The organism is Arthrobacter sp. USHLN218 (assembly GCF_037144715.1).
In the GTDB taxonomy this organism is placed as follows: Bacteria; Actinomycetota; Actinomycetes; order Actinomycetales; family Micrococcaceae; genus Crystallibacter.
Genome location: NZ_JBBCYT010000007.1, coordinates 171,486 through 229,156 on the forward strand (window position 1 = coordinate 171,486; position 57,671 = coordinate 229,156).

The 57,671-nt window shown below is 67.2% G+C and carries 45 protein-coding genes and 3 tRNA genes (2 of these 48 cut by a window edge); 35 read left to right on the forward strand and 13 right to left on the reverse strand.

The annotated features are described in order from the left end of the window. Positions 1 to 301, reverse strand: the 5' portion of a protein-coding gene (locus tag WFH44_RS16495; RefSeq protein WP_336715038.1) for an acyltransferase family protein. Its footprint begins 761 nt before the window's first position; only the first 301 of its 1,062 coding nucleotides appear in the window; it begins with the start codon at positions 299 to 301; its stop codon lies beyond the left edge, outside the window. Then, complete coding sequence (locus tag WFH44_RS16500) at positions 298 to 2,862, reverse strand: hypothetical protein (protein ID WP_336715040.1); 2,565 nt, start codon at positions 2,860 to 2,862, stop codon at positions 298 to 300. Before WFH44_RS16500 ends, WFH44_RS16495 begins: the two co-directional genes overlap by 4 nt. A gap of 120 nt (positions 2,863 to 2,982) precedes the next feature. Here WFH44_RS16500 and WFH44_RS16505 point away from each other — a divergent pair, with 120 nt between their 5' ends. Both WFH44_RS16505 and WFH44_RS16510 read left to right on the forward strand, forming a co-directional pair. Further along, on the forward strand, positions 2,983 to 3,402 hold the full coding sequence (locus WFH44_RS16505) for a hypothetical protein (RefSeq protein WP_336715042.1): 420 nt from the start codon (positions 2,983 to 2,985) through the stop codon (positions 3,400 to 3,402). Beyond that, positions 3,399 to 5,249, forward strand: coding sequence for a glycosyltransferase (locus WFH44_RS16510; RefSeq protein WP_336715044.1), 1,851 nt, complete (start codon positions 3,399 to 3,401; stop codon positions 5,247 to 5,249). Before WFH44_RS16505 ends, WFH44_RS16510 begins: the two co-directional genes overlap by 4 nt. Positions 5,250 to 5,298: 49 nt before the next feature. On the opposite strand, the gene WFH44_RS16515 is transcribed toward WFH44_RS16510, so the two are convergent. Both WFH44_RS16515 and WFH44_RS16520 read right to left on the reverse strand, forming a co-directional pair. Then, complete coding sequence (locus tag WFH44_RS16515) at positions 5,299 to 7,374, reverse strand: acyltransferase family protein (protein ID WP_336715217.1); 2,076 nt, start codon at positions 7,372 to 7,374, stop codon at positions 5,299 to 5,301. Positions 7,375 to 7,429: 55 nt separating this feature from the next. Next, the gene (locus tag WFH44_RS16520; protein WP_336715046.1) at positions 7,430 to 8,671 is read right to left on the reverse strand and encodes a CDP-glycerol glycerophosphotransferase family protein; all 1,242 of its coding nucleotides are present in this window, start codon (positions 8,669 to 8,671) and stop codon (positions 7,430 to 7,432) included. A gap of 157 nt (positions 8,672 to 8,828) precedes the next feature. Here WFH44_RS16520 and WFH44_RS16525 point away from each other — a divergent pair, with 157 nt between their 5' ends. Next, positions 8,829 to 10,358: a stealth family protein gene (locus tag WFH44_RS16525; protein WP_336715048.1), complete on the forward strand. Its 1,530-nt coding sequence runs from the start codon at positions 8,829 to 8,831 to the stop codon at positions 10,356 to 10,358. Next, on the forward strand, positions 10,355 to 13,963 hold the full coding sequence (locus WFH44_RS16530) for a CDP-glycerol glycerophosphotransferase family protein (RefSeq protein ID WP_336715050.1): 3,609 nt from the start codon (positions 10,355 to 10,357) through the stop codon (positions 13,961 to 13,963). The genes WFH44_RS16525 and WFH44_RS16530 overlap by 4 nt, the downstream gene beginning before the upstream one ends. 136 nt (positions 13,964 to 14,099) lie before the next feature. On the opposite strand, the gene WFH44_RS16535 is transcribed toward WFH44_RS16530, so the two are convergent. Both WFH44_RS16535 and WFH44_RS16540 read right to left on the reverse strand, forming a co-directional pair. Continuing rightward, the gene (locus WFH44_RS16535; RefSeq protein ID WP_336715052.1) at positions 14,100 to 16,040 is read right to left on the reverse strand and encodes a glycosyltransferase; all 1,941 of its coding nucleotides are present in this window, start codon (positions 16,038 to 16,040) and stop codon (positions 14,100 to 14,102) included. 104 nt (positions 16,041 to 16,144) lie between these two features. Next, a tRNA-Arg gene (locus tag WFH44_RS16540) sits at positions 16,145 to 16,217 on the reverse strand. A 194-nt stretch (positions 16,218 to 16,411) separates the two neighbouring features. Here WFH44_RS16540 and WFH44_RS16545 point away from each other — a divergent pair. The 3 genes from WFH44_RS16545 to ettA all read left to right on the forward strand — a co-directional run bounded on the left by WFH44_RS16545 (position 16,412) and on the right by ettA (position 19,241). Further along, positions 16,412 to 16,963, forward strand: coding sequence for a single-stranded DNA-binding protein (locus WFH44_RS16545; protein ID WP_336715054.1), 552 nt, complete (start codon positions 16,412 to 16,414; stop codon positions 16,961 to 16,963). A gap of 239 nt (positions 16,964 to 17,202) precedes the next feature. Next, positions 17,203 to 17,487 (forward strand): DUF6993 domain-containing protein, encoded by a 285-nt coding sequence (locus WFH44_RS16550; RefSeq protein ID WP_442892926.1) that lies wholly within the window; start codon positions 17,203 to 17,205, stop codon positions 17,485 to 17,487. A 71-nt stretch (positions 17,488 to 17,558) separates the two neighbouring features. Then, the gene (ettA, locus tag WFH44_RS16555) at positions 17,559 to 19,241 is read left to right on the forward strand and encodes an energy-dependent translational throttle protein EttA (protein ID WP_336715056.1); all 1,683 of its coding nucleotides are present in this window, start codon (positions 17,559 to 17,561) and stop codon (positions 19,239 to 19,241) included. Between the two features lie 217 nt (positions 19,242 to 19,458). On the opposite strand, the gene WFH44_RS16560 is transcribed toward ettA, so the two are convergent. Beyond that, entirely contained in the window at positions 19,459 to 20,370 is a 912-nt protein-coding gene (locus tag WFH44_RS16560; RefSeq protein ID WP_336715058.1) for an acyl-CoA thioesterase, read from the reverse strand. A gap of 126 nt (positions 20,371 to 20,496) precedes the next feature. Between WFH44_RS16560 and WFH44_RS16565 the strand changes: the two genes are divergently transcribed. Together WFH44_RS16565 and WFH44_RS16570 are read left to right on the forward strand one after the other, a co-directional pair. Beyond that, positions 20,497 to 21,060 carry an acyl-CoA thioesterase gene (locus tag WFH44_RS16565; RefSeq protein ID WP_336715059.1) on the forward strand — a complete coding sequence of 188 codons (564 nt, stop codon included), beginning with the start codon at positions 20,497 to 20,499 and terminating at the stop codon, positions 21,058 to 21,060. Positions 21,061 to 21,064: 4 nt separating this feature from the next. Beyond that, the gene (locus WFH44_RS16570) at positions 21,065 to 21,745 is read left to right on the forward strand and encodes a hypothetical protein (RefSeq protein WP_336715060.1); all 681 of its coding nucleotides are present in this window, start codon (positions 21,065 to 21,067) and stop codon (positions 21,743 to 21,745) included. On the opposite strand, the gene WFH44_RS16575 is transcribed toward WFH44_RS16570, so the two are convergent. The 4 genes from WFH44_RS16575 to pepN form a co-directional block, all read right to left on the reverse strand. Beyond that, positions 21,742 to 22,260 (reverse strand): globin, encoded by a 519-nt coding sequence (locus tag WFH44_RS16575; protein WP_336715061.1) that lies wholly within the window; start codon positions 22,258 to 22,260, stop codon positions 21,742 to 21,744. The genes WFH44_RS16570 and WFH44_RS16575 overlap by 4 nt on opposite strands. An 89-nt stretch (positions 22,261 to 22,349) precedes the next feature. Further along, positions 22,350 to 22,835, reverse strand: a complete 486-nt coding sequence (locus WFH44_RS16580; RefSeq protein ID WP_336715063.1) for an OsmC family protein — start codon at positions 22,833 to 22,835, stop codon at positions 22,350 to 22,352. A 26-nt stretch (positions 22,836 to 22,861) separates the two neighbouring features. Continuing rightward, complete coding sequence (locus tag WFH44_RS16585; protein ID WP_336715065.1) at positions 22,862 to 24,841, reverse strand: DUF6541 family protein; 1,980 nt, start codon at positions 24,839 to 24,841, stop codon at positions 22,862 to 22,864. A gap of 144 nt (positions 24,842 to 24,985) precedes the next feature. Next, positions 24,986 to 27,538, reverse strand: a complete 2,553-nt coding sequence (gene pepN, locus WFH44_RS16590) for an aminopeptidase N (RefSeq protein ID WP_336715219.1) — start codon at positions 27,536 to 27,538, stop codon at positions 24,986 to 24,988. A 229-nt stretch (positions 27,539 to 27,767) separates the two neighbouring features. Here pepN and WFH44_RS16595 point away from each other — a divergent pair, with 229 nt between their 5' ends. From WFH44_RS16595 to WFH44_RS16635, 9 genes are all read left to right on the forward strand, one after another. Continuing rightward, positions 27,768 to 28,241 carry a ribose-5-phosphate isomerase gene (locus tag WFH44_RS16595; protein WP_336715067.1) on the forward strand — a complete coding sequence of 158 codons (474 nt, stop codon included), beginning with the start codon at positions 27,768 to 27,770 and terminating at the stop codon, positions 28,239 to 28,241. Between the two features lie 14 nt (positions 28,242 to 28,255). Further along, positions 28,256 to 29,149: an Fpg/Nei family DNA glycosylase gene (locus tag WFH44_RS16600; protein WP_336715069.1), complete on the forward strand. Its 894-nt coding sequence runs from the start codon at positions 28,256 to 28,258 to the stop codon at positions 29,147 to 29,149. Between the two features lie 51 nt (positions 29,150 to 29,200). Continuing rightward, positions 29,201 to 29,271: transfer RNA gene (locus WFH44_RS16605), tRNA-Gly, on the forward strand. 112 nt (positions 29,272 to 29,383) lie between these two features. Further along, positions 29,384 to 29,456 (forward strand) — tRNA-Pro (locus WFH44_RS16610). 52 nt (positions 29,457 to 29,508) lie between these two features. Then, positions 29,509 to 30,927, forward strand: a complete 1,419-nt coding sequence (tig, locus tag WFH44_RS16615) for a trigger factor (RefSeq protein ID WP_336715071.1) — start codon at positions 29,509 to 29,511, stop codon at positions 30,925 to 30,927. A gap of 298 nt (positions 30,928 to 31,225) precedes the next feature. Next, positions 31,226 to 31,825 (forward strand): ATP-dependent Clp protease proteolytic subunit, encoded by a 600-nt coding sequence (locus WFH44_RS16620; RefSeq protein ID WP_264796956.1) that lies wholly within the window; start codon positions 31,226 to 31,228, stop codon positions 31,823 to 31,825. A gap of 52 nt (positions 31,826 to 31,877) precedes the next feature. Next, positions 31,878 to 32,552 carry an ATP-dependent Clp protease proteolytic subunit gene (locus WFH44_RS16625; RefSeq protein ID WP_262104925.1) on the forward strand — a complete coding sequence of 225 codons (675 nt, stop codon included), beginning with the start codon at positions 31,878 to 31,880 and terminating at the stop codon, positions 32,550 to 32,552. A gap of 192 nt (positions 32,553 to 32,744) precedes the next feature. Then, positions 32,745 to 34,037, forward strand: a complete 1,293-nt coding sequence (clpX, locus tag WFH44_RS16630; RefSeq protein ID WP_336715072.1) for an ATP-dependent Clp protease ATP-binding subunit ClpX — start codon at positions 32,745 to 32,747, stop codon at positions 34,035 to 34,037. A gap of 51 nt (positions 34,038 to 34,088) precedes the next feature. Further along, on the forward strand, positions 34,089 to 34,709 hold the full coding sequence (locus WFH44_RS16635) for a mycothiol-dependent nitroreductase Rv2466c family protein (RefSeq protein ID WP_336715074.1): 621 nt from the start codon (positions 34,089 to 34,091) through the stop codon (positions 34,707 to 34,709). 306 nt (positions 34,710 to 35,015) lie between these two features. Here the strand turns inward: WFH44_RS16635 and valS are convergent, their stop codons facing one another. Beyond that, positions 35,016 to 37,637 (reverse strand): valine--tRNA ligase, encoded by a 2,622-nt coding sequence (valS, locus tag WFH44_RS16640; RefSeq protein ID WP_336715077.1) that lies wholly within the window; start codon positions 37,635 to 37,637, stop codon positions 35,016 to 35,018. Positions 37,638 to 37,732: 95 nt separating this feature from the next. Here valS and WFH44_RS16645 point away from each other — a divergent pair, with 95 nt between their 5' ends. From WFH44_RS16645 to ndk, 16 genes are all read left to right on the forward strand, one after another. Continuing rightward, positions 37,733 to 38,101, forward strand: coding sequence for a DUF488 domain-containing protein (locus WFH44_RS16645; protein ID WP_336715080.1), 369 nt, complete (start codon positions 37,733 to 37,735; stop codon positions 38,099 to 38,101). Between the two features lie 145 nt (positions 38,102 to 38,246). Then, positions 38,247 to 38,996: an SDR family oxidoreductase gene (locus WFH44_RS16650; protein ID WP_336715221.1), complete on the forward strand. Its 750-nt coding sequence runs from the start codon at positions 38,247 to 38,249 to the stop codon at positions 38,994 to 38,996. A gap of 12 nt (positions 38,997 to 39,008) precedes the next feature. Next, a complete protein-coding gene (locus WFH44_RS16655) occupies positions 39,009 to 39,710 on the forward strand; it encodes a sirohydrochlorin chelatase (protein WP_336715082.1) in 702 nt (233 codons plus the stop codon). A 99-nt stretch (positions 39,711 to 39,809) separates the two neighbouring features. Continuing rightward, entirely contained in the window at positions 39,810 to 41,537 is a 1,728-nt protein-coding gene (locus WFH44_RS16660) for a nitrite/sulfite reductase (protein WP_336715084.1), read from the forward strand. 8 nt (positions 41,538 to 41,545) lie between these two features. After that, a complete protein-coding gene (locus WFH44_RS16665) occupies positions 41,546 to 42,262 on the forward strand; it encodes a phosphoadenylyl-sulfate reductase (RefSeq protein ID WP_442892927.1) in 717 nt (238 codons plus the stop codon). 51 nt (positions 42,263 to 42,313) lie between these two features. Beyond that, a complete protein-coding gene (gene cysD / locus WFH44_RS16670) occupies positions 42,314 to 43,249 on the forward strand; it encodes a sulfate adenylyltransferase subunit CysD (protein ID WP_336715090.1) in 936 nt (311 codons plus the stop codon). Continuing rightward, on the forward strand, positions 43,249 to 44,589 hold the full coding sequence (locus WFH44_RS16675; RefSeq protein WP_336715092.1) for a sulfate adenylyltransferase subunit 1: 1,341 nt from the start codon (positions 43,249 to 43,251) through the stop codon (positions 44,587 to 44,589). The genes cysD and WFH44_RS16675 overlap by 1 nt, the downstream gene beginning before the upstream one ends. Next, positions 44,586 to 45,764, forward strand: a complete 1,179-nt coding sequence (locus tag WFH44_RS16680; protein WP_336715094.1) for an ABC transporter substrate-binding protein — start codon at positions 44,586 to 44,588, stop codon at positions 45,762 to 45,764. Before WFH44_RS16675 ends, WFH44_RS16680 begins: the two co-directional genes overlap by 4 nt. 13 nt (positions 45,765 to 45,777) lie before the next feature. Next, positions 45,778 to 46,503 (forward strand): ABC transporter ATP-binding protein, encoded by a 726-nt coding sequence (locus WFH44_RS16685; RefSeq protein WP_336715095.1) that lies wholly within the window; start codon positions 45,778 to 45,780, stop codon positions 46,501 to 46,503. Then, a complete protein-coding gene (locus WFH44_RS16690) occupies positions 46,493 to 47,467 on the forward strand; it encodes an ABC transporter permease (RefSeq protein ID WP_336715096.1) in 975 nt (324 codons plus the stop codon). The genes WFH44_RS16685 and WFH44_RS16690 overlap by 11 nt, the downstream gene beginning before the upstream one ends. Further along, positions 47,464 to 48,729, forward strand: a complete 1,266-nt coding sequence (gene cobA / locus WFH44_RS16695; protein WP_336715098.1) for a uroporphyrinogen-III C-methyltransferase — start codon at positions 47,464 to 47,466, stop codon at positions 48,727 to 48,729. The genes WFH44_RS16690 and cobA overlap by 4 nt, the downstream gene beginning before the upstream one ends. A 64-nt stretch (positions 48,730 to 48,793) precedes the next feature. After that, entirely contained in the window at positions 48,794 to 50,299 is a 1,506-nt protein-coding gene (locus tag WFH44_RS16700; protein WP_336715100.1) for an FAD-dependent oxidoreductase, read from the forward strand. Between the two features lie 322 nt (positions 50,300 to 50,621). After that, on the forward strand, positions 50,622 to 53,906 hold the full coding sequence (ileS, locus tag WFH44_RS16705) for an isoleucine--tRNA ligase (RefSeq protein ID WP_336715102.1): 3,285 nt from the start codon (positions 50,622 to 50,624) through the stop codon (positions 53,904 to 53,906). Next, the gene (locus WFH44_RS16710) at positions 53,903 to 55,255 is read left to right on the forward strand and encodes a bifunctional folylpolyglutamate synthase/dihydrofolate synthase (RefSeq protein ID WP_336715104.1); all 1,353 of its coding nucleotides are present in this window, start codon (positions 53,903 to 53,905) and stop codon (positions 55,253 to 55,255) included. Before ileS ends, WFH44_RS16710 begins: the two co-directional genes overlap by 4 nt. 13 nt (positions 55,256 to 55,268) lie before the next feature. Further along, a complete protein-coding gene (locus WFH44_RS16715; RefSeq protein WP_336715107.1) occupies positions 55,269 to 55,718 on the forward strand; it encodes a DUF4233 domain-containing protein in 450 nt (149 codons plus the stop codon). Positions 55,719 to 55,795: 77 nt separating this feature from the next. Beyond that, positions 55,796 to 56,212, forward strand: a complete 417-nt coding sequence (ndk, locus tag WFH44_RS16720; protein ID WP_336715108.1) for a nucleoside-diphosphate kinase — start codon at positions 55,796 to 55,798, stop codon at positions 56,210 to 56,212. 80 nt (positions 56,213 to 56,292) lie between these two features. Here ndk and WFH44_RS16725 read toward each other — a convergent pair whose 3' ends face one another. After that, positions 56,293 to 56,907: a vitamin K epoxide reductase family protein gene (locus WFH44_RS16725; RefSeq protein WP_336715224.1), complete on the reverse strand. Its 615-nt coding sequence runs from the start codon at positions 56,905 to 56,907 to the stop codon at positions 56,293 to 56,295. Positions 56,908 to 57,377: 470 nt separating this feature from the next. Between WFH44_RS16725 and WFH44_RS16730 the strand changes: the two genes are divergently transcribed. Next, on the forward strand, positions 57,378 to 57,671 hold the 5' end (the start) of the coding sequence (locus WFH44_RS16730) for an Rne/Rng family ribonuclease (protein WP_336715110.1). The gene runs 3,207 nt beyond the window's last position; the window shows 294 of its 3,501 coding nt (coding positions 1–294); it begins with the start codon at positions 57,378 to 57,380; its stop codon lies off the right edge, out of view.

A 57,671-nucleotide genomic window follows, 5' to 3' on the forward strand; every position in this document is an offset into this window, starting at 1 on the left:
AGGCGATCAGCTGGAACAGGATGTACGGCACGAGGAGCTGCCAGAAGATCTTGGTCAGCCCTGTCCCATCGGCCTGGGCGCGGCGGGCACCCCAGCCGGCGAGCATCACGAAGACCGGAATGTGGAAGATGTAGACGTAGTTCGACACCACCAGGGCCAGGCCGCTGCTCCCGCGCAGCAAGCCCACCGCGTGCCCGGCCACAACCAGGACGATCGCGGCCCAGCGGGCCTGGTCGATCCACGTCTGGCGGACGCGGGCCGGGGCGGGCGTCGCGCTCTCGGGCTGAAACCTGGCCGTCATAGGCGGCGCCACTCTTCGGCGAACGGGGCGTAGGCCGAGCTCCACGGTTTCCGTCCGTCCCGCCAGTTGACGAGCCTGGCATCATCTCCGTCGCCAAGCAGCGGCGAGTAATTCCACCTCGGATCCAGCGGGGTCCGTGCGGCTCCCAGGACGGCGTTCAGCGCCTCTCCGAAGTCCATCTTGTAGTTCACCAGGAGGCTGACGACGCTCCGGGCGACGCCGGAAGAACGCGCGGCTTCCAGGTCCATGACCAGGACCGATGCGTCGAACACACGGAAATCGAACGGGTGCAGGGCATGGGTCACTGCCACCATTTCCATCGCCTTCGCGTGGTCTGCGCGGTGCCGGATGGAAATGGACCGGAGCAGCCGGAAGCCGCTCTGATAGCCCTTGCGGTGCTCATCGCGTGCCGCGACGACCTGACCGTCGAGCTCCGCCCGCAGCAGGTCCGCGATGTCGGACCGCAGCATCACGGCGTCGTTGATGTAGACGGCGCGCCTACTGCCGGCCAGGATCTCCGGGACCAGGGCCAGCAGCACGTTCCGTCGCTGCTGTGCGGACACCGAGCCGAACCCGCCGCTGAGTTCCGCCCCGGATAGCCAATGCACGCTGAGCGAGGGTGAGGGCAGTCGTAGGCCGCTTTTCACGTCCTCCGGGATGTCGTGATCCGGTACCCAGAGCCTGACTTCGGCCGTGGTTGCGGTTGCGATGGAGTTGACCAGTCGCTGCAGGTGCCCGGCCCCTCCGGGCCGCAGATCGATGACGACGTCGACAGCCCCGCCGCCCGAAGCGACCGGGGAGGCGGCGCTCCGGGCCATGAGGCTGATGTCTTCAACGGTCGGCTCGGCCGCAGGCTTCATGGCCAGGAAGCGATCGGCTTCAGCCATCGCGGGCGCACAAACCTCCGCCCACTCTGCGTACACGACGTCCTCGGAGGCACCGCCCGCGATCAGGGGAACGATTGCGGCGAGCTTGTCCAGGATGCCCTGCCGGATCCTGTCGAAATCCTGCGGGGTAGTACCGATGAGCCCGGCGAAGCGGACATCGGACGGGTTCTTAGGAAGGAATTCGACTTCGCAGCCGACAGACCGGGCTGGAAGGAAACAATGCAGCCGGGAGGTCGAAATGTACCGGTAGCGCTCGTGGTAATTGCCCACCCATTCGACGGCGGTGCCAAGCTTGTCGGTGAACGACATCTCGCGCATGCTTCGCTGCGTTTGCAGCAGGACGTCTCCTTCACCGGTCTTGGGAGCATCCACGAACGCCGTTGCCGTGCGGTCGTCGCCGCCGTCGCGGCGGAAGACGGTGTCCACCGTCGTCGTCATGCAGCCCGAGAAGAAGGCAGGAACACCCGCTGCGCGCAGCAGCGCCACGGTCTGCCAGTCCCGGCAACCGACCGGGCTGTACTTCTTCAGGTAGTCAATCGCTTCGGGTGTCAGCATGTCCGGCTTGTTGACGTGGAACGAGACAAAGATTGGCCGGATGTTGGGGTGGAACGGGAAGTTGAACGTCTGGCCGAAGGTGTGGTGCATGTACCACCCGAAGGCGAAGGCCCAGGTGTTCTCGGGTATGTCCTGCAGCGTGCTGGCGTCCCGGAACGTCTCGACTACGCCCACAGTCGCCTCCGCGGTATCCAGCCGGCGCTCGTCCTTGACGCGGGAACGGGCGCCCTCCAGGAACTGCACGAGGTCCGGATCGCCTACGAACTCGAGGTTGCTGTGCCGGACCAGGTGCCCGATGGAGGACAGGGTCTGGATGTAGTCACCGACGTTCCGCGACCACGCATCGGGCTGCTGGTAGCTGAGCAGGCCAAAGTTCACCGCAGTCTGCGGCTTCTCCAACGGTCTCCGGCGCGAGCCTTCCGGAAACCAGGTCTGCAGACGTTCCAGTTCGCGGTGCTGGAGACGCGTCAGGGCATGCACCGGCCTACCCAGTCCGTGGGCGGCAAGGAGCCTCGCCGCGTCCAGCTGGTTCCTCGCGAAAGCCATCCCGGCAACGGACAGCACGGCAGCCGCCGGCCAGTCTGCGTGCCCTTGGTTGGCCAGGAGCCGCTCAAGGGTTTCAGCGGCCTCGTCAGGCGCCTGGCCGAACGCCGCGGCGAAGTATTCCGCCGGGCACAGGTTGACGATGCGGTCATCGTCGATGCCGCGGAACTCGCGCCAGGCCAGGTCCGTGCCGGAGATCACCAGCAGGGCCATGCCCCGCACACTCCGCACGATATTGACCGGAGACCCGGATGCACGCAGGCTGTGGCCGGCGGAGAGCACGGTTTGTGCCTCCCCGGCGGCAATGGCGGAGCGTGCTTCGCCGATGATCGTCGGGGCCAGCGAGCCGCCGCCAGCGACAATATTGATGATTGACGGCGTTTCAGGCTTCCGTTCGGCGGACACTGCGGGGGCGCTGGCCGCGGGTACGCGGGCAGGTTTGCGCGGGGCAATGGTTTCGCCGGCAATGCCGGCAACGGTGGGGAGGACCGCCTTCGCCACAGGTTTGAGGGATTTCCGTAGGTTGCGCTTTCCTTCACGCAACGTACGGCCGGGCAGGGCAAAAAGATCAGTCAAGACGTGGTTCCTTGCGGCAGGTCGGGGAAACATCAGATGACATCTTACTGAATTCGCGACGCCTGCGGTCCGATCGGCACAGGAGTGCACGGTGACGATAAGGTTGGTGCCGAACCGCGCGTGCGTAACATCATCTATTTCACCTATGGGGGAGTACCTTTGCCAGCTGCATCGTCTGGAGGATTCGAATTGACGAAGACCGGCATCAACGCCTCGGGTGAGCTGACCTTGAGGGGTACGGCTCAACCGGCCAAATTCGATTTGGAAGCGGCAGCATTCCTTATTGTCGGCAGGAAGACTCAGTCGGAGACGGAATACCCGGCTCGATGGGCCGGGAAGGGTCGGCAGCTGGAGGTTTCCGGCCGGATTCCACTGAAGGCACTCGAGATCGCCGGCGACACGCTGGCCGACGTATATTTCATCAGCCGCGGTTCCGGCCAGGAGACACGGACCCGGGTCGCATGGGACCGGGGGGCGGCGCGCTGGCTACCTTACCCGACCAAGTTGGGCAATTTGAGCCTGAAGAGGAAGGACGCATGAGCGGCGTGCAGGAAACCGGGAAGGCGCGGCTTCCGGACATGAAGTATTTCATGGTGCTGTGGGGCATTGCAGAGAACTTCGGAGGAATGACCACCATGAGCCTGCACCGGGCAGGGGCCTTCGCTGAGGCGGGCCGGTCGGCCGGCGTCCTGACCTTCGACACCAAGCCCAGCTACGCGTCAACCGTCGAGCGGCTCCGCAGCCAGGGAAAGCTCTCCCACGACACCGAGGTCCTCAACGTCTTCCAGTATTACCGTGCAGCAGCCGCCAGCGAGGTCGTCGGCCCCAAGCCCGTCCCCGTCCCCGTCGACGAGGGCGAGCGGGGTCTTCCGGAAGTGGTGCTTGATCCGGAGGGGAACGTTTACTCGCGGGCATTCCTCCGGCCCGACGGCACCACAGTGGCGGCACGGCACTTCTATCGACCCGACGGAACCGTGTTCCTGCGCGACGAGACACCTCACACACAGGACGGCGCGAGCAAGGGGCGTTTCCTGACGCTGACCGACGAAACCGGCACTGCAAGGGCGCAGTGGCGACGGGCAGGGGACTTCTACCGCTTCTGGATGACGGAGCTGGCCGGGGGACAACCGACCGCCTTAGTCGTCGACAGCTCCTTCGCCGGTCCGGTCGTGGCACCTATCGACGAGCCCAACATCATCAAACTCATGGTGCTCCACAACAGCCACATTGGCGGTGGCGGAGATCCTTTCCTCGGCAAGCTGGCCACAGGCCAGAAACCGATCCATGAGAACAGCCTGGCCTGGGACGGACTGGTCTTTTTGACTCGGAAGCAGCGCCAGGACTACGAGGCCCGTTTCGGAAAGTCCACGAATCTCTTTACGGTGTCCAACCCCAAACCGCGGAGCGAGGAGCTGCCGGATTTTGCGGCGCGGATGCCAAACCGTGGAGTCATGGTGTGCCGGCTTGAGGCCCAGAAAAACGTTCCGCACGCCATCGAGGTCATGGCCCGGGTGCATCAGCAGCGGCCGCTGGTCCGTCTGGACATTTATGGAACGGGTTCGCTCCGTGACGAGCTGCAGGCCAAGATCGACGTGCTTGGGCTGCAGGACGCCGTCCGCTTGCATGGCCACACACCCAACGCAGCGGCCCAGTTCGAGACCGCGCGGTTTTCGCTGCTGACCAGCCGCAACGAAGGCCAGCCGCTCTCCCTGATGGAGAGCCTCGGCCGCGGCTGCCCGCCGGTCGCCTACGACATCCGCTACGGCCCCAGCGACGTGATCGAGGATGGCGTTAACGGATTCCTCGTTTCTGCAAGGGACGTGGCAGCCGCAGCTGAACGCGTCATTCGGCTCTGCGACGACGACGATCTGGCGCACCGGCTGGGCGCCGCCGCCTGGGAGCGGAGCGAGAGATTCTCAAACGAGGCAGTCCTGGAGCAGTGGTCCCGGACGATCGGTACCGCATGGGCCCAGCGCCTGGAGCGGCTGGCCCTGACCAATCTGGGCTTCCGGCTCAAGGAACTCTTTTACACCGCGGCGGGCGGCCTGGGTATCGCAGGCGATATCACCTGGGCGCAGCAGTCCGGGCCGGCCGCGGAGGAAATTCTAGGGGCGAACCTGGTGATCGGACGACGCTCCGGCGGGGCGCCGGCGTTCTATCCCGCCGAGGTCGAGGCACGAGGACCGGGCCTCCTCGGCATCAAGGCAGAGGTGACCGCGGACCAGATCGCCCGCGATGTGCCCGAAGACAACAACGAGCTGGACATCTTCCTGCAAGTGAAGGGGAACAACGTGCTGAAATCATTCCGCGTCGGGTTTCCCGGACCAGGGCCGTCCTGGAGACCGTACGCCACGGCTCATGGCTCGCTGAGCCTGAAACTCGTTTAGGGGCAGCGGCCCGCCCGGAGACGGGCAACCGGCTCCGGGCGGCTAAACCCTAGCTCTTCAGCGCGTCCGCGATCGGACGCTCCAGGTACGGCGCGAGCGTCTTGGCATAGGTCGCCGTTATATGCGAACCGTCGGAATACGTCACGACGGACCCGACAGCGCCCTCACAGGTTCCGTCGGGGCAGAAGTAGCTGTCCAGGTCCACTGTTTCGATCCGCGGAGAATCCAGGTCCCTGGCCGCGGTATACAGGGGGTCCATCCAATGCCACTCCCGCGGGGTGCCGCTGCAAGCGCCGGCATCGCCCTCATTCTCGGCCAGGCAATCCGGGATTGAGCTGATTTCGTTCCCGGGATAAGGCGGGTCCTTGATGACGAGGACGTTGGTGCCGGCCTTGTCCCATTCGGCCAGATACGACAGGTACCCGTCGACTGCGGGATTTTCGGTCGTCTTCCAGGACTCGCCCTGCACCGGTACCGACTGCCGCTCGGAGGTGATCACCAGGTCGTACTGGCCGCCCGTTGTCTGGTCGAGGACCCAGTCCCCGTACTTGAGGCAGTTGTCGGTCTTCTCCTGGGTGTCGAACTTCAGCGGAACGTTCGTCGGGTTGCAGCGTGACACCAGGTATGTCGAGATGGTCCAGTCGTTCTTCTCCGCCAGGATCTGCAGCGCCGGCAGCCAATGGCCCGCGTGCGAATTGCCTACCAGCGCAACCTGCGTCTCGCCGTCGCCGTATTTGCACACGGGACGGTCAGTGAATGGTGAGTTGGACCAGCACTGGTCCTCGTAGGCGTCCGCGCGGTCCTCCTTGGCCAGGGCGGGATCCGGGACCAAGGGAGCGTCGGGGTCTGGTACACACTCGTCGAAGCCCTTGGCGATTGCGGCAGCGCCTAAACACGGATCGTTGCTGGTTTCCGCCGCGGCCAGCTGCTGCTGCGCCTGCTGCGTGCGGAAACCGACTTCGGCCAGTTGGAGCCCGCCGGCGGCGACGAGGATTGCCATTCCGGCGGCGGCGAATCGGTAGGTCGGGATCAGTCCCTGGGCCGCCCGCGTGAAGCGGAAGCGGTCCTCGACGAAAGTCTTGCTGAGTGCGGCCAGGACCAAGGTCGCGGCGATGATGGCCAGCTTGTCCACCCAACCCAGGTCCCCGCCGGTGGCGTAGGGGAGCAGCACGATCAGGGGCCAATGCCAGAGGTAGACGGAGTACGACACACCGCCCAGCCACTGGACCGGACGGGCCGCGAACATGGTGGTCGGCGACATCCGGTGCCCGGATGCCGCCAGGATCACCAGGGCCGTACCGAGCACCGGCAGCGCGGCCGCATAGCCCGGGAACGGCGTCGCATCCGTATAGGTCAGGCCTGCGATGACGATGGCGCCCGCCCCTATCCAGGAGAGGGCGGCGTTGGCCGCGGGGTTGATCCGGGTGGCCGCCAGCGGAGCCAGCGTCGCGACGAGGCCACCGGCCGCCAGTTCCCACATTCGCGTGGGAGTGATGAAGTAGGCGCTACCCGGTTCGGCCGCCGTGGCGTAGACGGAGAAGGCAAGCGAAGCGGCAAAGACCGTTCCGATGGCGGCCCGCACCAGGCCCATCGGATTCCGCCGGGCCCGGCCGGCGGCCCTGAAGACGCCAAGGATGATGACCGGCCAAAGCAGGTAGAACTGTTCCTCGACTGACAAGGACCAGAAATGCTGGGTGGGGGTCGGCTCGTTTTCCGCCGCCAGATAGTCAACCGAACTGCCGGCGAGGACCCAGTTCTGCACGTAGAGGGCGGAGGCGATGACTTCTTTGGCGATGCCTTCCCACAGGGTCGGCGGCGCGACCAGGCGGGCGGCCGCCGCGGTGGCCGCCAGTACGACGAAGGCGGCCGGCAGCAGGCGCCGGATCCGTCGGCCGTAGAAATGCGCCAGGTCCTTGGCTGTCCGCGGCGGCTTGTTGATCAGATGGGAGGTGATCAGGAACCCCGAAATCACGAAGAAGACGTCCACGCCGACATATCCACCGGTGAGCCGTTCGGGCCACAGATGATAGATGACCACCAGGCCCACGGCGATGGCGCGCAGGCCCTGGATGTCGGCGCGGAAACCTGTCTTCCCGCTGCCCGCTTTGGACTGTTCGGCTGAAATTAGACGCCTCCTGTCGGCACTTTCCTGGGACCCCCGACTCCGTTAGCCCGCTATTCTACAGGCCAGCCTCTGCCAAGGCCCTTTCGAAGGCGCTGATAAAGCGCCGCGTGCTGGCGAAGGGTGAGGTGTCGCCGAAGATCCGCCGGACCAGGTCCGATTGTTCCCGGCTGACAGGAGCGGCCTCGAGATCGTGCAGGACCTGCACGATGTTGCCGCTGTCGCCGGTGTCCAGAAGGGGCACGACGCCGGCAATCCCGTTCCGGTCGACGGCGGCCCCGGGGTCGGCCGGCATCGTGACCAATAGCGGCTTGCCCCGCGGCAGCCAATCCATCGCCATCGCGGAGATATCGCAGACGCAGACGTCCGCTTCCGACATGGATTCGGCGAAGTCCGGGCGGTCATCTACGTAGTGTCCCGCCTCGGGCTCCGTCTTGGCGGCCGCCTTGATCATGGCGCTGATCCTCTCGACGGCCTGGCCGTGCGCCGGGAGCCGCGTTCCGCTCCGGGGATGGGGGCGGAAGATCAGGCGGTACTCGCCGCTGGCCAGGATGGCCTCGACCAGCGCCGGCCCGTGGGAAACGAGGGAGCCGTAAGCCATGGCCGGGCGGTCGCCTTCCCACGTGGGGGCGTAGAGGACGGTTGCGCGCCGCGTCGTGCCGGCCTTCCCCACGCGGTCGCCTCCGGTGGTGCCCTGGCTCCCGCCGGTGCCGTCCAGGGAGTCGTCCAGTTGCGGCCGGCCGACCTCGACCAGGCTCCCGGGCCGCAGATGCCTGACCGCGGCCTCGATCCTGCGCCGCGATGCCTCGCCGGCGATGAAGCAGTGGTCGTAGGCCTTCAACTGGTTGGAGGCCATGGAGATCTTGTCGCTCTCGCCGTGGCTCAGGTGGATGTGGATCGGCGACGTAAGCCGCAGGACCGTGAAGTTCGCCTGGTTGTTGTTGACGTAGAAGACCACCCTGACGCCGTGGGCCTGGATGAATTCCTCGACTTGCGCGATGCCCGTAGCCAGATGGACGGGCAGCGGCGCATCCTTCAAGAGCGCGCCGGCCGTGGAGGGCCGGTGGCATAGCACTGCCACGGGGTGTGTCCGAGCGAGCCTGGACATCGGACCGAACCACTGCCGTACCTGGTACGCGCTGGCGACGTCGTCCGCGAAGTAGACCACGGCGTCGTACCCTTGGCCGGTAGCAGGGGCGGCCGATGCCAGCTGCTGCCGCACCCTGCGTTCCAGCAGGAGATTGGAGGCATGGTCGGAAAGGACTTTCAGAGCACGTCGGAACTGCTCGATGCGCGGCACGGGGAACTCCTGTCGGGAGGGCTAGCGGTGCCTTACAGCCTAACGAACCGTGCCGGCCCGCCGTCGTTCAGCCTCCACACTCCCGGTCAGGGGGGCATTGTTAGACTGTAACGGCTCTTCCGGGCAGGAGGGGCGCCAGCGGTGCTGAAAGGATTCTATGATCGCAGGAATGAAGGGCAAGGTCGCGCGCCTTCTGCCTCAGCCAGTCCTGCAGACGGCTTTCGACGTGATCGAGGGGCGCACCGCGGCGCAACGCGCTGTGGCCGGACGCCTCGACAAGGCACGCACTCGCAGCGTCCGTGCCAGCCTGGAGCCGGGCTACGTTCCCCTAAGGACAGCTGACGGGATCGTCCTGGCGAGGACGGTCCGGCGGTTTTCGGCGGCCGCCGTGGCTCAGGAGAATGCGGCGCTCGCCGCCGCTGCGGCCGACGCCGCCGGGGTCGCTTACCGGCTGGAGCCCGGAACTCCGGGTGGAGGACTCCGGCTGGCCGCGGCCGCCGAGGACCTGCCTTTGATTGCCCGGGAACTGGGGCAACTGGCAGAAACGCGGGCCGTCTACGCCTGCGGGAGGGGCGGGACACCCGCCGGGCTCATCCGCAGCGCGGCTCCCGGTGAGTGGCCGCTGGAAGTCTTCGAGTACCGCTGCGCGGACGGACTGGTCCTGTCCGGCAGCGAGCTGGCCTGCCAAATCGGCCCCACCGGCGACGCGCTTCCCCTGGCGGGGATGGACGAGTTCACCGACCCGGTGGACATCGTCTACACCTGGGTCGACGGCGAGGACCCCCGGTGGGCACGGGAGCGGGAGGCCGCCTGGGCGCGGATCCATCCGGGTACCGTTAACCCGCACGCGGCCAACCCGGAGCGCTACCGCTCCCATGACGAACTGCGCTACTCCCTGCGCTCGATCGACTACTACGCCCCCTGGGTCAAACGGATCTTCCTGGTGACGGCAGGCCAGGTGCCGCACTGGCTGGACACCGGTAACCCGCGGATCACCGTCGTCGACCACTGCGAAATCTTCCCGGCAGAGGCGCTGCCGACCTTCAACTCGCACGCGATCGAGGCCAGACTGCATCGGATTCCGGGCTTGAGCGAGCATTTCCTCTACCTGAACGACGACGTATTCTTCGGGCGCCGGGTAGGCCCGGAACGGTTCTTCCACGGGAACGGCCTGTCGAAGTTCTTCCTCTCCGAACAGCGGATCCCTGCCGGGGGAATCTCGGCGGCCGACCTTCCGGTGGACAGCGCTGCCAAGCGCAACCGCGCACTCCTGGAGGAACGGTTCGGCAGGACAGTGTCCCGCAAGTTCAAGCACGCCGCACACGCGCAGCGTGTCAGCACGCTGCGGCGGATCGAGCAGGACTTTCCCAACGACCATGCCCGGACCACCCGGTCCCCGTTCCGGAGCCCGGAGGACATTTCCATTCCGTCGTCGCTGGCCCACTACTACGGTTACGGGATCGGCGCCGCGGTTCCCGGGACCATTGACTACCGATTCTGCGACATCTCGGAGCCCTCGGCGCCGGTGAAGCTGCTGCGCCTGCTGCGCAACCGGGACGCCGACGTATTTTGCCTTAACGAGACCGGTCCGGCCGACGTCGCTCCCGAACGGCAGGACGCGATGCTGAACGACTTCCTGGAAGCCTATTTCCCGGTGCCCGGTTCGTTTGAACTAGGAGAAGAATGAACACGCCCTCATTGATATCGAAGGCCAAGGCTAGGGCCGAGCAGGCGCTCGATCCGAGGTCCAATTCCGCACGGCGCGAACTCCATGAGCTCAGGGTCGTCCAGTCCGGGACCGCGGCTACGGTGGAATTCACCCTGAGTCCGGGCTTGGCGCCGGCCGCCGTCTGGGCCCTTCACCGCGAGGCGGGCTGGATCCGGCTGGCCGACACTGCCCGTGCCGCCAAGGCATCCGGGCATCCGGCGGCTACGGAGGGGGTCACCTACCAAGCGGAACTGGATCTGGCGCGCTTCGCACAGGAGCTGCCGTCCGGGTTCGGAATCGACGAGGCCGAGAGCGCTGCAGGTGCCGCCGGATCGGGTATCGCAGCGGACGCGGAAGGGACCACGGAGACCAGTGCCGACGCGGATGGGGAAGGCGCCGGCCAGGCCGGCGCGGGGGCGGACACGCCGGTTACCGCCGACACGGCGGCCGCCGCGGACTCCCAGGGCGCCGCCGTCGCGCTTTACCTTGAAGTTGCCGCCGCCGCCGCGGATATCCCGCGCTATGCCCGCGATATCCGCTCCGATGAGGCAGGGCAGCCGCTGAAGTTCGCGGAATTCCGGCAGCTTCGCGATGCGGACGGGCCGGAATTCCCCGACGAATGGCGGGCCATGATCGGGCTCGGACGCTTCATGTCGACGAACGCCGGCAGGTTCGAGGCGGTCGAGTCGGGGGCCAACCGGGCCCAGCTCTACATCAATCGCAACGGCTATCTCGCGCTGGCCCTGAACCGCACGCTGAAACCGTACAACGCGGTGTATGTCCGCAAATTGTCGGTCGACGGCGGAATCGTGAGCTTCACCGGACGGCTCGTGACGCGGCATGGAACGGCGTACCGGGCCGAACTCGTCTTGCTGGGACGGGATACCGGGACGCGCTATTCGACGGCGGCAACGCTCCAGCTGGACGAGCGCACCGTTGTGGCGCGATTCGGCCTGCGCGAGTACGGGTTCGAAGCGAAGCTGGACTTCGCTCCCTACCCGGACGAACAGCTCGCGGGGGAAACCATCCTCGATGCCTGGCTGGAAGTACAGGAAGAGCCGGGCGCCGAGCCCGTCCGTACCCGTGTGGGCAAGACCAAGTACCTGACCCGCAAGCTGTCGCACGCCGGGTGGCAGCGCCGCGGCACGAAGACCCTGCTGCTGACCCCTTACTACACCTTCAAGGCCAAGAAGACCTCCTTCCATGTGGAGTTGCTGGATGCCGGAGCCTTCGAACATCTGCGTCGCCGGACGCGGATTCCCCTCCAGCCCCAGCGGCGCCCGGGGAGCAAACCCGTCTGGCTGATCGGGGAGCGGCCCTACAAGGCCCAGGACACCGGCCTGCACTTCTTCCGCTACATGCGCACGGAGCATCCGGAGATCGACGCCTACTACGTGATCGATCCGGAGTCGCCGGAGAGGCGCAATCTGGATGGGCTGGGGAACGTGGTGGCCTTCCGCTCCAAGCAGCATTTCGACCTCGCCCTGCGGGCCGAGCGGTTCATCGGTTCCCACCACCCGGATTTCCTGTATCCGACGCGAATGCCGCAGTTCCGGCGGACGGTCGGCGGCGTCAAGGTGTTCCTGCAGCACGGTGTCATGGGCACCAAATGGATGGTGCCGAACTACGGCAAGAAGTCCGCCGGCTTCGATACCGATCTGTTCATCGTCAGCTCCGACCGGGAAAAGGAGTACATCGTCGATGACTTCGAGTACCCGGCCAAAGACGTCGTCGTTGCGGGCCTGTCGCGGTTTGACGCCTTGTTTGCCGGCGATGTCGCGGTGAAGAAGAACCAGATCCTGATCATCCCCACCTGGCGGGACTGGTTGACGCGCCCGGAACTGTTCACCGAGTCCGAGTACTTCCAGCAGTGGAACGAACTGCTGCATGACGAGCGGCTGCGCAGGATGGCGGTCGAGCATGATGCAGAGATCGTTTTCTGCCTGCACCCCAACATGCAGCAGTACCGTAACTACTTTGCCGATGCTCCCGCGCGCGTGATCTCGCAAGGCGAGGTCGACGTGCAGCACCTGCTGAAGGAGAGCGCGGTCATGGTGACCGACTACTCCAGCGTCGGATTCGATTTCAGCTTCCTCGAAAAGCCGGTCCACTACTTCCAGTTCGACCGGGAGCGGTTCCTCGGGCGCAAGGGATCGCACCTGGACCTGGACGCGGAACTTCCCGGCAAGATCGCTTTCGACGCGGATACCTTGCTCGGCGACCTCGAACAGTCCCTGCAATCGGGGTGCGTCATGACGGAGGAGTATGTCCGGCGCTCCCGCAGGTTCCTGACGTTCAAGGACCGCGACAACTCTGCACGCATCTTCGAAGCGGTCCTCCATGCCAAGCCGGCCGAATCACGTATCCGCAAGCTGGTCGACCCCGAACTCGGCGAACGGGTCTTCGGCCGGTTTCGCCGCAGCCGCTTCTATTTCCCCTCGATGCGGCGGTTCTACTCAGCCGCGCTCCGCCTGCCGATGGACGAGGAGCTGATCGTCTTCGAAAGCGGGATCGGCAAGCAGTACGCGGACAGCCCGCGCTACATCTACGAGGAACTGGTCCGCAGGAATGACCCGCGGACCAAGGTGTGGGTCTACCGCGGCAAGCTGCCGGTAAAGGACGATCGCACGAAGGTGGTCAAGCGGCTGTCGCCCCAGTATTACTGGTACCTTGCCCGCGCAAAGTACTGGGTCAACAACCAGAATTTCCCGTTCTATATCCGCCGCCGCAAGAACGGCGTCATGGTCCAGACCTGGCACGGTACGCCGTTGAAGCGGATGCTGCACGACCTCGACGAGGTCCACGGCCGGGACGAGGGGTACCTCGACCGCGTCAGCCAGGCCGTCCGGCAGTGGAGCGTCCTGCTGTCGCCCAGCCCATACGCCACCTCGGCTTTCCGCAGCGCCTTCGAATTCAGCGGCCGGGTGCTGGAAACCGGCTATCCGCGCAATGACATCCTCGCCGACGAGTCCGCCGAAGAGCGGGGTGCCGAAATCAAGCGGAAGCTGGGCATCCCGGAAGGCAAACGCGTTGTCCTCTATGCGCCGACTTTCCGCGACTCGCAGAGCAATGGCAAGGGACGGTTCCATTTCGAGATGCCGTTCGATGTGGAGGCCTTCCACGAACGGTTTGGCTCGGACGCGGTGCTGCTGCTGCGCATGCACGTCCTGGTCAGCGGGAACATCGTGATTCCGGACAGTGCACGGGAATCGGTCCAGGACGTTTCCGGATACCCGGAGATCCAGGAGCTGTACCTGGCCAGCGACGTCCTGATAACCGACTATTCGTCAGTCTTCTTCGACTTTGCCATCCTCCGTCGCCCCGTCGTTTTCTACGCCTACGACCTGGAGCTCTACCGGGACACGCTGCGCGGATTCTACCTGGACTACAGCGCCGAGCTGCCCGGGCCCGTCGTCGACTCCGAGGCCGGCCTCTACGCCGAACTGGAGAAGGCTTTCCAGCCGGATGCGGACCGCGACCGTCGGTTGGAGGCCTTCGTGGCCAAATTCGCGCCGCACGACGACGGCCACGCGACGGAACGCGTCGTAGACGAGCTGTTCGGACGGATCGAGCCCCGACGTTAGCGGTTTCCCCGAGCCGGGAACGGGAAGCGGCTCGGCCCTGATCGGACGCTGACCGGTCCTAGGTCCTCCCCTTTGATTCGGGAGTACCTAGGACCGTCCGAGTGCCGGGCCGGACAGCAACGCAGGCAGTGCGGCCTTATCGGCCCTTCAGCCCGCGCGCCCAACGGCGAAGCCAATGGGCCCCCTGGGCGGACCGCTTATTGTCCTGGTGACGGACCGAGAATGAGCCGTGCTTCGTCGCATACACCTTGAACGCGGGATGGTGCACGATGTGCGGATCCCCGAAAACCAGTCGCTTCTCGGCCTGATGGCCCGGAGAAGTGATGTAGGCGTCGAATATCGCCCCGGGGTGGCTCTTGGGCAGTTTCAGCCGCCACTGTCCGTCGACCAGGTCCGCCTGGGCCGCGTACTGGCCATTTCGCCGGCGGATGGTCAGCTTGGTGTCGGGATGCACCCTATGGCCCGCAGCCAGAACCAAGGTGTTTTCGTCCCACTCCGCCCGTAGTACGGGGACCAGCGCTGAATTGTCTGCACGGACCTTCCGGGACGGAGCGGAAAGAACTTCCGTCCAATTCGCTGCGAATTGATCCGTATCGAACCGGTCCAACGTGCTGACACAGGCCTTGCCCATGCTGGACCGCAGTTCCGTATCCTGCATCAGCCGCAGGATTTTCCTGGCCAGCCCGTCGCTATCCTCGAAATCCGCCAGGTACCCGTTTTCCCCGTCGACGATGACGTCCCGCGGCCCGTAGTTGGAATCGTAGGCCGCCACAGGTACACCGAACGACATGCTTTCGAGCAGGATCAGCGGAAAGCCCTCCGAGGCGGATGTGAGCAGGGTCGCACACGCCGAACCATAGATCTCTTCCGGATTGTTGGTGAAGGGCATGAAGCGCACCTGCTCCGCCACGCCCAGTTCCTGGATCAGGTCGTGGATCAGTTGCTCTTCACTGTCTTTGTAGCCGAAACCGAATACTTCCAAGGTTGCAGCCGGATTCGCGTCAAGGACTTTCCGGAAGACGCGGATGGCCTCGTCCAAGCGCTTCTTGGGATGGGTGCGGGCAACCAGGATGAGCCGGTTATGGTCGGTGGCCAGCTCGGACTTCCTCGCCGGAGGCGCGACCTGGGGGATGACAGTCAGCCGGTCGGGGTGGCCGAACTGGGCGGCGATGTCGGCCCTCTGCGCTTCGGTCAGCAGCACCATGGCATCGTAAGCATCGAGCCGAGCCAGAGTGGAGCGCCAATTGTCGCTGACCTCTGCTCCCCGAACATACGGCCGCTCAAGGTGGTTGCTGTGCACAGTGACTATCTTGCGAAGATCCGGGTGCTTGATCCTGCGGATGACCTCGTCGAGGTTATGGCGGGGCAGGATCGGCAGGTTCTCGCGAAACTCGGTGGTGATCGCAGCGCTGGAATGCCTTGCAAGGAGTTGTTCAAACGCATAGGTGTACAACTTGGCGGTGTTGGGGAAGTGCTTTGTTTCCCGTCCGAACAAGTAGCTCTGGCCCCAGTCCTTGCTTCCGGGTGCCTGCCAAATCGTCAGGAAGCACCGTGCGTTCCGTCCTATGTAGCGCTGCACGGCGACCCCGTCCTGAACCGTCGGGTAGTGAACGACCCGGACGACCCGGCCCGCTCCATCCATCTCCTCCCGTTTGACCTTGACCCTTTCATCGTTGAAGTGGTCGATGTACATGGGGGTGCCGTCGTCCGCCACCCGGACGAACAGTTTCAGCAGGCCATCGTGAAAGTACCGGAAGATCTGGGTATTGCTGCGGTCCTGGACCGCTACCAGCTGGTCTTGGTGCGGGAGCGCGACGACGGGGCGCGTATCGAGGGACGGGCTGGGGTCGAGGACATTCAGGACACTCCACACCTGCACGTCTTGGTGTAGATGGCCCCCGGCCTTCATCTCAGCGACGTCGCTTTCGAGCCGGGGCTGGAAACCGAGGACATCGATGTGCACGCCGTCAAATGCAGCGTAGGTTTTTAGCGTGTTCGCACGGTCGCGAACTGCCTTCACCAGTCCGCCGCGGCGAAGGGCGAGGGTGCTTACCGGGAAATGTACGTCTGTTGGCACGAGTAGACAATACCCGAGGAGCTCAAAAGGGCTTTAGGTACAGGCAACTCGGTGGAAGTGCCGACGGGCAAAATGCGGACTCACTTATGGGCCGAATCAATGAGCGCCCCGGACAGGAATCGAACCTGCGACCAAGAGATTAGAAGGCTCCTGCTCTATCCGCTGAGCTACCGAGGCTTGGCGAAGCTCCGCCAGTCAGCAAGTTTATCCCGATCCGGCCGCGATCCCGAAAGCGGCGCGGCTCTTCCTCCACAGGGCGGACGATGTGCGAATAGTCCACAGACGTTGGGCGAGGCCTGGTCCGCCGCCGCCGCCGCTAACAGACTGATCTTGCCGGCAACAGGGCCGGCAGGAACGGAAGAGGGCTGGATATGACCGAGTACATTACGGTCCGCGGTGTTGTCGGAACCGAAGTGGAAGCAGGGCTGACTAACGGCGGGACGCAGACGGCCAACTTCAGGCTGGCCTCTTCGGAGCGCCGTTTGGAGAAGGATCAATGGGTGGACAAATCAACCAACTGGTACCGCGTGGAGGCTTACCGCTACCTTGCGCAGAACATTGTCCACAGCCTGAAGAAGGGCGACCGGGTGATCGTGACCGGCAAACTGAGGCTGCGTCAGTGGGTCCGCGAGGACGGCCATCAGGTCACCTCACCGGAAATCGATGCGGAGTCGATCGGCCACGACCTCAAGTGGGGCACGGCGAAATACTCGCGCAACGTTTCCCGCGGTTCCGGTGCCCAAGGTGACGGCGATGCTGTTCCCCGGCCCGTCTTCGCCGCGGACGGGGAATTGCGCCCTGAAGTGCAGGCTTCGGCTGTCCGCTCCTGGGACCTGGGGGACGGGGAGCCGCTGGAGGGGGAGCCGCAGGACGACGAGTACATTGCGGAGGAGTCTGAGGGGCCAGTGCGGGCTGCCGGTTAACGCATCCACCGGCATGAAACAATGTCGGCGTGACCCATCAGCGATCTCTCCCAGCGTCCGTTCGTCTTGGCCGGCTAGCGAGCGTGTTGGCAGTCTGCCTCGCTCTTGCTGCCTGTTCGACGGGCTCGGAGTTGCCGGGACCGGAGGCATCCGGCGACCCGGCGCCCGCTCCTGCCCCTACGTCGGAGTCGGGGCAGGAGGCGGGCACGGAGCCAGCAAGACCGGAGCCCGCGGTGAAGGTGTCCGAACGTAAAGTCCGCGCTGAGCTCGAAGACCTGGCGGGGAGGACACCGACGCCCACGAGTGATCAGATGGTCGCTGCCCTCGCCACGGCCGGGTTAAAGAAGTCCGAGGTGGAAGTATCGGCCGATATCACTCCCACCGGCCTGGCTGTCGACGCCATTGAAGCTGCCGCACCGGTCGACGACAACTGCATCGTGGGCCAGGTGCGGGACGGCAAGGTGGCAATCTCTGTTCTGCCGGTCCTCGACAGCGGGAAGTGCTTCGTCGGAGGCGCCGCCTAGCAGCACAGCCCGCCATTATGCCGGGGGCCGCGAATATGTGTTCTGGCGGCGCACCCACTAGCCTTGAGGGCATGGCGGAATTCATTTACACAATGACCAAGGCCCGCAAGGCCGTTGGTGACAAGGTCATCCTCGATGACGTGAGTATGTCCTTTTTCCCGGGCGCCAAGATCGGCGTCGTGGGTCCGAACGGCGCGGGTAAGTCCACGATCCTGAAGATCATGGCCGGACTCGATACGCCGTCCAACGGTGAAGCGCGGCTGAGCCCGGGCTACAGCGTCGGGATCCTGCTCCAGGAACCGCCGCTGAACGAAGAGAAGACCGTACTGGGCAACGTCCAGGAAGGCGTCGGCGAGATTTACGCCAAGATCCAGCGGTTCAACCAGATCTCCGAAGAGATGGCCGCACCGGACGCGGATTACGATGCCCTGCTCGAAGAGATGGGCAAGCTGCAGGAAGCCATCGACGCTGCCGACGCGTGGGACCTCGATTCCCAGTTGGAGCAGGCCATGGACGCCTTGCGCTGCCCGCCGCCGGATGCCGACGTCACCGTGCTCTCCGGTGGTGAGCGGCGCCGCGTGGCGCTGTGCAAGCTCCTGCTCCAGAAGCCGGACCTGCTGCTGCTCGACGAGCCCACCAACCACCTTGACGCCGAGAGCGTCCTCTGGCTGGAGCAGCACCTGAAGTCCTACGCCGGCGCAGTCCTCGCGGTCACCCACGACCGGTACTTCCTGGACCACGTTGCGGAATGGATTGCCGAAGTGGACCGCGGCCACCTGTACCCGTACGAAGGCAACTACTCCACGTACCTGGAGAAGAAGCGCGCCCGCCTGGAGGTCCAGGGCAAGAAGGACGCCAAGATGGCCAAGCGCCTCTCGGAGGAACTGGAGTGGGTCCGTTCCAACGCCAAGGGACGCCAGACCAAGTCGAAGGCCCGCCTGGCCCGGTACGAGGAAATGGCCGCGGAGGCGGACCGTACCCGGAAGCTTGACTTCGAAGAGATCCAGATTCCGCCGGGACCGCGCCTGGGTTCGCTGGTTGTCGAGGGCAAGAACCTGCAGAAGGGCTTCGACGACCGCCAGCTGATCGATGGGCTCTCCTTCTCGCTGCCGCGCAACGGCATTGTCGGCGTCATCGGGCCCAACGGTGTGGGTAAGACCACCCTGTTCAAGTCGATTGTCGGCCTCGAGGAACTCGACGGTGGCGAGCTGCGCATCGGTGACTCGGTCAAGATCTCCTACGTGGACCAGAGCCGCGGCGGCATCGACCCGAACAAGACGCTGTGGGAGGTCGTTTCCGACGGCCTCGACCACATCCAGGTCGGCCAGGTCGAGATGCCCTCGCGCGCCTACGTCTCGGCCTTCGGGTTCAAGGGCCCGGACCAGCAGAAGAAGGCAGGCGTGCTCTCCGGCGGTGAGCGGAACCGGTTGAACCTGGCGCTGACCCTGAAGCAGGGCGGCAACCTGCTGCTGCTCGATGAGCCCACCAACGACCTCGACGTCGAAACCCTCTCCAGCCTCGAAAACGCGCTGCTGGAATTCGCCGGCTGCGCCGTGGTGATTTCCCACGACCGCTGGTTCCTTGACCGGGTGGCCACCCACATCCTCGCCTACGAAGGCACCGAGGAGGAGCCGGCCAACTGGTACTGGTTCGAGGGCAACTTCGAGTCCTACGAACAGAACAAGGTCGACCGGCTTGGCGCCGACGCCGCCAAGCCGCACCGGGTGACCCACCGGAAGCTGACCCGCGACTGACGGACCGGACCGCCCACGTCCTCAGGAAGGACGGACCGGCCGGCGCCGCACGGTGAAGTTTTCCCCGGAAGCGGGACTGTGAAATTCAGTCCCGGCTTCCGGGGAACACTTTTTTGCAGGCACGTAATTCCTTTTGCGGGCACGCAATTCGTTGATTCCCCGCGATTTCCCGCGATTTCCCCGCGGCCGTAGCGGGGTGTGGCTTTCTGCGGGGGAGTCAGGCATCCACCGGGTCGATGGTGTCGATCGGAACGCGCATCATGCCCTCCTGCGCTATCGTGGCGACGAGTTCTCCCGATCGGTTGAAGACGCGGCCCACGCCGAGCCCGCGGGCGCCCGAGGCGCTGGGGGAGTTCTGCACGTACAGCAGCCATTCGTCGGCCCGGAACGGCCGGTGCCACCACATTGCATGGTCCAGGCTGGCGAACTTCATCCCGGGGCTGATCCACGCGATGCCGTGCGCCCGCAGGATCGGCTCGAGCAATGTGTAGTCGCTGGCGTAGGCGAGGGCAGCCCGGTGCAGATCCGGATTGTCCGGCAGCGGCCCCTTGGCCTTCATCCAGACTGAATTCGTGGGCGTGTGTTCCCCTTCGGCGCTGATGTACAGCGGGCTTTGGGCATGACGGATGTCGAAGGGCCGCTGGAACGCCCATTGCTGCGCGATGGGGTGGTCGAACTCGCCCAGCAGGTCCGCGGTGCTCGGCAGGGATTCCGGATCCGGAATCCCATCGGGGAACGGCTCCTGGTGGTCGAGCCCGGCCGCGGGTGTCTGGAAGGAAGCGATCATGGACAGGATCGGCACGCCGTTCTGGTAGGCATGGGTCCTCCGCGCGGAGAAGGAGCGCCCGTCGCGCAGACGCTGCACGCCGAACGTGATCGGCTCGTTCGCGTCGCCCGGCCGGAGGAAGTAACCGTGCATGGAGTGGATCTCCCGGTCCGAGCTGACGGTGCGGACCGCAGCAAGAATCGACTGCGCCAGGACCTGTCCGCCAAAGACGCGTCCATGCGGCTGCGGCTCGGAGATGCCGACGAAGATCTCCTCGTCGGTGCGGGCACCTTCCGCCTCGGACAGGTCCAACAGCTTCAGCAGTCCTGCTACTGGATCGGTGCGTTGCTCAGAAGCAGTCATGAAGTCTCCTTGCGGTGTTACCCCGCGGTAGTAACGGGCTGGTGTCGAGCCTAGTGAGTCCCCGGGCGCTGCTCAACCGGCGGCCGCGGTTCGCGCCGCGGAAAGCGCACCTGAGAGGATGGGAGCATGGCCCACGAAACACGGTTCCCGATCCAGCTTCGCTTCAGTGACATCGATTCCTACGGGCACGTGAACAACGTGACCTTCCTGAGCCTGCTGGAGACCGCGCGGGTGCAGTTGCACGATCTGCCTGAGGCGGAGGCAGAAGCCGAGGCACGGGCAGCCAAGGACGACGGCGGCGGCGCGGGGACAGGCGGCAGCGTCCCCTCGAGTGCCGGGAGCGATATGGCCGGAGGCGCAACGCTAAGGGATCTGTCCGGGCCCGGCAACTACACGCTGGTGGGGCGGCAGGAGATCGAGTACCTGGCGCCGCTGCTGTACCGTCCGGAGCCCGTCTATGTTGGGGTTCGGGTGACCGACCTGGGACGTTCCAGCTTCGAGCTGGGCTACACGGTGGCCGAGCGGGACGAGTCGACGGTCTACGCCGTCGCGGCCGCCACCATGGTCCTCGCCAGCCGCGAGACCGGCCGCCCGGTGGCGCTGCCCGAGGCGTACCGGCAGTCGCTGGAACAGTACCGGGGCGCGGAAGTACCCTTCCGGCGTCGTTCGCGGCAGTCCGCAGGTGCGTGACGCCATGGCCCGCACCGCAAGCCTCACCCTGGCGGACCCGCAGGTCGCCGCAGACTTCCGCACGTTCGTCAGCCGGGCACGGCGCGTCAACGACGGCGCTGTCCACTTGCAGGCGTGGGGCCAGGTGCTGGCGGCCTACGTGTGCATTATGAAGCCTTCGTCGCTGGGGGAGGCGACGCCCACCGTCCTGGGCCTGCGCACCATGGGCCTTGGGGCGCCGGCCCAAGCGGAGGCTACGGTGTCGCTCGCGGCGGTGGCGGACCGGCTGGCGCGGATGGACGGCAACGACGTGGTGCTGCCCTTGCCGCCGATGGAGGTGCGCGAGTCGTGGACCGGCGTGCTGCCGCCGCGTTCGGGCTGGGAGCCCGCTGGATCGGTCGCGGCGGACGTCCTCGGCGCCGCGGCGGCGGCGGGGATGGCCGAGGTGTCCCGGACGGTGCCGGCGAACCCTGGACAGCTGATGGTCAACACGGCCCGGAACGCGGTCTGGGGCCGGGACCTCGAACTGCCGGCGGGAACCCGGATTCCGGGCGGCATCCCCGCCGGCGCCGCGTTTGCTGCGTTCTCGCTCGGCTTCCTGGGCACGGAGGAACCCGCCATGCTGTTCGGCAACGGACGCTGGCTCCGGCTCAGCACGTCCCGGGGGCATGTCCTGGCACGCAGGGCGGTCTCTCTGCAGGACTAGGCGCTGTTGACCATGGAGTGGGCGGCGCGCTCGAAGTAGTCCCAGAGCGTCTGCTCGTACAGCGGCGGCAGCTCGAGCGAATCCACGGCTCTGCGCATGTGGTGCAGCCAGCGGTCGCGCGCCTCGAAATCCACCTTGAACGGGTTGTGCCGCATACGCAGCCGGGGGTGGCCGCGCAGCTGGCTGTAGGTGCCCGGGCCGCCCCAGTACTGCTCGAGGAACATCCGCATCCGCTCAGCGGCGGGACCGAGGTCTTCCTCCGGATACATCGGGCGCAGGACTTCGTCCTCGGCGATGCCTTCGTAGAAGACGTCCACGAGCTTCACGAACGTGTCGTGGCCGCCGACGGCGTCGTAGAAGTTGTCCGTGTACTCCGGCTGAGTGAAGGCCTTGGCCGCGGCCGGTGTCGGGGTGAGCGTGGCGAGCGGCCGGCCGAGCCCGGCCTGCCCCGGCGCGGGGGACGGGGTCCCGGCGGGAACAGGGGTCGGTCCAACGCCGTGCTGCTGTTCGGTCATCGTGCTCCTAGCGCGGTCAGGGTGCGTGGTTCCATTCTTCCAACCGGCGGCGCGGTCCGCGAATTCCCGGGCCGCGGCAGGCCGCCCGGTCAGCGGGCTCCCTGGGCCGTACGGACGCTGGGCTGATGGTGGACGGGGAAGTTGACCGAGCGGGCGATGAAGCAGAGCTTGTTGGCGTCCGCATGCAGCCTCCGCGCCAGCTCGCTCTGGTCGGGATCGCTGATGGTCACGGTCGGGCGGAGCGTGGCGGACGTCATTTCCCCGCTGCCGTCGCGGTTCACATGCAGGATCGCCTCGGCGTCGTCCGTGTACTCGGTGACCAGGATCCCATGGTTCACGGCAACGTGAAGGTAGGACAGCATGTGGCACTGCATCAGCGCGGTCAGCAGCAGCTGCTCGGGGTTCCACCGGTCCTTGTCGCCGTGGAAGACCGGGTCGGCCGTCCCGGCAAGGTCCGGCAGGCCGGCCGCGCGGACGATGTGGTCCCTGCCGTAGCCGCGGTAGCTCGACGTTCCGGTGCCGCGGTTGCCGGTCCACTGCAGGGACACGTGGTAGCGATGATTGCTGAGGTCCATGCCTCCATTCAACCAGCCCGCGGCGGTCAGCGGCAGGCCGTGATGCGGTACAGGGCGGCGGTTCCGCTGGCATCGAGGAGCTGGAACCCCTGCGTGTAGTCGACCTTGCGGAATCCGGGCCACTGCCGGCCCTTGACCTTCCGGTGTGCGGGGGCGGCGCTGTCCGCATACACGTACTGCGCCCCGATCCGCTCCAGTGCGTCGCAGACCTCGGGATCGGTCAGGATGTTTTGGAAATGGTGCCGCAGGTACTCCTCATCCTCGGTTCCCTTGTTGGCCACCATCTGCGGGAAGACCACGTGCCGTCCGGTCAGCGCGTACAGGTGGGGCAGGCCGTTGAACGGATCGCCGATGACGACGGCGTCGGCGGGCAGATCGTCCTTGAGCGACCGCATGAAGTCCTCTTCGCCGGCGGACAGCGGCCGGCCCTGCGGACGCGGATCTACGGAGTACGGGGATGAGCTGGCGTTGTAGCGCTGCTGGTAGCGGAAGTCTCCGGTGGCGGGATAAATCACCGCGAGGGCGACGACTCCCACGAGTCCGGCCGCCAAGTGCTGGCGGCCCGGGGGATGGTTGAGCGCGGCGACAGGCTTGACCAGCAGCCGTCCGGCCGCGGCCAGGGCGAGGGCGGCAAACACGGCGCCCAGCATCAGCACGAGGGGCAGGATCCTGGCCGGTTCCTTGTACCAGAAGCCCGCGAGCCAGCGGAACGGCTTCTCGTCTCCGGCGGCCAGCACGAAGATGATGCCGGCGAACGCCATGCCGGCGACGGCGGGCCGGGCCCGTTTGCTCCACAGGGCGATGATTGCGCCGGCCACCATGAGGACCGCGATCGGGTAGTCATAGGAGCCGGGCACGGAGAACCGGTGGTCCGGCTGGTTCGGCAGGTCGAAGACGGCCCAGAGGACGGCCTCCTGCCATGGCGCGTAAGGATTGCGCGGGTAGTTGATGACGCCCTCAAGCACGTTCGAGCGAGCCAGGAAGAAGGACATCCCGACGAGCAGGAGCACGGTAAAGGCAGCCCAGCCCAGGCCGCGGCGCCGGTCGCGCTGCCATTCGCGCCGGATGGCCAGGACGACGAAGCGGATCATGTAGACGCCGGCCAGCGCGAGCAGCCCGAAGAGGGCCGAGGGGTGGATCCAGATGGTCCCGGCGGTCACCAGCAGCAGCGCCAGCAGCTCGACCACGATCCGGCGCCCCCTCCCGGCCTGGGGCGCAGGGAACTGCATCTCGATGCCGAGCGCCAGGACCGCGGGGATGAGCGCCGTCGCGAAGGCGGCCGGCCATTGGCCCTTCGTGCCGATCTGCAGGTAGGGGAAGGCGAGCAGTGCCGAGCCCACCAGCGGGGAGAGCACCATGACGGCCGGAAGATTCGGGAACAGCGCCTTGCCGAGGTAGGCCAGCGAGACCGGCCAGATGACGGCGGCGATGATGATGCAGGCGACGTTGCCCGCCACGACGACGTCCCCGGGAGCCAGCGACACCAGGGCATGCCAGCCGGTCGGGTAGAACGACGGCGTTCCGCCGCCGAAGATCGGCAGCACGCTCCAGGGGCTGGCCTGCCCGTTTTCCTTGATCCATTCGAGGACGTTGACGTGGTACGTGGGGTCCCAGACCTGCGAGACCAAGCCGGGCGACCCAATCCCGGCCATCATGGTGGACGCGATGATGACAGCAGCGGCAGCCAGGCTGCAGCCGGCCAGCACCTTGACCGGACGCGGCAGGGGATTCTGCTGCTCGGGAGCCGGCGGGCGGACCAGCCGGCCCACGAGGAAGGCCACGGCGGCCGAGACGAGGACGGCTGCCGCCGCGCTGGCCGGGGTCCAGCGGATGCCGGTGAACAGGCACGCCATGGTCCCCAGGGCCGCGACGGCCGCCGACGCGGCAGGGGCAAGGGCGACGGACTGGAACGACGTGAGACGCAGCCCTGTCAGGACCAGGAATCCCGGCAGGTAGAAGGCCGCCAGAACGGCCAGTGCGGGAACCAGCGCATCAATCCAGCTCACTGATGGAGTCCCTTCGGTTTATCCCGACATGACCGCACGCACGGCAAATCATGCCGAAAATGAAGGGGTTCCACAATCAGCAAGTCTAGACAGAACATGTCTGCCGCGGCTCATCCGCGGCAGACATGCTGCTGGTCCCTGAGGCTAGCGGTCCGCGGCCTGGGCCCGCAGGGCGCGGACGATGCCGTCCCGGTTCTCCAGGACCAGGCGCCGCAGCGACGGCGATTCGGAGCCAAGCTGGCCGAGGAACTCATCGGTCAGCCCAACGGTCTCCTCGGTCGTCAGGAGGGAGGGGTACAGGCCGACGGCGATCTGCTGGGCGATCTCGTGCGTCCGGCTGTTCCAGACGTCCCTGACCGCGGCGACGTAGGCCGCCGCATACGGCTCAAGCAGCGTCCGGTCATGGACGCGGTTGAAGCCGGCGATGATGGACTGCTGCGTCGCGTTGGGCAGGTCCGTGTTCACCACGACGGCGTTCCAGGCCTCCGCCTTGGCGCTCGCCGTGGGAATGGCGGCCTTCGCCAGGGCGGCGGCCCGGGCTCCGGTTGCCGTGGAGTCACGCTCCAGTTCGGCGTCGATCTCAGCCTGGCCGAATTCGCCGCCGGCGACGAGCGAGGTGAGCAGTTCCCAGCGCAGGTCCGCATCCACGGTCAGCCCCGGAAGCGTGCGCTCGCCCGAAAGCAGCGCCGCCACGGTCTCCAAGTGGGCCGACGAGCGGGCGTGGGCGGCGAAGGCTTTGACGAACTGGAGCTGGTTGTCGGAACCGGCCTCGGCGCCGTCGCTCAGTTCCCAGAGCCGCTGCGCCGTGCGGCCGGTCAGCTCGTCGCGGTGCTCCGGGTTCACGTAGAAGGACAGCGTGGTGGCGAGCTGGCGGAGCAGCACCATGACCACGGAGGAGTCCGTCTCGTACGCGATGTTGTTCAGCACCAGCTCCACGTACTCGCGGGCGGGGCTCTCGCCGTCGCGGGTCGCGTCCCACGCCGAGGCCATGACCAGGGTCCGGGGCAGGGAATGGCTGATGTCCTTCAACCGCGTGGTGGAGGTGGCCAGCGACTTCTCGTCCAGCCTGATCTTGGCGTAGGCGAGGTCGTCGTCGTTGAGCAGCACCAGGTCGGGCCGCTGCAGCCCCGCCAGCGCCGGAACCGCGGTCCGCTCGCCGTCGACGTCGAGCTCCTCGCGGTGGGTGCGCACCAGCTTGCCCGCGGCATCGGCGTTGTAGAAGCCGACGGCGAGGCGGTGCGGGCGGATCGTGGGGAAGTCCGGGACCGCGGACTGGAGGATCGCGAACGAGGTGATGGTGCCGCCGTCGTCCGTTTCAATCTCCGGGCGGAGCGTGTTGACCCCGGCCGTCTCCAGCCACTTGGCCGCCCACTCCTTCAGATCGCGCCCGCTGGAGGCCTCCAGCTCGGTGAGCAGGTCCTCCAGCTCCGTGTTGGTCCACGCATGCTTGTGGAAGTATTCGCGGACGCCGGCCATGAACTCCTCCTGGCCCACCCATGCCACCAGCTGGCGCAGCACGGAGGCGCCCTTGGCGTAGGTGATGCCGTCGAAGTTGACCTGGACGTCCTCCAGGTCCTTGATCTCGGCGACGATCGGATGGGTGGAGGGCAGCTGGTCCTGGCGGTAGGCCCACGACTTCTCCATCGAGGCGAAGGTGGTCCAGGCCTGCTTCCACTCGGTGGCTTCGGCGGCGCAGAGCGTGGACATGAACTCGGCGAAGGACTCGTTCAGCCACAGGTCGTTCCACCAGCGCATGGTGACGAGGTCGCCGAACCACATGTGCGCGAGCTCGTGCAGGATCGTGATGGCCCGGCGCTCCACCATGGCGTCCGTCGGCCGGGAGCGGAAGACGTAGTTCTCCAGGAAGGTGACCGCACCGGCGTTCTCCATAGCGCCCGCGTTGAACTCCGGCACGAACAGCTGGTCGTATTTAGTGAACGGGTAGGCCCTGCCGAACTGCTTCTCGAAGAACTCGAAGCCCTGCCGGGTGAGCTGGAAAATGTTCTCCGCGTCCATGTACTGCATGAGGGACTTGCGGGCGAAGACGCCGAGCGGGATCGTGCGGCCGTCCGAGCTCGTGAGCTCGCTGCGCACGGACTGGTAGGGGCCGGCGATAAGCGCGGTGATGTAGGAGGAGACGCGCGGGGTGGGTTCGAACGACCAGGTGGACCGTTCGATTCCGTCCGGGGCGGCGCCGGCGGGCACGGGGACGGGGGTGGGGGAGTTCGAGACGACGTCCCAGTGCGACGGGGCGGTCACGGTGAACCGGAAGGCGGCCTTCAGGTCCGGCTGCTCGAACACGGCGAACATGCGCCGCGAGTCCGGCACCTCGAACTGCGAGTACAGGTAGACCTCGTTGTCCACCGGGTCCACGAAGCGGTGCAGCCCCTCGCCGGTGTTCATGTACAGGGCGTCGGCCTCGACCACCAGTTCGTTCGACTCGGCGAGCCGGGGCAGCTGGATGCGCACGCCGTCGGAGACCTCGGCAGGATCGAGGTCGACGCCGTTGAGCGTCACCTTGTGCACCGTCTCGGTCACCGCATCGATGAAGCTGGAAGCACCGGCTGAGGCGGAGAACCGCACGACCGTGGTCGATCCAAACACCTTGGCGCCGCGGGTGAGGTCCAGGGTGACGTCGTAGGATTCGACGTCCAGCAGCGCCGCGCGCTCGCGGGCCTCGTCACGGGTGAGATTCAAACCTGGCACGGTGGGGCCTCCAAAGTCGGACTGGGACGGGACGAGGGTCCTCTCGCGCGGATACGTGAAAGAACCCTTGAATAAGACCGCCATTCTCTCACTTTCCGCTCCGGAGGCCACCAGATGATGGAATGTGTCCCCGCGGCGGGCGGCCAGGGCGGCGGTCCCGTGGAATGCCGACCTAGTAGGCTTGAAGCCGAATTCTCCCCGCCACCGACGAAGGATCTCCATGCGCGTCCACATTGCCACCGACCATGCCGGCCTGGAACTGAGCCACCACCTGATCGAGCACCTGGGCGGGAAGGGCCACGAGGTCATCGACCACGGACCCAAGGAATACGACGCCGAGGACGACTACCCCTCGTTCTGCATCGATGCCGCGCTCGCCGTCGTGGCGGACGAGGCCGCGGGCACCGAGGCCCTCGGCATCGTGCTGGGCGGCTCCGGCAACGGCGAGCAGATCGCCGCGAACAAGGTCAAGGGCATCCGCGCCGCCCTTGCCTGGAACCTCGAGACGGCAAAGCTCGCCCGCGAACACAATGACGCGAACGTCGTCGCCGTCGGGGGCCGGCAGCACAGCGTCGAAGAGGCAACCGCCATCATCGAGGCTTTCCTCGCGGAACCGTTCAGCCAGGCCGAGCGGCACGTGCGCCGCATCGGCAAGATCGCGCACTACGAAGAGACCGGCGAGGTCCTCGCCTAGAGGCGCGGCAGACCATGCCCGAAGGCCACTCCATCCACCGTCTCGCCGCGCAGTTCGAATCCGTCTTCGCGGGCCAGGCCCTTGCCGTGAGCAGCCCGCAGGGGCGGTTCGCCGCCGGTGCGGCGCTCATCGACGGCCACAAGCTGGAAACCGCGCAGGCGCACGGCAAGCAGTTGTTCCTCCAGTTCTCCAACGCCCTCATCCTGCGCGTGCACCTCGGCCTCTACGGGGCCTGGGACTTCGGCGGGGACAGCACCTTCCGCGGTGCGTCCAGCATCGGTGCTCCGCGCCGGGTGGGGGAGCGGGAAACCTACGACGGCGGCGCTCCGGCCGTGTACGACGGCCCGCCCGCGCCGGTGGGCCAGGTCAGGGCGAGGCTGGTGTCGGACCACGGCTGGGCCGACCTGCGGGGCCCCACCGCGTGCGAGGTCATCACCGAGGCCGAGCGGGATGCCGTCGTAGGGAAGCTGGGACCGGACCCGCTGCACCCGCACTCGGACCCGGAGCAGTTCGTCCGCCGGCTCACGGCGAAGGGGAGCGCGGCCGGCACCCTGCTGATGGACCAGTCGGTGGTCGCCGGCGTCGGCAATATCTACCGGGCCGAAAGCCTGTTCCGGCAGGGCATCAGCCCGTGGGCACCGGGGAAGTCCCTCTCCGAACGGCAGACGCTGGACCTGTGGCGGGACCTCGTGGCGCTCCTGGCGGACGGCGTGCGGGACGGCCGCATCGTGACGACGAGGCCCGTCCACCGGTCCGCCGCCGAGGGCCCCGCATCGCCGGCGGACGCCCACTACGTCTACCAGCGGCAGGGGCTGGCCTGCCGGGTCTGCGGCACGCCGGTGCGGCTCGAGGACATGGGCGGACGGAAGCTCTACTGGTGCCCGGGCTGCCAGGGCGGCCCGGCCTGAGGCGGCGATTTGTGAACCAGGCCGGACGTCGTGCTAAAGTTTCAACGTCCTGGGGATGTAGCTCAATGGTAGAGCCTCAGTCTTCCAAACTGATTACGCGGGTTCGATTCCCGTCATCCCCTCTGCGCGAAAAGGCGGGTCCGCAAGGGCCCGCCTTTTTTGTGTACGCGGCTTTTTTGGCCGCACCCAATTGTGCACGGGCACGGCTTTGGCCGTAGACTTGCCTGTGCACTACGGGGCGTAGCGTAGTGGCTAGCGCGCCTGCTTTGGGAGCAGGAGATCGCAGGTTCGAGTCCTGTCGCCCCGACTCTGTATGTGTGGTGCAGATCCCATCCAATAGCAACAGGAGTTCTAACGCTGTGAAGAGCGCTGTCGAAAACCTCACCCCGACCCGGGTCAAACTCAATGTTGAGGTTCCCTTTGAGGAACTCAAGCCCAGCATCGATGAGGCCTACAAGACAATTGCCTCCCAGATCCAGGTTCCTGGCTTCCGCAAGGGGAAGGTCCCTGCCCGCCTGATCGACCAGCGCGTCGGCCGCGGCTACGTCATCGAAACGGCCATCAACGAGGGCCTGAACGGCTTCTACCAGGACGCCGTGCAGGAAAGCGGGCTGCGTCCGCTGAGCCGCCCCGAGGTGGAAATCACCGAGGTTCCGGATCCCGCCGCCTCCGAGGGCCAGCTGGCCTTCCACGTCGAGGTCGACATCCGTCCCGAAATCGAGCTGCCGGAGTACGCCGGCCTCGAGGTCACCGTCGAAGCTGCCGAAGCGTCGGACGCCGACGTCGAGAAGGCGATGGATGACCTGCGCGGCCGGTTCGGCACGCTGAAGACCGTTGAGCGCCCCGCGGCGGCCGACGACTTCATCACCATGGACCTGAGCGCCAAGGTGGACGGCGAAGAGGTGGACTCCGCTGCCGATCTCTCCTACCAGGTCGGTGCCGGCACCATGCTGGACGGTCTGGACGAGGCCGTCACCGGCCTGAGCACGGGCGAGGACGCCACCTTCATGACCAAGCTGGCCGGCGGCGAGCACGCCGGTGATGAGGCCGAGGTCAAGGTTGTCCTGAAGGCCGTCAAGGAGCGCGAGCTTCCCGAGGCCAACGACGACTTCGCACAGCTTGCCAGCGAGTTCGACACCATCGCCGAGCTGAAGGAAGACCTCGCCAAGCAGGCTGCCGACAGCAAGGTCATGGAGCAGGGCGTCGCGGCCCGCGACAAGGTCCTGGACAAGCTGGTCGAGCTCATCGAGGTTCCGGTTCCGGAATCCGTGATCGAGGAGCAGCTGGAACAGCACTTCCGCCCGGAGAACAGCCACGGCGAAGACCACGACACCGACGAGCACCGTGCCGAGGTCCGCGAGAACACCGAGCGCGCCTTCCGCAACGAGATCATCCTCGATGCCGTGGCCGACAAGGAAGAGGTCGGCGTCAGCCAGGCCGAGCTGATCGACTACATCGTGTCCTCCGCCAGCCAGTACGGCATGGACCCGAACCAGTTCGCACAGCTGATCGACCAGAGCGGCCAGGTTCCGATGATGGTCTCCGAGGTCCGCCGCCGCAAGGCGCTGGCCAAGGTGCTGGAACTGGCGAAGGTCACCGACAGCAACGGTGCCGAGGTCGACCTGTCGGACTTCGTCCGCCCCGCCGGCGGCGAGGACGAGAGCAACGTCGAGGAAATGATCCAGGCTGCCGAGGCAGAGGCCGACCAGGCCGCCGGCGCCGAGGACATCGAAGAGTCCGCGGAGGAAGTTTCCGCCTCCGAGGCAGAAAAGAAGTAGCGGCCCAAGGCCGGACAGGCGGACCGCCGGGTTTCCCGAAAGGGACCGGCGGTCCGCCGCTTTAACGCCTCCGGGACGTGCTCCGGCGTCGTAATCCTGCCGGAAGCAGAGCCGCCGGCGGCGCCGTGACGGGACCGATGCGCCGTCAGCGAACAGTGCGGCGTCAGGGAGGAATCGGGCAGCCGAACACGTTACTGTCCAAGTAAGTAAACGCCCCGAGGGCCGCCGGAGAACGGCAACTGCCCGGGGAAGAAGCGAGAGGTATTTCAGCATGTCGAATGAATCCGCCACTCCGATGATGGCTACGGTCGATCCGGCCAGCCGCGAAGACTACATCTACAACCGGCTGCTCAAAGAGCGCATCATCTGGCTGGGCTCCGAGGTGCGCGACGAAAACGCCAACGCCATCTGCTCCCAGCTGCTCCTGCTCTCGGCGGAGAACCCCGAGAAGGACATCTACCTGTACATCAACTCTCCGGGCGGTTCCGTCACGGCGGGCATGGCGATCTACGACACGATGCAGTTCATTCCGAACGACGTCGTCACGGTGGCCACGGGCCTGGCCGCGTCGATGGGACAGTTCCTGCTCTCGTCCGGCACGAAGGGCAAGCGCTACGCCACTCCGCATGCCCGTATCCTGATGCACCAGCCCTCCGGCGGCATCGGAGGCACGGCGTCGGACATCAAGATCCAGGCCGAGCTGATCCTCCACATGAAGCGGGTCATGGCGGAGCTGACGGCCGAGCAGACCGGGCAGTCGGTCGAGCAGATCCTCAAGGACAATGACCGGGACAAGTGGTTCACGGCCGAGGAGGGCCTGGAATACGGCTTCTTCGACCACATCTCGGCCCACGCCGGCGGCGTGACCGGCGGCGGCGGGACGTCCCAGGATTCGTGACGGCGGCTGGCAGCCGACTTCCTTCCAGACCTTCACAAGCAGGAGCATGAACATGACCCCCAACTTCGCAGCCGCAGCCGGCGGCTACGCCGGCAACCTTCCCACCAGCCGCTACGTACTGCCCCAGTTCGAGGAGCGGACGCCCTACGGCTTCAAGCGCCAGGATCCGTACACCAAGCTGTTCGAGGACCGCATCATCTTCCTGGGCGTCCAGGTGGACGATGCCTCGGCCGACGACATCATGGCCCAGCTGCTGGTGCTCGAGTCGACGGACCCGGACAGGGACATCACCCTGTACATCAATTCGCCCGGCGGCTCGTTCACGGCGATGACCGCGATCTACGACACGATGCAGTACATCCGTCCGGAGATCCAGACGGTCTGCCTCGGCCAGGCGGCCAGCGCGGCGGCTGTGCTGCTCGCGGCCGGCACCCCCGGCAAGCGGCTCGCACTGCCGAACGCCCGCGTGCTGATCCACCAGCCGGCGTTGGGCGGGGGAGAGCGGGGCCAGGCTTCCGACCTGGAGATCCAGGCCGCCGAGGTCATGCGTATGCGTACCTGGCTGGAGGACACCCTGGCGCTGCACAGCGGCAAGACCTCCGCCGAGATCAACCAGGACATCGAGCGGGACAAGATCCTGACCGCCGAAGACGCCCTGTCCTACGGCCTCATCGACCAGGTGCTTGATTCCCGCAAGATCAACAAGCCGGCGATCAACAAAGCTTAGCTCTTGTGTGCAGCCAGCCTGATGGCCCGCGGTGCGTAACATCGCCCCGCGGGCCATCGGGTTACTGAAACTGTCAGTGAAGTGATTTAGAGTGGAAGCTAGTCAGCAGCCTCCACCGCTCGTATCGGGTATCCATCGAGGATGTCCCGGGGGTTGACCATCTCCAGTAGGACCAGGTAAAGGGGACCGAATATGGCTCGCATTGGCGAGAGCGCTGATCTGCTCAAGTGCTCTTTCTGCGGCAAAAGCCAGAAGCAAGTCCGGAAACTGATTGCCGGCCCCGGCGTCTACATCTGCGACGAATGCATCGAACTCTGCAACGAGATCATTGAGGAAGAACTGTCCGAGGTCGCGGACCTCGGCTCGTTCGAGCTTCCGAAGCCTCGGGAGATCTTCGATTTCCTGCAGGAGTATGTCATCGGGCAGGAACCGGCCAAGCGTGCCCTGGCCGTCGCGGTCTACAACCACTACAAGCGCATCCAGTCCGGCCACGCCCCGAAGGGCTCCGCGAACCTCTCCGACGCCAGCCCGCTGGAAGACGTCGAGGTGGCCAAGTCCAACATCCTGCTGATCGGTCCTACGGGCTGCGGCAAGACCTACCTGGCGCAGACCCTGGCCCGGCGCCTGAACGTTCCGTTCGCGGTCGCGGACGCGACCGCCCTGACGGAAGCCGGCTATGTCGGCGAGGATGTGGAGAACATCCTGCTCAAGCTGATCCAGGCGGCCGACTACGACGTGAAGAAGGCCGAACAGGGCATCATCTACATCGACGAGATCGACAAAATCTCGCGCAAGAGCGAAAACCCGTCGATCACCCGGGATGTCTCCGGGGAGGGCGTTCAGCAGGCGCTGCTGAAGATCCTCGAAGGCACCGTTGCGTCGGTTCCGCCGCAGGGCGGGCGCAAGCATCCGCACCAGGAGTTCATCCAGATCGACACGACGAACGTCCTGTTCATCGTGGCCGGAGCCTTTGCCGGGCTGGAGGAAATCATCGGGTCCCGCGCGGGCCGCAAGGGAATCGGCTTCGGGGCTCCGCTCAGCGACGCCAGCAAGGATAAGGACTCCTACGGCGAAGTCATGCCGGAGGACCTGCTCAAGTTCGGCCTGATCCCCGAGTTCATCGGCCGGCTTCCTGTCATCACGACGGTCTCCAACCTGGACCGCCAGGCACTGATCCAGATCCTGACGGAACCGAAGAACGCGCTGATCAAGCAGTACCAGAAGATGTTCCACCTGGATGGCGTCGAGCTCTCCTTCGAAACGGATGCCCTCGAAGCCGTGGCGGACCTGGCCCTGGAACGGGGGACGGGAGCCCGCGGCCTGCGCGCCATCATCGAAGAAGCCCTGCTTCCCGTCATGTTCGACCTCCCGAGCCGGGACGACATCGCGTCCGTGGTCATCACCGCTGACGTGGTGACCAGCAAGGGAGCGCCTACCTTGATCTCGCATGACGTGGTTGCCAAACGCAGGAACAAGTCCGCCTAGCCTGGCACCAGGCAGGAATACAAACACTCACCGCACCCGAGGAGTTCCACCATGTCCGCAAGCACCGACGTCTCGACCGTTGACTTCTGGTTCGACCCGGCCTGCCCGTTTGCGTGGATCACGTCCCGCTGGATCCTGGAGGTCGAGCAGGTACGCGACATCAAGGTCGAGTGGCACGTGATGAGCCTGGCGGTGCTGAATGACGGCCGGGACGAGCTGCCGGACAACTACAAGGAATTCCTGAAGTCGGCTTGGGGTCCCGTCCGCATGATCATCGCGGCGCGTGAGCTGCACGGCAACGAGTACGTCAAGAAGCTCTACGACGCGATGGGCACACGCACCCACAATGAAGGCAACAAGGACACCTCGGCCGTCATCGCGGCGGCTTTGGAAGAAGCCGGCCTGCCGGCCGGGCTGGCCGACTACGCCACCTCGACGGAGTACGACGAGCAGCTGCGGGCCAGTCACGAAGAGGGCATTTCGCTCGTGGGCGATGAGGTCGGCACGCCGGTCGTCTCGTTCAACGGCACGGCCTTCTTCGGGCCGGTGCTGACCAGGATCCCCCGTGGCGAGGACGCCGGCCGGATCTTCGACGGGGCCGTCGCCCTCGCCGGGTTCCCGTACTTCTACGAAATCAAGCGGTCGCGTACCACAAGCCCCGAGTTCGACTAGGACTGACGCCGGGCTGCCGGCACGCCGTAAAAAAATCCTTCCAAAAAGTCGGGAAACCTATGGCGTGTCGGCTTGCATGAGAGTATAAATATCTATACGCATCCCCCAAAAGATGCGGGAACGAACACCAAAGATCCAGAGACTAGTTATACGGACCAAGTTCCGTTAACAGCCAGTCCGTGACGGGACTCGGAAGACCTGGAAATCCAAGGAGCTCGGGAGATTCCAAACGTCACTAGGAGTCATAGAGTCGAAGCCCCACCAACGGCTAAACGCTGATGGGGCTTCCCCTATTTAACCGGTCCCTTAGGCGGGTGCCTCCGCCGGTGCCAGATCGACACCGGTCACGGCCAGCTCGCCGTCGGCCTCGACGATCTTGAGTTCGCGGGCGTTGCCCGCTGCCTTGAGGTCTCCCAGGCCGGCCTCAAGCTGGCCGACCTGCAGGGCCGAACCGCTGATGATCGCGGTCAGGACCTCGGTCCGCTGCTTTACCTTGGCCTCCGACTTCGCCTTGCGGATTCCGCCGAGCGCCTGGCCCACCGTGCCGAGCAGGCCCTTGTCCGCGGCAGCCGCGATCGAAGCCAGGGCGCCGGTGGCCGGCCATTCCGCGCGGTGCACCGACCCGGCACGCCACCAGCTCCACACTTCTTCCGTCGCGAAGGGCAGGAAGGGGGCGAACAGGCGCAGCAACGCGTCGAGGGTGGTTGCCAGCGTCGCCAGCACCGAGCCCTGCTCCGCGTCGCCCGCCGCACCGTAGGCCCGGTCCTTGACCAGCTCCACGTAGTCGTCCGTGAAGGACCAGAAGAACGACTCGGTGATTTGCAGCGCGCGTGCGTAGTCGTAGTTATCGAAGGCAGCGGTGGCCTGGTCGATGACGTCGGCCAGCTGGCCGAGCAGCGACTTGTCCAGCGGGTTCGTCACGGTGGTGGCGTCGTCGGTGATGACCGAAGCTTCCGTGGCACCGAGATTCAGGACGAACTTTGAGGCATTCAGCAGCTTGATGGCGAGGCGGCGGCCGATCTTCATCTGAGCGATCTCGTACGCGGTGTCCGCGCCCAGCCGGGCCGAGGCCGCCCAGTAGCGGACCGCGTCCGCGCCGAACTGCTCCAGCACGTCGGTGGGAACCACCACGTTGCCCTTGGACTTGGACATCTTCTTCCGGTCCGGATCCAGGATCCAGCCGGAGATCGCCGCGTGCCGCCACGGGGCGCAGGACTGAAGGGCATCGCCCCGGACCACGGTCGAGAAGAGCCAGGTCCGGATGATGTCATGGCCCTGGGGCCGCAGGTCGAACGGGAAGACCTTGCCGAAGAACTCTTCGTCGCGGCTCCAGCGTCCGATGATCTGCGGCGTGAGCGACGAAGTCGCCCAGGTGTCCAGGACGTCGGCGTCGCCCGTGAAGCCGCCGGGGACATCGCGCTGGTCTTCGCTGTAGCCCGGGGCCGCTTCCGCGGCCGGGTCCACCGGCAGCATCTCGTCGGCGGGCAGCACCGGGTGGTCGTAGTCCGGGTTGCCGGCCTCATTCAGCGGGTACCAGACCGGAATCGGCACACCGAAGAACCGCTGGCGGGAGACGAGCCAGTCGCCGTTGAGCCCCTCGATCCAGTTCTCGTAGCGGGAGCGCATGAAGGCCGGGTGGAAATCGATATCGCGGCCGCGTCCGATCAGCCGTTCCCGGCGGTCGGCATCCCGCCCGCCGTTGCGGATGTACCACTGGCGGGAGGTCACGACCTCGAGGGGCTTGTCGCCCTTTTCGTAGAAGTTGACCGGGTGGGTCATCTTCTTCGGCTCGCCGTCCAGTTCTCCGGCGGCCTGCAGCAGTTCGACGACCTTCTCCTTGGCGGAGAACACCGTCTTGCCCGCCAGCTCGGCGTAGTTCGCCTTGCCTTCCTCGGACGTGATCCATTCCGGAGCGTCCGGGGCGATGCGTCCGTCGCGGCCCACGATGGCCCGGGTCGGCAGCTGCAGCTCGCGCCACCAGGTGACGTCCGTCAGGTCGCCGAAGGTGCAGACCATGGCGATGCCGGCGCCCTTGTCCGGCTTTGCGAGCGGATGAGCCTTGACTTCAACCTCGACGCCGAAGAGCGGGGAAGTCACTGTGGTGCCGAAGAGCTTCTGGTAGCGCTCGTCGTCCGGGTGCGCCACCAGCGCGACACAGGCCGGCAGCAGCTCCGGGCGGGTGGTCTCGATGTGGACGGCCTCGCCGTCGTGGGTCTTGAAGGCGTAACGGTAGTAGGCCCCGGGCATCTCGCGGTCTTCGAGCTCCGCCTGTGCGACCGCGGTCCGGTAGGTCACGTCCCACAGCGTCGGCGCTTCGGCCATGTAGGCGTCCCCGGCAGTCAGGTTGGCCAGGAAGGCCCGCTGCGACACAGCGCGGGATACGTCGTCGATGGTCCGGTAGGTCAGGTCCCAGTCCACCGACAGGCCCAGCGTGCTGAACAGGTTCTCGAAGACCTTCTCGTCCTCGACGGCCAGCTGCTCGCACAGCTCAATGAAGTTCCGGCGGGACACGACATCGAAATCCCGCTGGTTCTTCGCCGGCTTGGCCGGCGGCTGGTAGTCCGCGTCGTAGGGGATGGCCGGATCGCAGCGCACGCCGTAGAAGTTCTGGACGCGGCGCTCGGTCGGCAGGCCGTTGTCGTCCCAGCCCATCGGGTAGAAGACGTTCTTGCCGCGCATGCGCTGGTACCGGGCAAGCACGTCGGTCTGCGTGTAGGAGAACATGTGCCCCACGTGCAGCGAGCCCGAGGCCGTCGGCGGGGGAGTGTCGATCGAGTAGACGTCGCTGCGGACCGTGTCCGGGTTGAACGCGTAGGTCCCTTCCTCGCGCCAGCGGCGGGACAGGACAGCCTCGAGGCCTTCGAGGGCCGGCTTGTCGGGGACGTTAACGGAAACGGGCGTGTCTGCGCCCGGGGTATGTTCTGCCATGCTGGCCATTGTTTCATGCCGGACGGGGAATGTTGATTCGTACGACGGCGGTGCAGCACCTACCTGCCCCGCGCGGCCTCGCGTAGCATGCGGCTATGGTGAACGTTCAGATCAAGCGGGTCTACGAACCGGCCGGCGACGAGGACGGCTACCGGGTCCTGGTGGACCGGATCTGGCCGCGCGGAATCACGAAGGACGACGCCCGCCTGGACCTCTGGCTGAAGGAAGCCGGCACGTCCGCCGGATTGCGCAGGGAGTTCAGCCACAGACCCGAGAAGTTCCAGGCCTTCGCGGCGGCCTACCGCCGGGAACTGGAGGGGACGGAGGCGCTGGAACGGCTGGTGGAGCTCGCCCGGGAACAGCCGAAGCTCTGCCTGCTGTACGGAGCCAAGGACGAGACACACAACCAGGCCGTCGTGCTGCGCGAGCTGATCCTGGAAGGACTCGGCGGGAGCGAGCGCTGACCCTCGGCGCCGGCTGCCGCGATGGGAGCGAACGACGCCGGTTGGACGCCGGGCGCTACTGCACGGAGCCGGCGCGATGAGCATGGCAGCGCCGCGCCGCGATGGCACCGTCGGAGGCATCCTGCCGGGCCGCTACGCTAGGGGCATGACCAAGCGCGCAGTAGTAACAGGAGCAAGTTCGGGAATCGGGGCGGCCTCGGTGCGTGCCCTGTGCAAGAGCGGCTGGGACGTTGTTGCCGTGGCGCGCCGCGAAGAGAAGCTGGCCGAGCTGGCGGCCGAGACCGGCGCCGTCGTTATGGCCGCGGATATCACCGACGCCGCCGCAGTGGAACGTCTGGCCCGCGACGTACTGGCCGGCGGCGGGATCGATGCCCTGGTGAACGTGGCCGGCGGAGCCTTCGGCGTGGACACGATCGCCGACGCCAATTTCGCCGACTGGGAAAAGATGTACAGCGTCAACGTGCTCGGCACGCTGCGGATGATCCGGGCCTTCCTCCCGGCACTGCGGGAAAACGGCGAAGGGTCGGTCCTGCTGCTGACCTCGACCGCCGGACTCGTCGCCTACGAGGGCGGCGGCGGTTACGTGGCGGCCAAGTTCGCCGAGCACTCGATGGCCAACACGCTCCGGTTGGAGGAGGCCGAGCACAATGTGCGGGTGATCGAGATCGCCCCGGGGCTGGTCCATACCGAGGAATTCTCGCTCAACCGCCTCGGCGGTGACCAGGCGGCGGCGGACAACGTCTACACGGGGGTGGAGAAGCCGCTGCTCGCCGAGGACATTGCCGACGTCGTGGCCTATTCGCTGAACCTGCCGCACCACGTGAACCTGGACCAGATCGTGATCCGCCCCGTGGCGCAGGCGGCCGCGCACAAGCTGATCCGTTCGGCGCGGTAGGCGGGCCTGCAAGTGCCGCTGCACGTAGTGGCCTGCGCCCACGGGACGGACGATCCTGCCGGCCGGCTGCTGATCGACGGGCTCCGCGCAGGGTTGGCGTCCGAGGCGGGACGCCGCGGGCTGGACGTCCTTGTCCACGAGGCGTACGTCGATGTCCAGCAGCCCGCCCTCGACGGTGTTGTCGCCGCACTCCCGCCGGGGGAACCCGCCGTCGTCGTTCCGCTGCTGCTGTCCACCGGGTTCCACACCCAGGTCGATATCCGCACGGCCGTGGACTCGCGTCCCGGGACAGCGGCCGCCGCGGCCATTGGACCGGACCGCAGGCTGGCGGCAGTGCTGGCCGAGCGGCTTGCCGCCGCGGACCTCGCGGAGGGGGACTGCGTCGTGCTGGCCTCGGCAGGCACCCGGGTGGAGCGCGGCACGGCGGAGGTGGAGCAGATGGCCGGGTGGCTGTCCGAGGAGATCGGCAGGCCGGTGGCGCTTGGCTTCGGCGCGGCCGCCGAACCTCGGATCGGCGCTGCGGTCGAGGCCGCCCGCTCCGAGCCGGGTTGCCGGAGGGTGCTGATTGCCTCCTACCTCCTCGCGCCGGGGCATTTCCATTCGGTGCTGGGCCGCGCCGGAGCGGACGCTGTCACCGCCCCGCTGCTGCCGTCCCCCACCGTTGCGGAATGTGTCGTCGACCGGCTGTTCGAGGCGCTTAACATGACGCGGTAAGTCGTCATTCATTGCCCCTCATTGCGACGTATTGAGCGCCACGACGCCGCATGAGGAAACAGTTGAAGGGCCTGGATTGCCGCCCCTACGGTGGCTGCCATGACTCAGGCAATCGAGACACAGGCGGACCCGCAAACGGCCCCGCAAACCAGACGACGCCCGTCCGCCAAGCCCCACGGCCAGTGGAACGTCGACGGAAAAGCCCCGCTGAACCACAACGAGGAATTCAAGCAGCGGGACAACGGCCTGAATGTGCGCGAGCGCATCGAGACGGTCTACGCGGTCGAGGGCTTTGACTCGATTCCGTCGGACGACCTCCACGGCAGGTTCCGCTGGTGGGGCCTGTACACGCAGCGGAAGCCGGGGATCGATGGCGGCAAGACGGCCACCCTCGAGCCGCATGAGCTTGAGGACCGCTACTTCATGCTGCGCGTGCGGATCGACGGCGGAGCGCTGACCACCGAGCAGCTGCGCGTCATCGGCGGCATCTCCGTTGAGTTCGCCCGCGGCACGGCCGATGTCACCGACCGGCAGAACATCCAGCTGCACTGGATCGACGTCGCCGACGTGCCGGAGATCTGGCGGCGCCTCGAATCCGTCGGGCTCTCCACGACCGAAGCCTGCGGCGACGTCCCGCGCGTGATCCTCGGATCGCCGGTTGCCGGCATCGCGAAAGACGAGATCATCGATCCAACGCCGGTCATCCGCGAAATTTCCGCCAGGTTCATCGGCGACCCGGAGCTGGCCAACCTGCCGCGGAAGTTCAAGTCCGCCATCACGGGGCACCCGTCGCAGGACGTCGTGCACGAGATCAACGACATCTCCCTGGTGGGCGTGGTCCACCCCGAACTGGGCCCGGGGTATGACCTGTGGGTCGGCGGGGGACTCTCGACCAGCGCGCGCCTCGCCGAACGCCTGGGAGCCTTCGTCACTGAGGAGCGGGCGGCAGAAGTCTGGCATGCCGTGGTGCGGATCTTCCGGGACTACGGCTACCGCCGGCTGCGGAACAAGGCCCGGCTGAAGTACCTGATGAACGACTGGGGACCGGAGAAATTCCGCGCGGTCCTGCAGGACGAGTACCTGGGGTATGAGCTGCCCGACGGGCCGGCGCCTTCGCGGGCCAGCTCGCCCGGGGACCATGTCGGGGTCCATGAGCAGAACGACGGCAACTTCTATATCGGCGCCGCACCAGTTGTAGGCCGCGTCAACGGCACCGTGCTGACGGAGCTGGCGGACCTTCTGGAGCGCAACGGGTCCCGCCGCCTGCGCACCACGCCGCACCAGAAGATCGTCGCACTGGATATCGCGCCCGGGAAGGTGGACGCCGTCGTCGAGGGCCTGGAAGCGCTGGGATTGAGCAGCGCGCCGTCGCTGTTCCGCCGTTCGACCATCGCCTGCACCGGCCTGGAGTTCTGCAAGCTCGCCATTGTCGACACTAAGGACACGGCCGAGCGGACGGTCGCCGGCCTCGAGGAGAGCCTGGCCGACATCTCGGAGCGGCTGCCGGAACAGCTGAGCCTGCACATCAACGGCTGCCCGAATTCCTGCGCCCGGATCCAGACGGCGGACATCGGCCTGAAGGGACAGCTGCTGCCGGACGCGGACGGAGGCCAGACACCGGGTTTCCAGGTGCACCTCGGCGGGGGACTCGCTTCCAGTGACAGGGAAGAGGCGGGCCTGGGCCGCACAGTGCGCGGGCTGAAGGTGACCGCTGACGGGCTGGTGGGCTACGTGGACCGCGTCGTGCGCCGCTACGACGAACAGCACGCAGAGGGCGAGACCTTCGCCGAGTGGGCACACCGCGCGGACGAGGAGTTCCTGAAGTGAGCGGCGGCATCTCGACGGTCCGCACGCCTGCCGAAACCGAGGGACTGCGCCGGTTGGCGGCCGCGGGCGCTGAGGAACTGGGCTTCGACGCACCGGCAGAAGACGTCGTGGCCTGGGTGCGGCGGAATTTCGCGCCCGGGGACGCCGCCGTCGCGTGTTCCATGGCGGACGCCGTGCTGCCCCATCTGGTGGCGGCCCAGCTTCCGGGCGTCGATGTCCTGTTCCTGGAAACGGGTTACCACTTCGCCGAAACCGTGGCCACCCGGGACGAGGTAGCCCGCAGGATCGACGTCAACGTGGTGGACGTGCTTCCGGAGCAGACCCTCGCCGAGCAGGAGGCAACGCACGGACCGGACCTGTTCGCGCGCGACCCGGCCCTATGCTGCCGGCTGCGGAAGATGGACCCCCTCGCCACTGCGCTCGCAGGCTACCGGGTCTGGTTCACCGGAGTCCGCCGCGACGAGGCGCCGACCCGCACCAACACGCCGCTGGTGGGCTGGGACGAGGCCCACGGGCTGGTCAAGGTGAACCCGGTGGCGGCGTGGAGCTTCGAGGAACTGACCGGCTACGCGTCACGCCACGCCGTGCCGCTCAACCTGCTGCTGCAGCACGGCTACCCGTCCATCGGCTGCCGCCCGTGCACGCGGCCCGTCGCCCCCGGCGAAGATCCCCGCGCCGGGCGCTGGGCAGGCCTGGCCAAAACCGAGTGCGGCATCCATTCCTGACCTTCGCCCAACCATCTGTGCCTTCCCTTCCCCGACACACAAGGACCCGCGATGACCCTGATCCATTCCTACGACGCGCCGGCCCCGGCCCCCGAGCGGCTCGGCGTCCTGGACACGCTCGAGGCCGAATCAATCCACATCATCCGCGAAGTGGTGGCGGAATTCGAGCGGCCCGCGATGTTGTTCTCCGGCGGCAAGGACTCCGTGGTCATGCTGCACCTGGCAGCCAAGGCGTTCTGGCCGGGGCGCGTGCCGTTTCCGGTCCTGCACGTGGACACCGGGCACAATTTCCCCGAAGTCCTGGCCTTCCGGGACCGGACAGTGGAGCGCCTGGGCCTGCGGCTCGTCGTGGGCTCCGTGCAGGAATACATCGACCGAGGGGAGCTGAAGGAACGGGCCGACGGCACCCGGAACCCGCTGCAGACTGCGCCGCTGCTCGACACCATCGCCGGGCACCGCTTCGATGCCGTCTTCGGCGGCGGCCGGCGCGACGAGGACAAGGCCCGTGCCAAGGAGCGCATCCTGAGCTTGCGCGATGAGTTCGGCCAGTGGGATCCGCGCAACCAGCGCCCGGAGCTGTGGAACCTGTACAACGGCCGCCATGCCGCGGGCCAGCACGTCCGCGCCTTCCCGATCAGCAACTGGACCGAACTGGACATCTGGCGCTACATCGCCCGCGAGCGCATCGAACTGCCGCCGATCTACTACGCCCACCCGCGCGAGGTCTTCCGCCGTGACGGGATGTGGCGGGCCGTCGGGGAATTCTCCCGGCCGGGCCCGGAGGAGGACGTGTCCGTCCGGACGGTCCGCTACCGCACCGTCGGAGACATGTCCTGCACCGGCGCCGTCCTCTCCGAGGCGGCAACCGTCGAGGACGTGGTGCTCGAAGTCGCCGCGTCCACCCTCACCGAGCGCGGGGCTACCCGCGCCGACGACCGCATTTCCGAGGCGGCGATGGAAGACCGCAAGAAGGATGGGTATTTCTAATGACCGAGGAACTTTTGGAACGACCGGCCCTGGCCACCGGTACGCTCTTCCGCTTCGCCACCGCGGGCTCCGTAGATGACGGCAAGTCCACTTTGGTGGGCCGGCTGCTGCACGACTCGAAGGCGATCCTGGCCGACCAGCTGGAATCCGTCGCCCGCACCTCGGCCGAGCGCGGCTTCGGCGGCGAGGGCGGACTCGACCTTGCGCTGCTGACCGACGGCCTGAGGGCCGAACGCGAGCAGGGCATCACCATCGACGTCGCCTACCGCTACTTCGCCACCGGCCGGCGCACCTTTATCCTCGCCGACTGCCCCGGGCATGTGCAGTACACGCGCAACACCGTCACCGGCGCCTCGACGGCCGACGCCGTGGTGGTCCTCGTCGATGCCCGCAAGGGTGTCCTCGAGCAGACCCGCCGGCACCTGAGCGTGATCGCGCTGCTGCGCGTGCCGCACGTCGTCGTCGCCGTGAACAAGATCGATCTCGTGGGCTACTCCGAAGAGGCCTTCGCGCGCATCGAGGCCGACGTCCGCCGGGTGGCCGCGGACCTCGGCCTGACCGGCGCGGTAAGCATCCCGGTGTCCGCCTTGGACGGCGACAACGTGGTGGAGCGTTCGGAGCGCACACCCTGGTACGGCGGGCCGACGCTGCTTGAGCTGCTGGAGTCCCTTCCGGGCACCGATGACGAGGACGACGCCGTTGCCTCCTTCCGCTTCCCGGTCCAGCTGGTGCTGCGGCCGCAGGGGGCGCTGGCGCCCGGGCTCGACCCGGACGCGTTCCGGGATTACCGCGCCTATGCCGGCCAGGTCGTCGCCGGCACCGTGCGGGTGGGCGATGCCGTCTCGGTCCTGGCTCCTGGGCATCCGCCGCGGACCACGACGGTTGTGGGGATAGACGCCGCGGGCACCGAACTGCGGGAGGCCTCTTCCCCGCAGTCGGTGGCGCTGCGCCTGGCCGGCGAATTCGATGTCGCCCGCGGGGACCTGATTGCCGCCGAGGACAGCGCCCCGGCCGCTTCGGCGGACCTGCCGGCCTCTGTGTGCTGGCTGGCGCAGCAGCCGCTGCGGGCGGGCTCCAAGGTCCTGGTCAAGCACGGCACCGCCACCGTGCGTGCCCGGGTCGAGGCCATCGAGGGCCGGCTCGACCTTGAGGCACTGCAGGCCGGGCCCGCCGAGGAGTTGGGACTAAACGACATCGGACACGTGGCGCTGCGGCTGTCCGCCCCGCTCCCGCTCGAACCGTACGCTGTCCATCGGCGGACGGGGGCCTTCCTGTTGATCGATCCGCAGGACGGAACTACCCTGGCGGCCGGGATGATCACCAGGGGCGGTGCCCGATGAGCCAGGACCGGCATACCCCTAAGACCGTCCGAATCACGGCGGCCGGTTCGAAACCCCGGCGGCGGCGCGGCTGGGACATCGCGGTGGCACTGCTGTTCTGCGCGGCCATCGCCGGCTCCGGCGCCGCTGCCCTCTCTGCGGCGGGCAACGGTGCCGGCGAGCGCGCGGACAGCGCGGCCTCGTCCGCGGCCGAACTGCGGCTGGGCTATTTCGGCAACGTCACGCACGCCCCGGCACTGGTCGGCGTCCGGCAGGGCTTGCTCGCCGACGCTCTGGAGCAGGGGACCGGCACTACCCTGAGCACGCAGGTGTTCAACGCCGGCCCCGCCGCAATCGAGGCCCTCAACGCCGGGGCCATCGACGCCGCGTACCTGGGGCCCAACCCGGCCATCAATTCCTTCGTCCAGAGCCGCGGCGAATCCGTGGCAGTCATCGCCGGGGCCACCTCAGGCGGTGCGCAGCTGGTGGTCCGGCCCGGGATCCGGGACGCGGCGCAGCTCAAGGGCAAGGTGCTGGCCACCCCGCAGCTCGGCGGTACCCAGGACGTGGCCCTGCGCTCCTACCTGGCATCCCACGGCCTGGCCGCCACCCCGGACGGCGGCGGGGACGTGACCATCAACCCGACCGAGAACGCCCAGACCCTGAAGCTGTTCCAGGACGGGAAGCTGGACGGCGCCTGGCTGCCCGAACCATGGGCCTCCCGCCTGGTGCTCCAGGCCGGTGCCGACGTCCTCGTCGACGAGGCGGACCTGTGGGACGGAACGCTGGCGGGGAAGCCCGGCCAGTTCACCACCACCGTGCTGGTCGTCAGCCGGAAGTACGCCGCGGATCATCCCGGGACGGTCGAGGCGCTCCTGCGGGGCCACGTCGCAGCCATTGACTGGCTCAATGCGGCCGCCCCGGCGGAAAGAGCCGAGGCCGTCAACGCTGGCCTCAAGGAGGCAGCGGGGGCGGAACTGCCACGCGACGTCATCGACCGCGCACTGCGCAACATCGCATTCACGCCCGACCCGCTGGCCGGGACGTTCCCTCGGCTGCTCGAAGACGGCGTGGAGTCCGGTCTCACCAAACCGGCGGACCTGACGGGCCTGTTCGACCTCCGGGCCCTGAACCGGGTGCTCGCGGAGGAACCCGGGCATTCACGCATCGGCGCCGCGAAGCTGGGCACAGAGTGAGGCGGGCGGCGCAATGACGGTAGTGCTGGAAAACCTCGGCAAGCGCTTCGGCGGCGGGCCGGCCGTGCTCGAGGGCGTGGATGCCCGGTTCGGGCAGGGGGAGTTCGTCGCCCTGCTCGGTGCCTCCGGCTGCGGCAAGTCGACACTGCTCAACATCATCGCGGGCCTGGAGCTTCCCAGCTCCGGCGCCCTGGAGGTTCCCGCGGAGGGCGCGGCCTTCATGTTCCAGGATCCCGCCCTGTTTCCGTGGCTCACGGCCCGGGGCAACGTGGAGCTGGCGCTGAAGCTGCGCGGTGTGGGCAAGGCGGCCCGGCACCGGCGCGCCACGGAGCTGCTGGAACTGGTCCGTCTGGGCGAGGCCGCCGGGAAGCGGCCGCACGAGCTGTCCGGCGGGATGCGCCAGCGCGTCGCCCTCGCCCGGGCGCTGAGCCAGGATCGGCAGCTGCTGCTCATGGACGAGCCGTTTGCGGCCCTCGACGCCATCACCCGGGACCTGCTCCACGAGGAGCTGGAACGGATCTGGCGGGAGACCGGCCGGACCATCGTCTTCGTCACGCACAACGTGCGGGAGGCCGTCCGGCTGGGCCAGCGTGTCCTGCTGCTCTCCTCCCGTCCCGGCCGGGTGGTCCGGGAATGGGCGGTGCCGGCGGAAGCGCGAACCGAAACCGCCTGCGCGGCGGCCGTGGCCGCTGAAGTCACCGCACGCCTGAGGGAAGAGATCCGACGCCATGCCGCGTAATGCAACCAACCTCGAACCGCGCCCGCTGGCGCCCGAGGGAGCGCAGGCGGCAGCGCCCGCTCCCGCATCAGCCCCGGGCGTTCCGCCGACGGAACAGCCCTCGCCACCGGCAGGAGACGAGCTCCGCGCCGTCGAGGCCGGGCTGGACACCCTGCAGTCCGGGGGAACGTCCCCGCAGAGGGACTGGAGCCGGATCCTGCTGCCGCTTGCCGCCGTCGTTGTTCTCCTCCTGGTGTGGCAGCTCCTGGTCTCGATGGACCTTAAGCGCCGCGACCTGGTTCCCGGCCCGCTGGACGTCTTCGCGTCCCTCGGCCGGCTGTGGACCGAGGGACTGGTGCAGGAGTCCGTGGGCACATCGCTCCAGCGCGGGCTGGCCGGCTTCCTGGTCTCGGTCGCCGTCGGCACCCCGCTGGGCCTGTTGCTCGGCCAGGTCGCCGTGGTGCGCCGCGCCTTCGGGCCGCTGGTCTCCGGCCTGCAGGTCCTTCCCTCGGTGGCGTGGGTGCCCGCGGCCATCATCTGGTTCGGTTTGACCGATGCCACGGCCTATTTTGTGGTGCTGATGGGCGCGATCCCCTCGATCGTGAACGGCTTGGTGGCGGGCATGGACCAGGTCCCGCCGCAGTACCGCAGCGTGGCGCGGGTGCTGGGTGCCTCGCGGCTGGAAACGGCGCTGCAGGTAGTCCTGCCGGGCGCGCTGCCCGGCTACGTCGCCGGCCTGAAGCAGGGCTGGGCCTTCTCCTGGCGCTCGCTGATGGCCGCGGAGATCATCGCCGTCGGCGGCACCATGGGCTACGGCCTGGGTTCCCTGCTGGACCAGGGCCGGACCCTGTCCGACATGGGAATCGTGATGAGCGCGGTCCTGGTGATATTGGCTGTCGGCATCCTGGTGGAGCTGCTGGTCTTCGGCCCCGTGGAGCGGCGGCTGCTCAAGCGCCGCGGCCTTTTGGAAGGAAGTACACGATGAACGGACTGGATCTCTACCCGGTATCGCTCCGGCTGCTCGGCAAGCCGGTGCTGCTGGTGGGCGGGGGCCGGGTCGCCGGCCGGCGCGTCCGGGCGCTGCTGGACGCCGGCGCCGCGGTTACCGTCGTCGCCCCGGACGCGGGCAACGACGTCGGACGCCTGGCCGAGGCGGGGCTGCTCACCTGGGTGCGCCGCGGCTACGCGCCGGAAGACCTCGACGGCGTGTGGCTCGCCCAGACCGCGACCGGGATTCCGGGACTGGACCGGCAGGTGGCGGCAGACGCCGAAGAACGCCGGATCTGGTGCGTCAACGCGTCCGACGCCGAGGCCTCCGCCGCCTGGACGCCGGCGGTCGGCCGCGCGGACGACATCACCGTCGGGGTCAATGCCGGCGGCGATCCGCGGCGGGCCAAGGCACTCAAGGACGCGATCATGCTCGCGCTCCGGACGGGGCGGCTGCCCCTGCGCCGCCGGCGCCCGGCGGACACCCGCCCTGGCCGCGTGGCGCTGGTCGGCGGCGGTCCCGGCGACGCGGGCCTGATCACGGTGCGCGGTCGGCAGCTGCTCGCCGAGGCGGACGTGGTCGTCGCGGACCGGCTGGGTCCCCGGGACCTGCTCGCGGAACTGGAAGAGGGCGTCCGTGTCATCGAAGTCGGCAAGGCGCCGGGCAACCACCTGGCCGGCCAGGACGAGATCAACACGATCCTGGTCCGCGAGGCGCGGGCCGGCCGGCTGGTCGTCCGGCTCAAGGGCGGCGATCCGTACGTCCTCGGCCGGGGCGGCGAGGAGGCCCGCTTCTGCCGGGAGCACGGCGTGGACGTCGAGGTCGTTCCCGGGGTCACCAGCGCCATCTCCGTCCCCGCGGCCGCCGGGATCCCGGTCACGCACCGGGGCGCGGCGGCCGGCTTCAGCGTCGCCACCGGCCACGAGGAACTGGCCGAGCTGCCGGCGCGGGCGGACCACACCCTCGTCCTGCTGATGGGAGTGCGGCGCCTGCCCCGGATCGCGGCCGCGCTGCGCTCGCGCGGACTGGGCCCGGAAACGCCCGTCGCCATCGTCGAGCGCGGCTGGCTGCCGAACCAGCGCGTGACTATCGGCACCCTGGACAGCATCGCGGCGCAAGCGGCGCGCGTCGGAGTGGAGAATCCGGCAGTGATCGTCGTGGGGGACGTGGTGCGGCTGAGTCCGTACGCGCCCGCAGAGCTGGCCGGCGAGCCGGCAGGACAGCCGGCCGAACCCCCGGTCGGCGCGGCTGCGCGCTGATACCCCCGGCGTCCCGCCGGACCCACACTTTTGACCAACAGCGGAAGGCACAAGGAGTACCCGCATGAGTGAAGACACCATCGATAACAACAACAACGTCCCCGGACGCCTGCGCATCGCCGTGGTGGGGGCCGGCCCGGCCGGAGTCTACGCGGCCGACCTGCTGACCAAGAGCGAGGCGGCGGTCTCCGGCGGGCTCAGCCTGAGCATCGACCTGTTCGACCGCTACCCCGCACCCTACGGCCTGATCCGCTACGGCGTGGCCCCGGACCATCCGCGGATCAAGGGCATCGTCACCGCGCTGCACAAGGTGCTGGACCGCGGGGACATCCGCTTCTTCGGGAACGTGGACTACGGTACCGACCTCGACCTGGAGGACCTGCGCCGCCACTACGACGCCGTCATCTTCGCGACCGGCGCCGTCCAGGACGCCGACCTGAACATCCCCGGGGTCGAGCTGGACGGATCGTTCGGCGCCGCGGACTTCGTCTCCTGGTACGACGGGCACCCCGATGTGCCGCGCGAATGGCCGCTGTCCGCGAAAGAGGTCGCCGTGATCGGCAACGGCAACGTGGCGCTCGACGTCGCCCGCGTCCTGTCGAAGCACGCCGCGGAACTGCTTCCCACCGAGATCCCGGACAACGTCCACGCCGGGCTAAAGGCATCGCCGGTCACCGACGTGCACGTGTTCGGCCGGCGCGGACCGGCCCAGGTCAAGTTCACGCCGCTGGAGCTGCGCGAGCTCTCGCACAGCCACGACGTGGACATCGTGCTGTACCCGGAGGACTTCGAGTTCGACGAGGCCTCGGACGAGGCCATCCGTTCCAACAACCAGACCAAGACCATGGTGGCCACGCTGACCAACTGGCTGGTGGAGCAGGAGGACCGGGAAGAACGGCAGGAACAGGAAGGGACCCGCGGTGCCTCGCGCCGCCTCCACCTGCACTTCCTGCACACCCCGGTGGAGATCCTCGGTGGCGAGTCCGACCCCGGCTCCGTGGCGGCGATCAGGTTCGAACGCAATGAGCTGGACGGTACCGGAAACGTCCGCGGCACGGGCGAGACTGTCGACTACCCGGTGCAGGCCGTCTACCGGGCCATCGGCTACTTCGGTTCGGCGCTGCCCGGTCTCGAATACGACGGCCGCCGCGGCGTCATCCCGAACGAGGAAGGCAGGGTGCTCGATGCCGGCGGCCGGCCCGTGCCCGGTCTCTACGCCACCGGCTGGATCAAGCGCGGGCCCGTGGGGCTGATCGGGCACACGAAGGGGGACGCCCTGGAGACGATCACCCATCTCCTCGCCGACCGGGACGGGCTCCAGGCGGCGCCGCTGCCGGAGGAGGAGGAAATCGTCCGGCTGCTGGAGGCCCGCGGCATCGAATACACCACCTGGGAGGGCTGGCTCGAGCTCGATGCCCGGGAGCGCGAACTCGGCGCCGCCGCCGGCCTGGTGGAGACCTCCCGTGGTCCCGTGCCCCGGGAGCGGATCAAGGTGGTCCCGCGGGAGCAGATGGTCGCCGCGTCGCGGCCTGCCCGGAGCACCGCGCTCGCCGCCGACGGCGTCCGGTAGCACCGGGATGGCCGGGTGATCGCCGGGTTTTCGCCATTGCCCCAGGCTGGCCTAAACTGGGGAGTAGCAGCGTTGACCCGGCCATCACCGGCGAGCTTCCGGAAGAACGGCGCAAGCCCAGTAGAACCGGACGGGTAAGCCCGTCACAGCAGCGAATGAGTGGCAGCCACGGCGCACGGAGATCCGTGCGGCGGCGGCGGCAAGTGAGGTGGTACCGCGGGCTTCTCGGCCGGGCGGCCAGGCCGGACTCCCGGCCCGGCGGCCAGGGGAGGGCACGTCCTCGCATAAAGTGTCCACGCTCCCAGCCGCCCAGGATGATGAAATGCCACAGACCTATCCCAAGGCCGCTGCCGCCGGTGCAGCCGCAGCCCAGAGCTCCCCGAAGTTTCCCGAAGTCGAAGAGCTGGTACTGAAGTACTGGCAGCAGGACGGTACCTTCCAGGCCTCGATCGATGCTCGCGATGCCGGCAGCAACGGCTCCAACGAGTTTGTCTTCTACGACGGCCCGCCCTTCGCCAACGGGCTGCCGCACTACGGGCACCTCCTGACCGGCTACGTCAAGGACATCGTCGGCCGCTACCAGACGCAGCGCGGCAAGCGCGTGGAGCGCCGCTTCGGCTGGGACACCCACGGGCTGCCCGCCGAGCTGGAGGCCATGAAGCAGCTGGGCATGACGGACAAGGCCCAGATCGAGGCCATGGGCATCGACAAGTTCAACGACGCCTGCCGCTCCTCGGTGCTCAAGTACACCCGGGAGTGGCAGGACTACGTCACCCGGCAGGCCCGCTGGGTGGACTTCGACAACGACTACAAGACGCTCAACGTCGAGTACATGGAGTCGGTCATCTGGGCGTTCAAGCAACTGCACACCAAGGGGCTGACCTACAACGGCTACCGCGTCCTGCCGTACTGCTGGAAGGACGAGACGCCGCTGTCCAACCATGAACTGCGGATGGACGACGACGTCTACAAGAACCGCCAGGACCAGACGGTGACGGTGACGTTCCCGCTGCTGGCCGGAGAGTCGGACCTCAGCCGCGAGCTCGCCGGCGTGAACGCCGTGGCCTGGACCACCACGCCCTGGACCCTGCCCACCAACGCGGCCCTCGCCGTCGGGCCCGCAATCACTTACGCGGTGCTGCCGGCCGGCCCCAACGGCACTACGGCCGCGGGGGAGCGGTTCCTGCTGGCGCAGGACCTGCTGCACACCTACGCCAAGGACCTGGGGTACGACGACGGCGCTGCCGCGGCGGAGGCGGTCACGGCCACCTTCGCGGGCGCGGACCTGGAAGGCCTGCGCTACGAGCCGCTCTGGGACTACTACACGGACGCGGAGAAGTGGGGCACCGGCAACGCCTGGAAGATCGTCGTCGCGGACTACGTCACCACTACCGACGGCACCGGCCTGGTCCATCAGGCGCCGGCCTACGGCGAGGATGACCAGAGGGTCTGCGAGGCCAACGGAATTCCGGTGATCGTCTCGGTCGACGAGGGCGCCAAATTCCTGCCCTACTTCGGCCAAGGACCCCTGGCCGAGATCGCCGGGCTGCAGGTCTTCGAGGCGAACAAGCCGATCACCAAGGTGCTCAAGGCTGACGGCCGGCTGCTCCGCCAGGCCAGCTACGAGCACTCCTACCCGCACTGCTGGCGCTGCCGCAACCCGCTGATCTACCGCGCCATCTCGTCCTGGTACGTGGAGGTCACGAAGATCAAGGACCGGATGGTCGAGCTGAACCAGCAGATCAACTGGATCCCGGAGAACGTCAAGGACGGCCAGTTCGGCAAGTGGCTGGAGAACGCCCGCGACTGGTCGATCAGCCGCAACCGCTACTGGGGCAGCCCGATCCCGGTCTGGGAATCCGACAACCCGGACTACCCGCGCCAGGACGTCTACGGCTCGCTGGCCGAGCTGGAGGCGGACTTCGGCCGGCTGCCGCTCAACGCGGAGGGCCAGCCGGACCTGCACCGGCCCTACATCGACGAGCTGACCCGGCCCAACCCGGACGACCCCACGGGCCAGTCCACCATGCGCCGCGTGCCGGACGTGCTGGACGTCTGGTTCGATTCCGGGTCGATGCCGTACGCCCAGGTGCACTACCCGCACGAGAACCAGGACTGGTTCGAGCACCACAATCCCGGCGACTTCATCGTGGAGTACATCGGGCAGACCCGCGGCTGGTTCTACACACTGCACATCCTGGCCACCGCGCTGTTCGACCGCCCGGCATTCCGGAACGTGATCAGCCACGGCATCGTGCTCGGCTCCGACGGGCAGAAGATGTCCAAGAGCCTGCGCAACTACCCGGACGTTTCCGAGGTGCTGGACCGCGACGGCTCGGACGCCATGCGCTGGTTCCTGATGTCCTCGCCGATCCTGCGCGGCGGCAACCTGATCGTCACCGAACAGGGCATCCGCGACGGCGTCCGCCAGGTCATCCTGCCGCTCTGGAACGTCTGGCACTTCTTCAAGCTGTACACGAACACGGCGAACAACGGCGCCGGCTACGAGGCGGTCCCGGTGGCCGGGGATGCCGCCCGCATCGCCGGCCTGGATTCGCTGGACCAGTACATCCTGGCGCACACCGGGCAGCTGGTCCGGGACATGACCGTCAGCCTGGACGAGTACGACGTCAGCGGCGCCTGCGACGCGCTGCGCGAGTACCTGGACACCCTGACCAACTGGTATGTCCGCCGCAGCCGCCAGCGCTTCTTCGACGAGGACGCGGACGCGTTCGACGTGCTCTACACCTGCCTGGAGACCGTCTGCCGCAGCGCCGCCTCGCTGCTGCCGCTGGTGACCGAGGAGATCTGGCGCGGGCTGACCGGCGGCCGTTCGGTGCACCTGGCCGACTGGCCGGACGCCGGGCTGTTCCCGGAGCAGGCCGATCTGGTCGCCCGGATGGAGAGCACCCGGGGCATCTGCTCGGCCGGCTCCAGCCTGCGCAAGGCCGCGAACCTGCGCGTGCGCCTGCCGCTGTCCGAGCTGACCGTGGTCACTGCCGGAGCGGCGGAACTGGCCGGCGGCTACGAGGAGATCATCAAGGACGAACTGAACATCAAGTCCGTCCGCCTGGTCGACGCCGGCAGCGCCTCGCCGGAGGAGTTCGGGATCGAGCAGAAGCTGGTGGTCAACGCCCGCGCCGCTGGTCCGCGCCTGGGCAAGAACGTCCAAACGGCGATCAAGGCCGCCAAGTCGGGGGACTGGTCGGTGGACGCCGACGGAAAGGTCACCGCCGGCGGGCTCGCACTCGAGCCGCAGGAGTACACCCTGGAGACCGTCGTCGCCGAGCAGGCCGGCGGAGCATCCGCATCCGTGGCCATGCTGCCGGGCGGGGGCTTCGTGGTCCTGAACACCGAGGTCACTCCGGAACTCGAAGCCGAGGGCCTGGCCCGCGACTTCGTCCGCACCATCCAGCAGGCCCGCAAGGACGCCGACCTCGTGGTCAGTGACCGGATCCGCACTACGGTGGCGGCCGGGCCGGACGTGCTGGCGGCGCTGGGCCGGCACCAGGAACTGGTCTCGGAGGAAACCCTGACCGTGGAGCTGGTCCTGCTGCCCGGCGACAGCCAGCAGGTCACCGTCGAGAAGGTGGAGGCTCAGGCATGAGCGACGAGTTCGGCGTCGAAAGCGTCTACGCGGAACTGCTGAGCAGGGCTCCCGAGAACAAGATGGAGCCGCGGATGGAACCGCTGTTCCGCGCCATGGAGATCCTCGGCGAGCCGCAGAAGGCGTTCGCCAGCATCCACCTCACCGGCACTAACGGCAAGACGTCCACCGCGCGGATGATCGAGGCCGGGCTGCGCGCCCACGGCCTGCGCACCGGCCGCTACACCAGCCCGCACCTGAGCAGGGTGACGGAACGGATCAGCATCGACGGCGAGCCCGTCGCCGATGAGACCTTCGTGCGGATTTGGGACGAAGTCCGGCCCTACCTGGAGATCGTGGATACCGAGCTGGCCGGAGCCGGCGAGCCGCGGCTGACCTACTTCGAATGCGTCACCATCCTGGCCATCGCGATCTTCGCCGATGAGCCGGTGGAAGTTGCCGTGATCGAGGTCGGACTGGGCGGCATCACCGATGCGACCAACGTCGTGGACGGCCAGGTCTCCGTGGTCACCCCCATTTCCCTGGACCACACCGACCTGCTGGGCGACAGCGTCGAGGAGATCGCGGCGGAGAAGGCCGGGATCATCAAGCACGGCGGTTTCCTGGTCAGCGCCGCTCAGCCGGCAGAGGCGGCGCAGGTGCTGCTGGAGAAGGCCCAGGAGACCGGGGTGCCGTTCCGCTTCGAAGGCGTCGAGTTCGGGGTGGAGTCGCGCGTGCTGGCCGTCGGCGGTCAGCAACTGGTCATCTCCGGCCTGGCCGGCCGCTACGAGGACATCCTGCTGCCGCTGCACGGCGCCCACCAGGCCCAGAACGCCGCCGTCGCCGTTGCCGCCCTGGAGGCGTTCCTCGGCGGCGGGACCAAGGAGCTCAACGCGGACGTGCTCCGCGAGGGCTTCCGCCAGGTGACGTCGCCCGGCCGGTTGGAGGTAGTCCGCACCGCGCCGACCATCATCGTGGACGCCGCGCACAACCCGGACGGCATGCGGGCCTCCGCCATTGCGCTGAAGGAGGCCTTCAACTTCACCCGCCTCGTGCCCATCGTCGGGGTGCTGCACGAGAAGGACTCCGTGGGCGTGCTGGAGCAGCTGCGCGAACACCTCGGGGACTGGGTGGACCAGATCTGCGTCACCGCGTCCGACTCGCCGCGCGCCATCTCCGCCGAGGACCTCGCCGAGGACGCGATGGCCGCCGGTTTCGCGGAGGAATCCATCTACGTCGCGCCGAGGCTCGACGATGCCATCGAATGGGCGGTCGAACGCGCGGAAGAACTCAACGACCTCTCCGGTGGTGTCCTCATCACCGGCTCCATCACGCTCGTGGCCGACGCCCGAATCCTGCTCGGAAAGTGAAACGCATCAGAACATGGCACGACTGACCAAAGCACAGCGGGAATGGCGCCCGGACATGCCCAAGAAGCGGCGGTCCATCAAGGTGACCTTCTGCTCGATGGTGCTCACCCTCGAAGCCTTCGTGGTGTTCTTCGCCACCCTGGTGGCCTTCGGACTCCACAAGGACCGCTTCCCGCAGCCCGTAGTGCTGGGCGTGGGACTCGCGCTCAGCCTGCTGCTGGTCCTCAACTGCGCCCTGCTGCGCCGGCCCGCCGGCTACGCCATCGGGTGGATCCTCCAATTGGTCATCATCGCCATGGGCTTCGTGGAGCCGATGATGTTCATCGTCGGACTCATGTTCGCCCTCTCGTGGTGGTACGGCGTCCGGACGGGTATCCGGCTGGACCGCGAGAATGCCGAGCGCGATGCGGAGCAGGCTGAGTGGGAGCGGAACAACCCGCCGGCTCCCGAACAAGGTGCCTGACCGGGCCGCCGGGCGGTTCGCATAGGATGGACCGGGAAACTCTGCAGCCGCAGGTTAAGCGAATTGAGGAGAGCTACGTGAGCGTTGAGCGCACTTTGGTACTGGTAAAGCCCGACGGCGTTGCCCGGGGTCTTACCGGCACCATCCTGGCGAGGGTGGAGGCGAAGGGCTACAAGCTCGTCCAGCTGAAGCTGGTGGATGCTACCCGCGAACTGCTGGAGCGCCACTACGAAGAGCACGTCGGCAAGCCCTTCTACGAACCGCTGGTGGAATTCATGCTGAGCGGGCCGACGGCGGCGGCCGTGTTCGAGGGCAACCGCGTCATCGAAGGCTTCCGGTCGCTGGCCGGGACGACCGAGCCGACCATGGCCGCACCCGGCACCATCCGCGGCGATTTCGGCCGCGACTGGGGGCTGAAGGTCCAGCAGAACCTGGTGCACGGTTCGGACTCCGCGGAGTCTGCCGAGCGCGAGATCGGCATCTGGTTCGGCTAAGCCTTCCGGCCCGCCGCAGGCAAAAAGGCCGCCCGCATCCAAGCGATGCGGGCGGCCTTTCCGGTTGACGATGCGGACGCTCAGCCGCCGAGGAAGGCGTTCATGAAGCGGATGAACACGCTCGCCGCCGTGGCAATCCAGAGCACCGCAGTGATCGTCCAGGCCCAGTCGCCGGCGAAGCGGACCACGGCCTCCGGTGCCTTGATGACGCCGTGCGCGAGGTTGCGCACCGTCACCATGACGAACATCGGAATCATCATGGCCCAGACGACCATGCAGTAGATGCACAGGATGAAGATGTCGAAGAGCGCCTGGCTCCAAAGCCAGACGACGAAGATGAAGCCGAGGGTGACACCGGTCTGCAGGCCGATCCAGTACCACCGCCGGAACCTGGCGCCCGCGAGCATGGCCATGGCCGTCGTAATCGGCACCACGAAGGCCACGATGCCGATCAGCGGATTGGGGAATCCGAACAGGGAGGCCTGCCAGGTCTTGAAGACGGCGCCGCAGGAGACCCAGGGGCTGACGTCGCAGCTGGTGATGTAATCCGGATTGACGTACGTCGCGATGCGTTCGAGCACGAGGATCGCGGAGGCGACCCAGCCGATCGCGCCGGTCACGAGAAGCAGCCAGGCGAACGGTTTATGCCGGGCAGGCGCCGCAACGCTGTCGTCCGCGGCGTGGGCGGCCGGTATGGCAGCGGTTCCAGTCCCGGACCGGTCAGGAATAGTGTTCACCGGAAGAAGTCCTTTTCCATCAGGGATGATGCTCGATTCTATCCACAGTAGAAGTGGCAAATAACAGCCAAACGGGCACCTGTATGAGAGAATGGCTCTTGGCTGGTAATGGAACCACATGCCACTACCGGTCCAGCGACAGGCTTCCAGGTTTGTCGGCGATGCTTCCGGTTAGCAAGGCCCATCATCCGGATGGGACCCGCGGAATCCGCCAGACAACCCTACCGATGAAGAGAATATACGCGGTAGTAGGAAAAGCGCCGCTGGTCCCCGGGTGTGCTGCGCTCCCTAGATGGCGCGAGCCCGGGCGATATAACAATGACTTCCGGTGACGGGCGGCCGCAAGGCCCGAAGAATAACCGGCAAACCGCCCTTGGGGGCGCCGGAATGTGGCTGGTGCCAGAGGGGGCTGGAGTGCAGAGCTACAGATGGAAATTGAACAGCAGAACCCGGAAGCACAAGGCGACGCAGCCGTAGGGACGGGGATGGAGCCGGCCGCGCCGCCGGCCAAGCGGGCGGTACGGACCCGCCGGAAAGCCGCCGTGGACCTGGACCTGGCGGCGTCTTCGGAGGAACTGCCCCTGGAAACGCCGGCGCCCGCACGGACCCGCGTCCGCCGCACCCGGAAACCGGCCGCCGCATCCGCGGGCGCCGGGGGTGCCGTAACCGTTCCGCCGATGCCGGCCGAGCCGCCGGCCGTGGGAGAAGCGGACACGCAGAGC

Coding starts and splice junctions, on each gene's coding strand:
- WFH44_RS16570 (WP_336715060.1), top strand. CDS start 21,065: ATGGCCCGCACCGCAAGCCTCACCCTGGCGGACCCGCAGGTCGCCGCA.
- clpX (WP_336715072.1), top strand. CDS start 32,745: ATGGCTCGCATTGGCGAGAGCGCTGATCTGCTCAAGTGCTCTTTCTGC.
- WFH44_RS16625 (WP_262104925.1), top strand. CDS start 31,878: ATGACCCCCAACTTCGCAGCCGCAGCCGGCGGCTACGCCGGCAACCTT.
- WFH44_RS16660 (WP_336715084.1), top strand. CDS start 39,810: ATGACTCAGGCAATCGAGACACAGGCGGACCCGCAAACGGCCCCGCAA.
- WFH44_RS16565 (WP_336715059.1), top strand. CDS start 20,497: ATGGCCCACGAAACACGGTTCCCGATCCAGCTTCGCTTCAGTGACATC.
- WFH44_RS16580 (WP_336715063.1), bottom strand. CDS start 22,835: ATGGACCTCAGCAATCATCGCTACCACGTGTCCCTGCAGTGGACCGGC.
- WFH44_RS16690 (WP_336715096.1), top strand. CDS start 46,493: ATGCCGCGTAATGCAACCAACCTCGAACCGCGCCCGCTGGCGCCCGAG.
- cobA (WP_336715098.1), top strand. CDS start 47,464: ATGAACGGACTGGATCTCTACCCGGTATCGCTCCGGCTGCTCGGCAAG.
- ettA (WP_336715056.1), top strand. CDS start 17,559: ATGGCGGAATTCATTTACACAATGACCAAGGCCCGCAAGGCCGTTGGT.
- WFH44_RS16560 (WP_336715058.1), bottom strand. CDS start 20,370: ATGACTGCTTCTGAGCAACGCACCGATCCAGTAGCAGGACTGCTGAAG.
- WFH44_RS16600 (WP_336715069.1), top strand. CDS start 28,256: ATGCCCGAAGGCCACTCCATCCACCGTCTCGCCGCGCAGTTCGAATCC.
- ileS (WP_336715102.1), top strand. CDS start 50,622: ATGCCACAGACCTATCCCAAGGCCGCTGCCGCCGGTGCAGCCGCAGCC.
- WFH44_RS16510 (WP_336715044.1), top strand. CDS start 3,399: ATGAGCGGCGTGCAGGAAACCGGGAAGGCGCGGCTTCCGGACATGAAG.
- WFH44_RS16545 (WP_336715054.1), top strand. CDS start 16,412: ATGACCGAGTACATTACGGTCCGCGGTGTTGTCGGAACCGAAGTGGAA.
- WFH44_RS16710 (WP_336715104.1), top strand. CDS start 53,903: ATGAGCGACGAGTTCGGCGTCGAAAGCGTCTACGCGGAACTGCTGAGC.
- WFH44_RS16635 (WP_336715074.1), top strand. CDS start 34,089: ATGTCCGCAAGCACCGACGTCTCGACCGTTGACTTCTGGTTCGACCCG.
- WFH44_RS16675 (WP_336715092.1), top strand. CDS start 43,249: ATGACCGAGGAACTTTTGGAACGACCGGCCCTGGCCACCGGTACGCTC.
- WFH44_RS16700 (WP_336715100.1), top strand. CDS start 48,794: ATGAGTGAAGACACCATCGATAACAACAACAACGTCCCCGGACGCCTG.
- WFH44_RS16525 (WP_336715048.1), top strand. CDS start 8,829: ATGATCGCAGGAATGAAGGGCAAGGTCGCGCGCCTTCTGCCTCAGCCA.
- cysD (WP_336715090.1), top strand. CDS start 42,314: ATGACCCTGATCCATTCCTACGACGCGCCGGCCCCGGCCCCCGAGCGG.
- WFH44_RS16530 (WP_336715050.1), top strand. CDS start 10,355: ATGAACACGCCCTCATTGATATCGAAGGCCAAGGCTAGGGCCGAGCAG.
- WFH44_RS16680 (WP_336715094.1), top strand. CDS start 44,586: ATGAGCCAGGACCGGCATACCCCTAAGACCGTCCGAATCACGGCGGCC.
- WFH44_RS16715 (WP_336715107.1), top strand. CDS start 55,269: ATGGCACGACTGACCAAAGCACAGCGGGAATGGCGCCCGGACATGCCC.
- WFH44_RS16685 (WP_336715095.1), top strand. CDS start 45,778: ATGACGGTAGTGCTGGAAAACCTCGGCAAGCGCTTCGGCGGCGGGCCG.
- WFH44_RS16575 (WP_336715061.1), bottom strand. CDS start 22,260: ATGACCGAACAGCAGCACGGCGTTGGACCGACCCCTGTTCCCGCCGGG.
- valS (WP_336715077.1), bottom strand. CDS start 37,637: ATGGCAGAACATACCCCGGGCGCAGACACGCCCGTTTCCGTTAACGTC.
- WFH44_RS16595 (WP_336715067.1), top strand. CDS start 27,768: ATGCGCGTCCACATTGCCACCGACCATGCCGGCCTGGAACTGAGCCAC.
- WFH44_RS16620 (WP_264796956.1), top strand. CDS start 31,226: ATGGCTACGGTCGATCCGGCCAGCCGCGAAGACTACATCTACAACCGG.
- WFH44_RS16645 (WP_336715080.1), top strand. CDS start 37,733: ATGGTGAACGTTCAGATCAAGCGGGTCTACGAACCGGCCGGCGACGAG.
- WFH44_RS16650 (WP_336715221.1), top strand. CDS start 38,247: ATGACCAAGCGCGCAGTAGTAACAGGAGCAAGTTCGGGAATCGGGGCG.